The 50,896-nt window shown below is 74.1% G+C and carries 44 protein-coding genes; 22 read left to right on the top strand and 22 right to left on the bottom strand.

Annotation, left to right across the window (positions count from 1 at the left end; all coding sequences use genetic code 11):
- Window positions 1-1,051: 1,051 nt before the first annotated feature.
- Window positions 1,052-2,122, bottom strand: a complete 1,071-nt coding sequence (locus tag ACIGG8_RS37605; RefSeq protein WP_396553100.1) for a polysaccharide deacetylase family protein — start codon at window positions 2,120-2,122, stop codon at window positions 1,052-1,054.
- 501 nt (window positions 2,123-2,623) lie between these two features.
- Here ACIGG8_RS37605 and ACIGG8_RS37600 point away from each other — a divergent pair.
- Both ACIGG8_RS37600 and ACIGG8_RS37595 read left to right on the top strand, forming a co-directional pair.
- The gene (locus ACIGG8_RS37600) at window positions 2,624-2,848 is read left to right on the top strand and encodes a hypothetical protein (protein WP_350526197.1); all 225 of its coding nucleotides are present in this window, start codon (window positions 2,624-2,626) and stop codon (window positions 2,846-2,848) included.
- 553 nt (window positions 2,849-3,401) lie between these two features.
- Window positions 3,402-3,890 (top strand): NUDIX hydrolase, encoded by a 489-nt coding sequence (locus tag ACIGG8_RS37595; protein ID WP_396553099.1) that lies wholly within the window; start codon window positions 3,402-3,404, stop codon window positions 3,888-3,890.
- 22 nt (window positions 3,891-3,912) lie between these two features.
- On the opposite strand, the gene ACIGG8_RS37590 is transcribed toward ACIGG8_RS37595, so the two are convergent.
- Window positions 3,913-4,452, bottom strand: a complete 540-nt coding sequence (locus ACIGG8_RS37590) for a PTS-dependent dihydroxyacetone kinase phosphotransferase subunit DhaM (RefSeq protein WP_396553098.1) — start codon at window positions 4,450-4,452, stop codon at window positions 3,913-3,915.
- A 349-nt stretch (window positions 4,453-4,801) separates the two neighbouring features.
- On the opposite strand from ACIGG8_RS37590, the gene ACIGG8_RS37585 reads away from it, so the two are divergent.
- From ACIGG8_RS37585 to ACIGG8_RS37570, 4 genes are all read left to right on the top strand, one after another.
- Window positions 4,802-5,065, top strand: coding sequence for a DUF397 domain-containing protein (locus ACIGG8_RS37585; protein WP_396553097.1), 264 nt, complete (start codon window positions 4,802-4,804; stop codon window positions 5,063-5,065).
- A gap of 738 nt (window positions 5,066-5,803) precedes the next feature.
- The gene (locus ACIGG8_RS37580; protein WP_350526276.1) at window positions 5,804-6,298 is read left to right on the top strand and encodes a hypothetical protein; all 495 of its coding nucleotides are present in this window, start codon (window positions 5,804-5,806) and stop codon (window positions 6,296-6,298) included.
- Window positions 6,299-6,414: 116 nt separating this feature from the next.
- Complete coding sequence (locus ACIGG8_RS37575) at window positions 6,415-6,498, top strand: putative leader peptide (RefSeq protein ID WP_350526312.1); 84 nt, start codon at window positions 6,415-6,417, stop codon at window positions 6,496-6,498.
- Between the two features lie 524 nt (window positions 6,499-7,022).
- Window positions 7,023-8,207, top strand: a complete 1,185-nt coding sequence (locus ACIGG8_RS37570) for an acyl-CoA dehydrogenase family protein (RefSeq protein WP_396553096.1) — start codon at window positions 7,023-7,025, stop codon at window positions 8,205-8,207.
- A 74-nt stretch (window positions 8,208-8,281) separates the two neighbouring features.
- On the opposite strand, the gene ACIGG8_RS37565 is transcribed toward ACIGG8_RS37570, so the two are convergent.
- Complete coding sequence (locus tag ACIGG8_RS37565; RefSeq protein ID WP_350526278.1) at window positions 8,282-9,520, bottom strand: phosphotransferase; 1,239 nt, start codon at window positions 9,518-9,520, stop codon at window positions 8,282-8,284.
- Window positions 9,521-10,003: 483 nt separating this feature from the next.
- Here ACIGG8_RS37565 and ACIGG8_RS37560 point away from each other — a divergent pair, with 483 nt between their 5' ends.
- Window positions 10,004-11,485 (top strand): hypothetical protein, encoded by a 1,482-nt coding sequence (locus ACIGG8_RS37560; protein ID WP_396553095.1) that lies wholly within the window; start codon window positions 10,004-10,006, stop codon window positions 11,483-11,485.
- A 143-nt stretch (window positions 11,486-11,628) separates the two neighbouring features.
- Here ACIGG8_RS37560 and ACIGG8_RS37555 read toward each other — a convergent pair whose 3' ends face one another.
- Complete coding sequence (locus tag ACIGG8_RS37555; protein WP_396553094.1) at window positions 11,629-12,213, bottom strand: hypothetical protein; 585 nt, start codon at window positions 12,211-12,213, stop codon at window positions 11,629-11,631.
- A gap of 287 nt (window positions 12,214-12,500) precedes the next feature.
- Here ACIGG8_RS37555 and ACIGG8_RS37550 point away from each other — a divergent pair, with 287 nt between their 5' ends.
- On the top strand, window positions 12,501-14,012 hold the full coding sequence (locus tag ACIGG8_RS37550) for a HEAT repeat domain-containing protein (RefSeq protein WP_396553093.1): 1,512 nt from the start codon (window positions 12,501-12,503) through the stop codon (window positions 14,010-14,012).
- A 386-nt stretch (window positions 14,013-14,398) separates the two neighbouring features.
- Here the strand turns inward: ACIGG8_RS37550 and ACIGG8_RS37545 are convergent, their stop codons facing one another.
- Together ACIGG8_RS37545 and ACIGG8_RS37540 are read right to left on the bottom strand one after the other, a co-directional pair.
- Window positions 14,399-15,241: an undecaprenyl-diphosphate phosphatase gene (locus ACIGG8_RS37545; protein WP_396553102.1), complete on the bottom strand. Its 843-nt coding sequence runs from the start codon at window positions 15,239-15,241 to the stop codon at window positions 14,399-14,401.
- A 289-nt stretch (window positions 15,242-15,530) separates the two neighbouring features.
- Window positions 15,531-16,274 (bottom strand): class I SAM-dependent methyltransferase, encoded by a 744-nt coding sequence (locus ACIGG8_RS37540; protein WP_396553092.1) that lies wholly within the window; start codon window positions 16,272-16,274, stop codon window positions 15,531-15,533.
- 143 nt (window positions 16,275-16,417) lie between these two features.
- Here ACIGG8_RS37540 and ACIGG8_RS37535 point away from each other — a divergent pair, with 143 nt between their 5' ends.
- Window positions 16,418-17,020, top strand: a complete 603-nt coding sequence (locus ACIGG8_RS37535) for a DUF4396 domain-containing protein (RefSeq protein WP_396553091.1) — start codon at window positions 16,418-16,420, stop codon at window positions 17,018-17,020.
- Between the two features lie 116 nt (window positions 17,021-17,136).
- Here ACIGG8_RS37535 and ACIGG8_RS37530 read toward each other — a convergent pair whose 3' ends face one another.
- Window positions 17,137-17,670, bottom strand: a complete 534-nt coding sequence (locus tag ACIGG8_RS37530) for a PadR family transcriptional regulator (protein WP_396553090.1) — start codon at window positions 17,668-17,670, stop codon at window positions 17,137-17,139.
- Window positions 17,671-17,799: 129 nt separating this feature from the next.
- Between ACIGG8_RS37530 and ACIGG8_RS37525 the strand changes: the two genes are divergently transcribed.
- Genes ACIGG8_RS37525 through ACIGG8_RS37515 form a run of 3 tightly spaced genes read left to right on the top strand, consistent with a single transcriptional unit; the run spans window position 17,800 to window position 19,702 of the window.
- Complete coding sequence (locus ACIGG8_RS37525) at window positions 17,800-18,567, top strand: alpha/beta fold hydrolase (protein WP_396553089.1); 768 nt, start codon at window positions 17,800-17,802, stop codon at window positions 18,565-18,567.
- A 19-nt stretch (window positions 18,568-18,586) separates the two neighbouring features.
- Window positions 18,587-18,733 carry a hypothetical protein gene (locus ACIGG8_RS37520; RefSeq protein ID WP_396553088.1) on the top strand — a complete coding sequence of 49 codons (147 nt, stop codon included), beginning with the start codon at window positions 18,587-18,589 and terminating at the stop codon, window positions 18,731-18,733.
- Between the two features lie 45 nt (window positions 18,734-18,778).
- The gene (locus ACIGG8_RS37515; RefSeq protein WP_396553087.1) at window positions 18,779-19,702 is read left to right on the top strand and encodes an aminoglycoside phosphotransferase family protein; all 924 of its coding nucleotides are present in this window, start codon (window positions 18,779-18,781) and stop codon (window positions 19,700-19,702) included.
- A 71-nt stretch (window positions 19,703-19,773) separates the two neighbouring features.
- Here ACIGG8_RS37515 and ACIGG8_RS37510 read toward each other — a convergent pair whose 3' ends face one another.
- From ACIGG8_RS37510 to ACIGG8_RS37490, 5 genes are all read right to left on the bottom strand, one after another.
- Window positions 19,774-20,637, bottom strand: a complete 864-nt coding sequence (locus ACIGG8_RS37510) for a biotin-dependent carboxyltransferase family protein (RefSeq protein WP_396553086.1) — start codon at window positions 20,635-20,637, stop codon at window positions 19,774-19,776.
- Between the two features lie 135 nt (window positions 20,638-20,772).
- The gene (pxpB, locus tag ACIGG8_RS37505) at window positions 20,773-21,402 is read right to left on the bottom strand and encodes a 5-oxoprolinase subunit PxpB (protein ID WP_396553101.1); all 630 of its coding nucleotides are present in this window, start codon (window positions 21,400-21,402) and stop codon (window positions 20,773-20,775) included.
- Window positions 21,403-21,527: 125 nt separating this feature from the next.
- Complete coding sequence (locus ACIGG8_RS37500) at window positions 21,528-22,304, bottom strand: 5-oxoprolinase subunit PxpA (RefSeq protein WP_350526290.1); 777 nt, start codon at window positions 22,302-22,304, stop codon at window positions 21,528-21,530.
- A 346-nt stretch (window positions 22,305-22,650) separates the two neighbouring features.
- Window positions 22,651-22,935: a hypothetical protein gene (locus ACIGG8_RS37495; protein ID WP_396553085.1), complete on the bottom strand. Its 285-nt coding sequence runs from the start codon at window positions 22,933-22,935 to the stop codon at window positions 22,651-22,653.
- Window positions 22,936-23,160: 225 nt separating this feature from the next.
- Window positions 23,161-24,273: an IPT/TIG domain-containing protein gene (locus tag ACIGG8_RS37490; RefSeq protein WP_396553084.1), complete on the bottom strand. Its 1,113-nt coding sequence runs from the start codon at window positions 24,271-24,273 to the stop codon at window positions 23,161-23,163.
- A 184-nt stretch (window positions 24,274-24,457) separates the two neighbouring features.
- Here ACIGG8_RS37490 and ACIGG8_RS37485 point away from each other — a divergent pair, with 184 nt between their 5' ends.
- From ACIGG8_RS37485 to ACIGG8_RS37470, 4 genes are all read left to right on the top strand, one after another.
- Window positions 24,458-25,996 (top strand): hypothetical protein, encoded by a 1,539-nt coding sequence (locus ACIGG8_RS37485; RefSeq protein ID WP_396553083.1) that lies wholly within the window; start codon window positions 24,458-24,460, stop codon window positions 25,994-25,996.
- A gap of 128 nt (window positions 25,997-26,124) precedes the next feature.
- Window positions 26,125-27,000 carry a hypothetical protein gene (locus ACIGG8_RS37480; protein WP_396553082.1) on the top strand — a complete coding sequence of 292 codons (876 nt, stop codon included), beginning with the start codon at window positions 26,125-26,127 and terminating at the stop codon, window positions 26,998-27,000.
- A 45-nt stretch (window positions 27,001-27,045) separates the two neighbouring features.
- Window positions 27,046-31,608 (top strand): hypothetical protein, encoded by a 4,563-nt coding sequence (locus tag ACIGG8_RS37475; RefSeq protein ID WP_396553081.1) that lies wholly within the window; start codon window positions 27,046-27,048, stop codon window positions 31,606-31,608.
- Window positions 31,609-31,627: 19 nt separating this feature from the next.
- The gene (locus ACIGG8_RS37470) at window positions 31,628-32,404 is read left to right on the top strand and encodes a metallophosphoesterase (RefSeq protein WP_396553080.1); all 777 of its coding nucleotides are present in this window, start codon (window positions 31,628-31,630) and stop codon (window positions 32,402-32,404) included.
- Window position 32,405: 1 nt separating this feature from the next.
- On the opposite strand, the gene ACIGG8_RS37465 is transcribed toward ACIGG8_RS37470, so the two are convergent.
- Together ACIGG8_RS37465 and ACIGG8_RS37460 are read right to left on the bottom strand one after the other, a co-directional pair.
- Window positions 32,406-32,864, bottom strand: a complete 459-nt coding sequence (locus tag ACIGG8_RS37465) for a hypothetical protein (protein ID WP_396553079.1) — start codon at window positions 32,862-32,864, stop codon at window positions 32,406-32,408.
- A gap of 177 nt (window positions 32,865-33,041) precedes the next feature.
- Window positions 33,042-33,737: a FadR/GntR family transcriptional regulator gene (locus ACIGG8_RS37460; protein WP_396553078.1), complete on the bottom strand. Its 696-nt coding sequence runs from the start codon at window positions 33,735-33,737 to the stop codon at window positions 33,042-33,044.
- 149 nt (window positions 33,738-33,886) lie between these two features.
- Here ACIGG8_RS37460 and ACIGG8_RS37455 point away from each other — a divergent pair, with 149 nt between their 5' ends.
- Both ACIGG8_RS37455 and ACIGG8_RS37450 read left to right on the top strand, forming a co-directional pair.
- Window positions 33,887-34,441: a gluconokinase gene (locus ACIGG8_RS37455; RefSeq protein ID WP_396553077.1), complete on the top strand. Its 555-nt coding sequence runs from the start codon at window positions 33,887-33,889 to the stop codon at window positions 34,439-34,441.
- Window positions 34,438-35,832 carry a gluconate:H+ symporter gene (locus ACIGG8_RS37450; protein WP_396553076.1) on the top strand — a complete coding sequence of 465 codons (1,395 nt, stop codon included), beginning with the start codon at window positions 34,438-34,440 and terminating at the stop codon, window positions 35,830-35,832. The genes ACIGG8_RS37455 and ACIGG8_RS37450 overlap by 4 nt, the downstream gene beginning before the upstream one ends.
- Window positions 35,833-35,950: 118 nt before the next feature.
- Here the strand turns inward: ACIGG8_RS37450 and ACIGG8_RS37445 are convergent, their stop codons facing one another.
- The gene (locus ACIGG8_RS37445; RefSeq protein ID WP_396553075.1) at window positions 35,951-36,571 is read right to left on the bottom strand and encodes a TetR/AcrR family transcriptional regulator; all 621 of its coding nucleotides are present in this window, start codon (window positions 36,569-36,571) and stop codon (window positions 35,951-35,953) included.
- Window positions 36,572-36,660: 89 nt separating this feature from the next.
- On the opposite strand from ACIGG8_RS37445, the gene ACIGG8_RS37440 reads away from it, so the two are divergent.
- Window positions 36,661-37,881: an amidohydrolase family protein gene (locus ACIGG8_RS37440; RefSeq protein WP_396553074.1), complete on the top strand. Its 1,221-nt coding sequence runs from the start codon at window positions 36,661-36,663 to the stop codon at window positions 37,879-37,881.
- Window positions 37,882-37,967: 86 nt separating this feature from the next.
- Here ACIGG8_RS37440 and ACIGG8_RS37435 read toward each other — a convergent pair whose 3' ends face one another.
- The 5 genes from ACIGG8_RS37435 to mmuM form a co-directional block, all read right to left on the bottom strand.
- On the bottom strand, window positions 37,968-39,563 hold the full coding sequence (locus ACIGG8_RS37435; protein WP_396553073.1) for an FAD-dependent oxidoreductase: 1,596 nt from the start codon (window positions 39,561-39,563) through the stop codon (window positions 37,968-37,970).
- Between the two features lie 173 nt (window positions 39,564-39,736).
- Window positions 39,737-41,257, bottom strand: coding sequence for a glycerol kinase GlpK (gene glpK, locus ACIGG8_RS37430; protein ID WP_350526303.1), 1,521 nt, complete (start codon window positions 41,255-41,257; stop codon window positions 39,737-39,739).
- 132 nt (window positions 41,258-41,389) lie between these two features.
- Window positions 41,390-42,127, bottom strand: a complete 738-nt coding sequence (locus ACIGG8_RS37425) for an MIP/aquaporin family protein (RefSeq protein ID WP_396553072.1) — start codon at window positions 42,125-42,127, stop codon at window positions 41,390-41,392.
- Between the two features lie 285 nt (window positions 42,128-42,412).
- Window positions 42,413-43,177 (bottom strand): IclR family transcriptional regulator, encoded by a 765-nt coding sequence (locus ACIGG8_RS37420; protein ID WP_396553071.1) that lies wholly within the window; start codon window positions 43,175-43,177, stop codon window positions 42,413-42,415.
- 119 nt (window positions 43,178-43,296) lie between these two features.
- On the bottom strand, window positions 43,297-44,241 hold the full coding sequence (gene mmuM / locus ACIGG8_RS37415; protein ID WP_396553070.1) for a homocysteine S-methyltransferase: 945 nt from the start codon (window positions 44,239-44,241) through the stop codon (window positions 43,297-43,299).
- A 162-nt stretch (window positions 44,242-44,403) separates the two neighbouring features.
- On the opposite strand from mmuM, the gene ACIGG8_RS37410 reads away from it, so the two are divergent.
- Genes ACIGG8_RS37410 through ACIGG8_RS37400 form a run of 3 tightly spaced genes read left to right on the top strand, consistent with a single transcriptional unit; the run spans window position 44,404 to window position 48,131 of the window.
- Window positions 44,404-45,366 carry an NUDIX hydrolase gene (locus ACIGG8_RS37410; protein WP_396553069.1) on the top strand — a complete coding sequence of 321 codons (963 nt, stop codon included), beginning with the start codon at window positions 44,404-44,406 and terminating at the stop codon, window positions 45,364-45,366.
- A gap of 50 nt (window positions 45,367-45,416) precedes the next feature.
- Window positions 45,417-45,965, top strand: coding sequence for an NUDIX domain-containing protein (locus ACIGG8_RS37405; RefSeq protein WP_396553068.1), 549 nt, complete (start codon window positions 45,417-45,419; stop codon window positions 45,963-45,965).
- Between the two features lie 45 nt (window positions 45,966-46,010).
- Window positions 46,011-48,131, top strand: coding sequence for an acetoacetate--CoA ligase (locus ACIGG8_RS37400; RefSeq protein WP_396553067.1), 2,121 nt, complete (start codon window positions 46,011-46,013; stop codon window positions 48,129-48,131).
- Between the two features lie 72 nt (window positions 48,132-48,203).
- On the opposite strand, the gene ptsP is transcribed toward ACIGG8_RS37400, so the two are convergent.
- Together ptsP and ACIGG8_RS37390 are read right to left on the bottom strand one after the other, a co-directional pair.
- Window positions 48,204-49,874 carry a phosphoenolpyruvate--protein phosphotransferase gene (gene ptsP / locus ACIGG8_RS37395; RefSeq protein WP_396553066.1) on the bottom strand — a complete coding sequence of 557 codons (1,671 nt, stop codon included), beginning with the start codon at window positions 49,872-49,874 and terminating at the stop codon, window positions 48,204-48,206.
- A gap of 101 nt (window positions 49,875-49,975) precedes the next feature.
- Complete coding sequence (locus ACIGG8_RS37390; RefSeq protein ID WP_396553065.1) at window positions 49,976-50,425, bottom strand: PTS glucose transporter subunit IIA; 450 nt, start codon at window positions 50,423-50,425, stop codon at window positions 49,976-49,978.
- Window positions 50,426-50,896: the final 471 nt, after the last annotated feature.

The raw sequence follows: 50,896 nt of genomic DNA, 5'->3' as shown, positions 1-50,896 counted from the left end.
CGGTGGGGGTATTCGGAGGGGTGATCCATATGACGTCCGGCATGACCTGACGGTGTCCGCGTGGATATGCGGCCCCCACCGCGCCCGGCCCCGAAGATCGCGTACAAGAAGTCGACCCGGCCGACCTTCGGTGCGAGTCCGCATTCCATGATCAGGCCGCTGGCCTGGGCTTCAGTGCGTTGCACAGGAAGTCGGCCGATCCGACTTCCTGTGCCCGAGGGGTGCCGGCCCAGGGCGGATCTACTCGCGTAGATGGTTGAGGGCATTACTGTCGTGAACATGAAAGGAATCGCCGCGGCCTCCGCGGGTGAATCGGCATCGAGGGTTCGTGCGGCGCGTGGGGCTGTGGCGTGGCGTGCGGGAAGTCGGCGGGTCCGACTTTCCGCGCTCGGTGAGGCGGTGTGCGGTTCGCTGCCTTGATCTACTCGCGTAGATGAGTGTCTGTGCGGGTGTTCGTGCCCGCGTGCCCCGCACGGGAAGTCGGTCGGGTCGACTTCCTGTGCGGGGGTGGCCGTCGGATGGCCGATGGCTGCGGGCGGGGATGTCGCGTTGTGCGAGCGGGTCGGCCCGCGCGGCCGACTGTGTCGCCCGGGGCGGAATCTACCCGCGTAGATGGTGGGGGTGGGAGGTGTGTGCCGTGTGGGAAGTCGGCTCTGTCGACTTCCCACGCGCGGTGGTGCCTTGATGGCGCGACGGTGTGCGGATATCGGGCGATTGGACTTCTCTGTCCGGTGATGTCCGGGATCTATCCGTGATCGTCCTTCCGTCCGGGCGGAAGGGGTGGCGCGCACAAGGAAGTCGATCGCGTCGACTTCCTGTGGAGAGCTACTCGCGTAGATTTCTCATCAGGGCCAATGTTGTGCCTTGGTGGCATTTCGGGTGACTTCCGGGCAATCGGGCAATCAACCCGTTTCCGCGGCCTGCGCGGGAAGTCGGCCCGGTCGACCTCCCGCGCGCCGACCTCCCGCGCACCGACGTCCCACGGGCCGCCTTCTCGCAGGCCGACCCCGCGGGCCGACTCCCCGCGGGCCGACTCCCCGGCGGCCGGAGGTCAGGCGACGGCCTGGCGGCGCCAGCGGCGGTAGGCGGGTTCGAGGCCGGAGAGGATGGTGTCGAAGCGGCGGGTGGTGGTGGAGGAGTCGACCTGGAGGCGGCTGATCTGGAGGGGGTGCGAGGGGAGGCGGGGGCCCAGGCGGTGGTCGGAGAGGAAGCCGAGGCGGTAGCCGAGTTCCTGCAGAACGGTTTCGGCACGGGGGTCGTGGCCGCCGTCCGGGTACGCGAAGGCCGTCGGCGGCTCGCCGAGCCAGCGGGTGAGGGCCTCGTGCGCGCCGGTGATCTCGGCGCGGACGGTGTCGTCGTCGCAGCGCCCGAGGCACGGGTGCCCCTGGGTGTGGTTGCCGATCGCGACGCCCCCGTCCCGCAGGGCGAGGAGGTCGGCGGGGGTGAGCTGTTCCTGGCCGGGTGGCCGGCGGTCGGCGCTGACCCGCAGCTCGTGCAGGCTGCGTCGGCGGTCCGGGTCGGGCATGGCCTTCAGGCGGCGGAGCAACTGGGAGGGGTGGCCGCAGTCGAGGGACCGGGCGCGGCCGCCGTGTCGGGCGAGGAAGTCGGCCTCGTGCCACCAGAACGGCCGCTCGGTGCCGATGAGCTCCGAGATGACGAAGGCGGTGGCCGGGATGCCACGGGCGTCGAGGGCGGGCAGGGCGTGGGTGAGGACGCTCCGGTCGGCGTCGTCGAAGGTGACCAGGACGCTCCGGGGCGGCAGCGGCCGCCGCTCGGTCACGGCCTGGAGGACCGCGGCGAGCGAGACGGGTGTGGCGAGCCGTTGGAGCCGGTCGAGCTGGGCGCCGAACGACCGGTGGTCGGTGACCCCGTGGTACGCCAGCACGGCGAGGCGTTGGGCGGCCCGGGCCCGGAACAGCGGCTGGACGGGGGCGAACCGCAGCCATTCGCCCCGCGTGTCCTGCTGTTCCGCCTCGACGGTCGGACGGCTACGGCCCCCGCCGTGCCCTCCGGCCTCGTGCCGGTCCGCCGCGTAGCCGACGGGCGGCGGAAGTGCGCGCACGCCAAGCGCGGGCCTGGCGCGGGCCATGGAGATCGATGTTGTGGACTGGGACTGCGGCACGGTTCCCCCTCGTTCGCCGAGCGGCGTGGCGGTACCGCCGGAGGACGGAGCCCGGCCTCCGACTCCAGGGGTCGGCGGCTCCGCCCCTGGATTTTCCTGTTCTCGGTGGGGGTTCTCGCCCACCCCTCGAACGGCTCCTGGATCACTCAATGCCATTGAGACCGTTGCACCACGGGGATGGTTGTACCGGGGGGACGAGGATTTTTCGTGGACTGATTGTGGAGTAGGAATGCGCATCCGCGGTTCCCGGACATCTCCGATGGAAGCCTTCGGACGAGCCCCGGATCGCCCCCGGGGTCAACCCCCGGATCGGCTGCCGGATCGGCCTCCGCTGCGCTCCGCGACCACCCCCGTGACACCCCGAACCGGCTCGGGTGCCCCGGTTGCGCAGCGTGTCGGGCGCTGCACTCCCTGCGGGCTGCCTCCCGCGTCGGGCGGGGGTACCTTGGGCTCATGGCAGATGCGGACCGTGACCCCTTCCACTTGCACGGAGCCTCACGGATGGCCCGCGCGTGCAGTGGCGGAGCCCTGGTCACCCACCAGCTCCCGTTGGCCGTGGTGGGCCTGGCCTGCCTGGCAGCGGGCATCGTCGTCGCAGTGATCGTTCCGGACAGTGGCGGCCCGGCCTGGGCGATGGCGGTGGCCGGATGTCTGGCGGCCGGTGTCCTGCTGCTCGGCCGGATCGCCTTCGGCCGTCTCCGCGATCGGCGGCGCACAGCGGTCTAGCGGAGCCCGGTCCGAGCCGGGGGCCGGGACCGGACGCGACCGGGCCGGTCCGGACGGGGGTCACCGGGCCCGGCCGCACCACATCACCCTCACCCGCCCGCCGTGTGTCGACGGTGTTCGGAATTCAGAAACAGCAGATCGAGCGGAATTGGTCAGGCCGACCGGATACCGTCCTGCCGGACAGAATTCAGCCCCCTTTTTTCACCATTCTCGGACGACGTCCTCATCACGTCCTTACTGTGAATGCGTTCTTCCGGCCGAAACGCCGTGGAGGGGAGCGATGAGCGGCAGACCGGATAACGCTGCGCCCGTCTCGTGAAACGCGGTGGCGATCTCGCCGTCGTCGCCCTGGCCGCGATCGCCCGGCGCTGCCGCCGGCCCCGTCCTGCTGCGCCGCACCGGCCGTGGTCCGGTGCTCCGGCGGCCGACCCGGGCCGGGCAGCACACCCGGGGCACGGCAGGCCACGCCCAGGGCACGACGGAGCACATCGGGCCACGTCAGGCCGGTCGGCGCCCCGCGCCGGGGGCGGACCACCCGACTAGGCTGCGGCCCATGGCCATTCCTCCCTTCCTCGCTGACCTCCGCGCCCTCGTGGGCAACCGCCCGCTCTGGCTGAGCGCCGTCGTCGCCGTCGTGCTGGACGACCGTGACCGGGTGCTGCTCGCCCGCCGCGCCGACGACGGCCGCTGGGCGCCGGTCGGCGGGATCCTCGACCCCGGTGAGCAGCCCGCCGACGGCGTGGTGCGCGAGTGCGAGGAGGAGACCGGTGTGGTGGCCGTGCCCGAGCTGCTCGCCTCGGTCACCGTCTCGCCGCAGGTGACGTACCCGAACGGCGACGTGACGCAGTACCTGGTGCTGACCTTCCGCTGCCGCGCGGTCGGCGGCGAGGCGCGGGTGAACGACGACGAGTCGCTGGAGGTCGGCTGGTTCGCGCTGGACGAGCTGCCGCCGATGGTGGAGTCCGAGCACGAGCGGCTGCGCCACGCGCTGGAGTGCGAGGGCCCGGCCGTCTTCACCTGGGACGGCAAGGAGCGCCCCTGACCCGCGCCGGCTCCGGCCGCGGTCAGCCCTTGTACTGCCGGTAGGCCTCCTCCGCCGCGTCCAGCACCGCCGCCAGGTCGCCGCCCGCGGTGGCGGTCGCTGCCGCGGCGACCGCGCCCTCGACGAACGGGGCGTTGGCGAACCGGACCGGGAACGGCAGGCCGTGCTCGTCGGCCTCGGAGAGCAGGGCGCGGACGGTGGTGACGGCGCCGCCCAGGTCGGCGAGCACCACCACGCCGTGGCCCTGGTCCACCCGGCGGGTGGCGGCAGCCACCAGGACGGCACTGATGCCGGGGCCGTCCGACGGGTCGCCGCCGGTCGCCGAGATCGGGGCGGGGGAGTCGGATCCGGTCAACGCGAGCGCGAGATTGCGTACCGCGGTGGCCAGTTCCTGGCTGTGCGAGACCAGGGCGATGCCGACCCGCCCGTGTGCGGGGGGCCGGCCGGGGGTCGGCCGGGGCAAGGGCATGGGCGAGGGGGGCGTGCGGGGTGCCGGGGGGTGTGCCGAGGGTGCGTCGGAGATGGGGATGACGTCGGCGCGGGTGCCGTCCCGGCGGCTCATCGGCTGCTCCCTTGGGCGGGTCGTGGGGTTGGGCGGGCCGGGACCGTCCGCAGGCGCGCTCCGGTCCCCGTGCGGGGCCCCGGAAGGTCCCGTACGGGCCACGGAGGTCCCCGTACGGCCCGGGGGTGCCCTCCCGCGCCCTCGCAGGCCCGGGCGGCGCCCTGGCAGCACTCTGGCAGCTGCCCGGCGCCCCCGCCGGTCGGGACACGCCTCGACCCTCCGCGGGGCGGTTCCACCGCCCCTCCGGCGGTGCCCGACCGCGGCCGGGGGAGTCCTCGTCAACCCGCTGACCGGGGCCGGGCGGTGTGGCTAGGCTGGCCCCGGAACGCCGTCGGGAGGAGATCGGTCAGTGGCAGTCAACAGCGGTACGGACACGGAGACCGTGGGTGCGCAGCCGGAGCTCGCGCCGAGCGGGAAGCCCAAGGTGGACTTCACCGGTGCGGAGTGGCTGTGCAGCAGCCAGGGGGTCGGAGACGTCCAGATCGCGTTCGTGGACGGGTACATCGGGATGCGGGACGGCCGCCAGGAGGACGGGCCGGTGCTGGTCTTCACGCCGGCGGAGTGGCGGGCCTTCGTGCTCGGCGCCCGGGACGGCGAGTTCGACCTCACCTGAGCCGCTCGTTCGAGCGCCTCGCCACTGCGGAGCGGGTCCCCGGATGACGACCGGGGACCCGCTCCGCAGGCGGTTTTCCGGTCGGAACATCACAACTGATGATCTATTGAGCGTGCCCCGTCAGAATTTCTGTTGACTGTTAGACAAACGCAGCTCAGAGTATGAGCACAGGCAGACGCCGTGCCCACCGCCCCCACGCGGCCAGACACGGCGCCTGCTGTGCGGCCCGGCAGCGTTGCCAGGCCATCCTCCCAGTCATCCCCTGCGCACCGGGGTGCGTCGGCCGGTCCCGGCCCACGAGGGGCCGGCAGTCGCCGGGAGGCTGGCGCCGAATCCGAGAGCGACTCGGAGGCCGGCACCGATGCTCGGGACCCGCACGCCCCCACGCGGCGGCGTCCCGAGCAGATCCACGGGAGCGACGGGCCGGGGCCCCGCGGATCTGGCTTGTGATGCATGGAACTGTTGGCTTGTGTGTTCGTGCTGTGTGCGATGACGAAGCTGGGTGCTCGGCAGTTCGGCACGACGAGTGCACAGTGAGGGATACGCGTGTAGGGCCGCGTTGCGACATGCCGTCCCCCCGGAGGGTGAAACCCAGAACGGCTGTCGTGCTGAACCGAACGTAGCCCGGACGGTTGCTCAGAGTCAACATTGGTCTCTGAGCGTCGATCTCCCGCTCGTCCCCCGTCGGTGTCCCACCCACCTCGCGAGCGCGGTGTGCCGGACACGTACGATGTTCCCATGTCTTTTCTCCGCCGTCGCTCCGGACAGCCCGCCGGCCCGGACTTCGACGTGCTCGCGATGGACCCGGGCGACTGGCCCGGCGACTTCGGTGCGGCCATGATGACCGGCCCGGACGGCTCCTGCCAGGGGATTTTCCTGCGCTACGACCTGTTCGGCGGCAGAGGCCCGGCGATGTTCATCGGCAACCTCCCCGAGGGCTCGCCCGCCCGGGAGACCGGCGACAACGTGCCCTTCGAGGTGCGGCAGCTGCTCGCGGCGCTGGAGAACGACGAGCCGGTCGACTTCGTCTCGGCCGAGGATTTCCCGGTCATGCTCGGCGACGACCTGCTGATCGTGAAGAAGGTCAAGGTCAGCGAGGAGCGCGTGTTCTGCGCCCAGTTCGGCCGCAGCGACGGCGTCCTGGTCACCATCGCGTCCTGGGACCGACCGATTTCGGACGACCTGTATCAGCTGCTGAAGCCGCTCCCGGCGGACATGTTCCAGCAGGGCTGATTCCCGGGGGCCCCGCCGAGGGGCCCGGGCACCGATTTCCGGCCGGTCGGCCGACGCCCGCCCGGTGCCGGTTCGCCGCTTGACGGTATCGATCAACGGTTCGTACAGTCGCGAACATGCCGTGCCGTCTCCCGCTGCTGACCCGTCGCAGGCATCTGGACCTGCGGCGCACCGCCAGCGCGGCGTGTCCGGGTCGCTGAGGGGGATCCGTCCCCCGGCGGCGGGTGTCGGCCGGGTCCGGTCGGCGCCGGAACCCGGGGGCGGGCCGTGAACCGACCTCCGGGGCCGCCAGTCGGTACCGCGCGCCCGTACGGGCGCGCCGCCCGTCCGTCGAGCCCACGCTGCCGCCCGGAGGCACCGCATCATGACGACCCGCGCCGCCGACCGTCCGCCCGTCGACCGTGCGCCACAGGGGCAGCCCCCCGGTGACGGCCCCCTCGACGGCGGTTGCCCTGCCGACGGTTCCCCCGCCGACCGTCCGGAGGCACCCCGTCCGTCGGCCGCCCGTTCCCGGGCCGCCTCGCCGTCGTCGACTTCCGGACAGGCCGAATCCGGCCAACCGGCCTCCCCACCGGCCTCCCGACCGGTCGGCCGTTCCCGCTCGGGCGGCCGCCCGGGTTCCCGATCGGCCTCCGGGCCGGCCTCCCCGCCGACCGAGCCGTCGACCGAGCCGTCGCCGTCCGACCGCGCGGCGGTCGAGGACGCCCTGGCCGGGCTGCCCCGGGTGGTCGACCTGCTCGCCGCCCGCGCCGAGGAGCACGACCGCGACGCGACCTTCCCCTACCAGGGCATCGAGGCGGTCCACGAGGCCGGACTGCTCACCCTCACGGTCTCCCGCGCGTACGGCGGACCGGGCGGCACGCTCGCCGACACCGTCCGGGTGCTCTCCCAACTCGGCCGCGGGGACGCCTCGGTGGCCGTGGTCACCGCCTTCACCCTGCTCCGGCACGCCGAGCAGGCCCGCCGCGCCGACTGGCCGACGGCCGGCTACCGGCGGCTGCTCACGGAGTCCCGGCGCGGCCCCGCGCTGGTCAACACGCTGCGGGCGGAGCCCGGCGCCGGACCGGGCGGACTGCCGGAGACGGTCGCCCGGCGGGACGGCGACGGCTGGCTGCTGACCGGCCGGAAAACCTACTGCACCGGCGCCGAGGCACTGGCCTGGATGGCGGTGACCGCGCGGACGGACGAGGAGGAGCCGAGGACCGGCACCTTCCTGGTGCGCGGGGAGAGCGAGGGCCTGGAGATCGACCCCACCTGGGACCAGCTCGGTCTTCGCGCCAGCGCCAGCCACGACGTCGTGCTGGACCGGGTCCGGGTGCCGGCCGACCTCGCGCTCGGCCTCGGCACGCGCGAGCCGCGGAAGGGTGCCGGGAGGAGCGGCGGCGAGCACGCCGCCGGTGCCGGTGCCGGGAGCCGTGCCGAGCACGGAGCCGGGAGCGTCGCCGAGGCCGAACTGTCGCGCGCCTGGCACGATCTGGCCCTCTCCGCGGTGGCGATCGGCGTGGCCCGGGCCGCCGAGTCCTGGCTGGTCCGCTTCCTCGGCCGGCGAACCCCGGCCGACCCGACCGAGCCGTTCGGCACCCCGTCCCGCCACCGCTGTGCGCTCGGCGAGATCGAGGCGCAGCTGATCGGCGCCGAGGAACTGGTCGAGGGCCTGGCCCCCCGGGTGGACCGGGGCGAGCCGGACGCCGTCGCCAGGACCGGTCCGGCCCACCTGCTGGCCACCCGGGCCGCGACGGCGGCGGTCCAGCAGGCCGTCGCCCTGGCCGGCAACCCCGGCCTGAGCCGGCGCCACCCGCTGGAGCGCTACCTGCGGGACGTGCTCAGCAGCCGGGTGCACCTGGCTGCCGAGGAGGTCGTCCTGGACGCCGCCGGCCGGGCCGCCCTGGAGCGTGGCGCCCGGCCGTGACGGGCCCGTTCGGCGGCGTCCAGTCCGTGGCGGCCCGGCCGGCGGCCCTGGGGCCGCCGTGCACGGACGCCGGTTCAGCGCGTCCCGACCGCCGCCCGGACGGCCCGGCGGGCGAGCGCCGCGTCGTCGTAGAGGCGGCGGATCATGATCCGCTGCTCCTCGCCGGCGCCCGGCACGTCGTACAGCCGGATCTCCCGCATCAGCACCAGCACCAGGTTCACCAGGAACGCGTCCCGGGCCATGGTGCCGCCGCTCTGGGCGAGTTGGCTGATCTGACGGCGTGCCGCGGTGTCCCCGGAGAGCACGCTCCACAGCACCGCCAGGTCGTAGCCGGGCAGGTACCAGCCGGCCTGTTCCCAGTCGACCAGCACCGGGCCGGACGGCGCCAGCAGCATGTTGCTGAGCAGGGCGTCGCCGTGGCACAGCTGCATCGGGGTGTGGCCGAGGCCGTGCAGCAGGCCGCGCAGGTCGCCGGCGTCCCGGTCGGTGAGCTGGCCCACCGAGTGGTAGCGGGCGATCTCCAACTGGTAGTCCAGGCGCGGCTGGAACACGTCCGTCGGCGGCCGCCACAGGTTCAGCGTCCGGACGGTGTTGAGCAGCGCCCGCACCTCGCCCGGGGTGGGCGCGTTGACCGGGTGGCGCTCCCGGGCGGCCGGGCGGCCGGGGACGCGCTCCATGACCAGCACGCAGCGGTCGTGGTCGGCCGCGACCAGCCGGGGCAGCCGCACCGGCGGGCGGTGCCGGACGAACGCCCGGTAGACCGCGACCTCGTGGTGGAAGTCGGCCACCAGCTGCTCGAAGTACTCACTCCGCACCGCCTGCGGCGCCAGGCACTTGGCGACCACCGGAGCCCGCCCGATGGTGCCCGCCACCAGGATGTGGCGGCTGCCCTCGCGCAGGACCTGGCGCGGGGTGAACGCGGGACATATCCGCGCGACGCCGGCCAGCGCGGCCCGGACCGACGGGGTCTGCAGCGCCGACGGGTCGATCCGCTCCGGCCCGCCGGGCTGGCCGGGCCGCCGGGCGCGCAGCACCTGGCCGTCGGCCTGGCGGGCGAGCGGGATCCGGCCGCCGACCGGCGGAGCGGTCTCGGGTGCGCGCAGCCCCAGCGCGGTACGGCCGGTGGGGCCCAGTGCCGTGCGGCCGGTCGGGACGACCCGGGTGTCCGTGGCCCGGCCCTCGACGCCCCGCGGAGCCACCGGGCGGCTGGCCGGGGGCACCTGCTTGGGGCCGGGTCGGCCGGTGGCTGCGGTGGGGGGGCGCAGCGCGGGGCGGGTCGCGGTCGGCGTGGGGGTCGTCGCTGAGGAGTACATGGGCTGAGGGAGGTCCCTTCCGGTCCGTCGGCGGGGTGCGGCCCCGCGGGGGCGGGGTAGGGCCGGTGCCGTGTGCTTCCTGGCGTGACGGCGGCCCTGCGGGTGGTGCGGTGCGGCGGGTGGTGCGCGGGCGCCGGGCACGGACGCGGGGTCAGGAACCCCTGTTCGGCGTGTGCTCCGGCCGTCCGCACCCTGGGGAATGCGGTCGGCCGGACTGCCGTGGCCGTGCCCGGCGCTCCCGCGCCACCCGGCCGCGCCACCCCCTCGGGTGAGTGCCGGGAGCGTCCCGTGACACCGTCGGGGGACTGCTCCGACGCCGGTGGGACGCCGTCCGACCCGGGGGGCGAGGTGGCGCACCCCTACAACACACCCGTCGGGCACTGGCTTAGTAGTCTGGCGGGCCCTGGCGAACGGTGGCGAATGCTCGCCTGGCACTTGCCGGAGCCTCTAGCCTCGAAGGAGCCGAGGAACCTGGGGGCTTCATTGAGCAGGGGACCCAACACCCGACTCGCCGATCTGTTCGTCCTGACCGGATGGTCCAAGGGCGAACTCGCGCGGCTGGTCAACCGCCGTGGTGCCGCGATGGGGCAGATGCAACTGTCCACCGACACTTCGAGGGTACGGCGTTGGATCGAGCAGGGGGAGATCCCGCGCGATCCGGTGCCGAGGGTGCTGGCAGCCGTGTTCACGGAGCGGCTCGGCCGTGTCGTCACCACTGAGGACCTCGGTCTGGAACGACACCGGCCCACCAGGTCCGGAGCGGAGCCGTCCGCAGCAGTGCCATGGTCGCCGGATCGAACAGCCGCGGTCCTCACCGAGTTCACGGGAATGGACCTCATGCTGAACCGACGTGGATTGGTGGGCGCCGGAGCCGCGCTCACGGCCGGGGCGGTCATCGCCGACTCGCTGAAGGGCTGGCTGGGCGGGGACGCCGTCGCGTACGCGGCCTCCGTGCCCGGGCCGCGACAGGTGGTCACCGGGAGCGGGGCGCGCCCGGTGGTGGACGTGTACGACGCGGGCCCGGTCGGGCTCGACGAGGTGGAGTCGCTGGAGCGCTCGGTGCAGGTGTTCCGGGCCTGGGACGCGGCCCGCGGGGGCGGGTTGCAGCGCAAGGCGGTGGTCGGACAACTCAACGAGGTAGGCGGCCTGTTGACGCACCGGCACCCACCCGCCGTGGAGCAGCGGCTGTGGGCGGTCGCGGCCAACCTCGCGGTGCTGGCGGGCTGGATGTCGCACGACGTGGGCCTGGAGCCCACCGCCCAGCGGTACTTCATGATCGCGGCCGAGGCGGCCAAGGAGTCCGGCGACCGGCCGCGGGCCGGCGAGGCGATCTCCCGGGCCGCGCGGCAGATGGTCCACCTGGGCCGGGCCGACGACGCGATCGACCTCATGGCGGCGGCCAAGGCGGCCGGCGGGAAGCCGGCGCCCAGAACGCGCGCCATGCTGAACACCGTCGAGGCCTGGGCGCACGCCTCGATCGGGCACTCCCAGGACACCTACCGGCTGCTCGGCGAGGCCGAGGACCTCTTCGCCGAGGAGTCGCCGGAGCCGCCTCCGTGCTGGATGCAGGTGTTCGACGAAGCCGAACTGCGCGGCATGCAGGCCCTGGTGCTGCGCACGCTGGCCGAGCACGACCGGGCGGCGGCGCCCACGGCGCGCAGGCGCGCGGAGCAGGTGATCGCCCTTCGGGAGGGCACCGGGCAGCTGCGCTCGGCCCTCTTCGACCGGATCACGCTGGCCTCGGTGCACCTGATCACGGGTGAGCCGGACGCAGCGGAGCTGCAGGCCAAGATGGTGATGAACCTGATCGGCCAGAACTCCTCGCACCGGACGTGGGACCGGCTGCGGGAGATGTACCGGCTGACCGCGGAGTACCGGGGACTGCCGGTGGTGGACGAGCTGCGGGCCGAGCTGGGACTGCAGTTGCGGGCGGCGGACGCCAAGAACCGGCCGCGGCTGACCTGAGGGGCCGGGCGGACGTGCGGGGCCGGGCCGACGTGCGGGGCCCCGGGGGTGCCGTGGTTCGGTTCGCTTCGGCTTGGCTCGGTTCGGCTTGGCTCGGTGGCCCGGCAGTGTCGCGGCCCGGGTCTGCCCGGCCGTTCCGTGGCTCAGTCCGGCGGTGCCGGGCGGAGCAGCATGCGCAGCGCGGTGACGGTGCCGTCGGAGCCGAGGACGGGTTCGCCCGAGCACTCGACGCTGTCGTGCCGTCCGCCGGGTCGGCGGATCCGCAGGGTGCCGGCGGCGATGCGGCCGTGCACCAGGGCGTCGGTCATCATCCGGCGCAGCAGCGGCCGGTCCGCCTCGGGGAGGCGGTCGGGCAGCCGGTCGAGGCTGAGCGGGCCGTGGTCCGGATCGCACCCGAGGAGGAGGAAGGTCTCCGCGTTCCAGTGGACGCCGTCGGTCAGCAGGTCCCACTCGGCGGAGCCGAGGACGCCGTCCTCGCCGTCGCCGCCGAGGTAGGGGCCGGACGGCTCCTGCGCCGTGCCGTCCACTCTGCCGTCCGTTCCGCTGTCGGCGTCGCCGCCGTCGTCGCCCGTCCCGTCAGCGGCGCGCTCCGCTCGGCCCGGACCCGGGCCGGCTGCGCAGGAGGCGTTCGCGCCGGAGCCGTTCGCGCCGGAGCCGTTCGCGCCCGCCGGGGCGCCGTCCACCGTGGCGGTGCCCGGCGGGCGGGCGGCGCCTAAAGGCATGTTCATGACGGGTCCATCGCTCGGTTCGGCCCGCTTTGTGCGGGTCCCTCGGGTAGTGAGAAGACTGTCGCACAACGTCCTCACCCTCGTGGGCGATTTGGACAGATCGCAGGCAAAATTCCCCTGGCATATGCCACTGTGGCAGCGGGCTCCGTCGCCCTGTGTGCGGAAGCGGGCGCGAGGCGGTAACCTTCGGTGATTCCGGCGCCCGGGCGCCCACCGCAGTACCGACCAGAGACCCCGGCGACGGAAATCCCGTTGCCACTACGACCGCCGCAACGGATGCTGACCTCATGTTCGAGCCAGTGATAGCACCCAGTGCCAGCCTCCTAGGCCTCCTGCAGCGAGGCCGTGGTGACGGGCAGCTCCATGCGCTGGCCGCCGACCGTGCCGAGGCCATCGCCGCGCTGGAGGAGTGTGTCACCAGGGACCCGCGAGCCGACTGGCAGGTCGAGAGCCGCTCCCTCTACTACGCCCGCCTCTACATGGAGCTGGAAGCCCCCCTCGACGGCATCGAGGACCACCTCCACTCCGCCGAGGACCTCGTCACCGATGACGAGGGCCGCACGGGCCTCGCCCTCTCCGTCCTGGGCCACCTCGCCGCGTACGGCCGGCGCGACGCGCTGCTGATGCTGCGCGAGTACGCCGCCACGGGCGCCAACTGGGCCTGGGCCCTCGACGAGCTGGCCCTGCGCGACGACGACCGCGGCCTGCTGCTGCTCGGCACCGCCGTGCTGGACCACTTCCCGCCGGGCCCCGAGGGCGACGCCGAGCTGCGCGAGTTCATCCGCAACGCGTACGAGCCCCGGCCGTGGCGGCTGTGGGCGGCCTACCACCCGAGAGTGGCGGCCGCCGCCGAGCAGTCCCCCTTCGACCTCTGGCAGCGCCAGGTCAACCGCAGCGGGGTCACCCCCGGCTGGTCCACCGCCGACGTGCTGGCCTGGGCCGACCAGGGCGACCTGGGCGGCCTCGGTGCCGGCGCCTTCCTCGGCCGGCCCGACGCCCGGCCGGAGCCCGCGCGCGACACCGACTCCCCGAGCGGCCCCGACGCGGTGGACCGCCGCGCCGCCGCGGCCGCCCGCTGCCTGACCGCCGTCGTGCGGCCCGAGGACCGTCCGCTGCTGCTGGAGGCCGCCCGCAGCGGCCTGCCCGGCGCCCGCCGCGCGGCCCTGCGCCACCTCGTCGAGCGACGCGACCCGGCCGCCGTCGAGCTGATCGAGGCGGCCGCCGCCGACGTGGACGACCGGATCGTCCGGGCCGCCCTGGAGCTGCTCGGCCGGATGCGCGGTCCCGAGGTGCTGGCGCAGGCCCGCCGCTGGGCCGACCCGGCCACCGGGGGCGCGGACAGCGCGCTCGGCGAGGCCGCCGCACAGCTGCTGGCCGACGCCGGGGAGCCGCAGGACGCGCCGCTGGTGGTCGCCGGGCTGCGCCGCTGGGTCTCCGTGCGGGGGGTCTCCGGTACCGGGCTCGGATCGTTGGTGGACGGTGCGGGGCGGCTGGCCGCCGCCGACGCCGTACCGGTCCTGCGCCACATCTACGGGGAGGCCGCCTCCTCCGAGCTGCGCGGACGTGCCGCCCGAGCGCTCGCCGCCACCGACGTGCACTTCCCCGAGGGGCCCGCCGTCGAGTGCCTCTGGGACTGCGAGGAGTCCACGCGTGAGCTCGCCGCGCGCCATGTCGCCACCACGGGCGACGCGCGTGTGCTGGAGCGGTTGCGCAGGCTCGCCGCCGACCCGGCCGAGGAGGCCGAGGTCCACGCCGCCGTGCGCGGCCGATTGACCGCAGCCCGGGAGTTCGGGCGTTAGGGGCCCGTCTTCAAACCCTCGCCTGCGGGGCGGCGTTGGGGCACGCACCTCGCTGCGTTGTCGTCGGTCGCCGATGGCCCCCAGCCTTCGGCCGGGAGGTGCCCCCACCGCATGGACTCTCCCCCAGCCTCCGGCCGGGAGGTGCCCCCATCCTCCGCCTTGCGATGCACGCACCCCAACGCCGCCCCGCCCGCCCTCCGGGCGGACGACGGGGGTTTGAAGACGGGCCCCTAGCTAGGTCCTCGACGTTCAGCGGGCCGGGACACCGTCGGGTGTCCCGGCCCACTGCTTTCTCCGGAGCCGTCCGGCCGGATCCGCGCCGCTCCTCGGAGGTGGCGGTTCCGAGCCGCGGTGATCCTCCGGCGCGCTGGTTCTGAAACGCGGTTCTACTTCACCGAGCCCGCGTCCGGGGTCAGGACGCCGCCGGCCACCAGTCCGACGATCAGGACGCCGAGCAGCACCCGGTACACCACGAACGGCATGAAGCTGTGCGTCGAGATGTACTTGAGGAACCACGCGATCGCCGCGTAGCCGACCGCGAAGGCGATCAGCGTGGCCAGCACGGTCGGGCCCCAGGCGGGTGCCGGGCCCTCGCCGATCTTGAACAGTTCCAGCGTCCCCGAGGCGAGCACCGCCGGGATGGCCAGCAGGAACGAGTAGCGGGCCGCCGCCTCCCGGCTGTAGCCGAGCAGCAGGCCCGCGCTGATCGTGCCGCCGGAGCGGGAGACGCCCGGGATCAGCGCCAGCGCCTGGGCGAAGCCGTAGATGCCCGCGTGCGGCAGCGTGAGGTCGCTGATCGGACGGGCGTGGCGGACCGCGCGGGTGCGGTCGGCGAAGGCCAGGATCAGGCCGAAGACGATCAGCGTGGTGCCGATGATCCGCAGGTCGCGCAGGTGGGTCTCGATGGTGTCCTGGAACAGCTTGCCGAGGATGCCGATCGGCAGGGTGCCGATGATCACGAACCAGCCCATCCGGGCGTCCGGGTCCGAGCGCAGTGCCGGGCGGACCAGCGACCGCGCCCAGGTCTTCACGATCGCGGCGATGTCCTTGCGGAAGTAGATCAGCACCGCCGTCTCGGTGCCGAGCTGGGTCACGGCCGTGAAGGCCGCGCCCGGGTCGTCCCAGCCCAGCAGCGCGGAGAAGACCCGCAGATGGGCGCTGGAGGAGATCGGCAGGAACTCGGTGAGCCCCTGGATCAGGCCGAGGACGGCCCCGTGGAACCAGTCGATCACCGGGCACCCGCCGGGGGTATCCGTCGGGCAGTGGGCAGGGGCGGCATGGGCGGGTCCTTGCGGGTCGGAAGGGGCGTGCGGACGACCGCGACCCGCCCGGCCCGCAGGCCGCGCGCGCCCGGCGCGCGGCTGATGGTACGGGGTGAAAGTGACAGTTCTTTGTTCACCCTTTGTTCGGCCTTTGCGTGCAGGGCCCTTTCCGGCCGCGCAGCGGGGGCGCCCCGGTGCGCGGCTCCGTCCGGGGCCTGCATCCGGGACTACGTCCGGGGCTGCGACCGGGCCGCTCCTACTCCGACGCCCGCTCCCCGGCCTGCTCGGAAGCCTGCGCCAGGACCCGCTCCGAGGGGCGCGCCCGGACCCAGGTGCGGTCCTCCGTCAGGTAGTGCTCGACCGTCAGGCCGGCCTCGGCCAGGGCCTGCTCGAACACCTCGGTGCTGAGCGGGCGGGACAGGAAGGTCTGCGTCCAGACGCCGTCCGGGAACTCGTACTCGCAGCGGACGGAGTTCACGCCGTCGCCGACCGGAGTGGCGGAGACGAGCCGGGACCACGCGCCTGGGCCGATCGCGGTCTCGCGCGGCACGTTCAGGTGCCAGTCCTCGCCCTCGCGCTGCACCAGCACGCAGCCGTCCTCGGCGACGTGGCGGCGGCACGTCTCCAGCAACTCCTGGCGAACCGTCACATCGCCGGCGTGCACCAGGAAGGAGGCGAGCATGACGACGTCGAAGCGTTCGCCGAGGTCCAGTTGCTCGATCGGGCTGCGCACCGTGCGGACGTCCCCGCGGACCCGGGCCAGCATCTCGGCGGATTCGTCCACGGCCGTCACGGTGAAGCCGCGGTCGGTCAGCGGGTGCGTCATCCGGCCCACGCCGCAGCCCAGTTCGAGGATGTGTGCGCCGGGCGGCACCGCCGCCTCGATCACGTCCGGGGCGTTGCCCGCGGGGAGTCGGCTCCACACTTCGACGGCGCAGCCGTCCGGCGTGATCGCGCCCTCGCCCGTTCCGTCGTAGCCCGTGCGGCGGTCGTCAGTCATGCCCCTCATCCGAACACGGATGGGCGGGCGGGGGAAGGGGGCGTCTCCGGGGCTTGCTAGATACCCCTAGGGGGTATAACTTCGATCATCGACGGAGCGAGGGAAGCGGCGCCGGACGGGCGTCGGGGCAAGCGGAGGACGACATGGCACACCCCGCACAGCACGAGCACCACGGTCAGCACGGTCACCATGAGCAGCACGAGCCGCACGGACACCATGGACAGGACGGCCGGGCCGGGCACGAGCAGCACGGGCACGGTCACCAGGGGCAGGGCGGGCACGACCACCACGCCGCCGCCGGGGGCGGAACGAGCTGGCGGACGGCCGCGCAGGCGACCCTGCACTGCCTCACCGGGTGCGCCATCGGCGAGATCCTCGGCATGGTCCTCGGCACCGCCTTCGGCCTGCACAACGGCGCGACCGTGGTGGTCTCGATCCTGCTGGCCTTCGTCTTCGGCTATGCGCTGACCATGCGCGGCGTGCTGAAGGCCGGTCTGGACGTCGGGGCCGCGGTGAAGGTCGCGCTGGCCGCCGACACGGTGTCGATCCTGGTGATGGAGCTGATCGACAACACCGTGATGGTCACCGTTCCCGGGGCGATGGACGCGGGCCTCGGCGACCTGTTGTTCTGGGTGTCACTGGCGGGTTCGCTCGTCCTGGCCTTCGGGCTGACCGTGCCGGTCAACAGGTGGATGATCGGCCGGGGGCGCGGGCATGCCGTGGTCCACGCCTACCATCAGCACTGATCGGCCACCCGCCGGCGCCGATCGCACTCCGGAGCACGTGCCGGAGATCTCCGCCCGCTGCCCGTACCGACCGCTCGCCGGCCGGTACGGGCAGCGGTGCGTTCCGGTGCGCCCAGTTATCCCTCGCGAACCTCAAGCTCCGCCAATGTCGCGTGCAGCCAGCCCAGTTCGGCCTCGGTGGTGGCGCGGGCGATCAGCAGTTGGCCGCGCCGGAACGGGTCGGGGAACTCCTCGGCTCCCATCGGACGGTCGCCGTCGTAGAAGAAGCTCGCCGGCTCGGACAGGAACGCCAGCCGTCGGCGGAGGACGGCCGCCTGGGCGGTGGGGTCGTCGAGGTGGCGCAGGAAGGCGAGCAGGGTGAACCAGCGGTTCTCGTCGCTGATGTCCAACTGCTCGGGCTCGCGCAACTGGTCGAGCAGTGCGGCCCGGCCGGCCTCGGTGAGGTGCAGGGTGTGCCGGGGTGCGGCGGCGCTGCCGGGCTCGGTCCGGCGGACCAGGAGTCCGGCGGTCTCCAGGCGCTTGATCGCGGGGTAGAGCGTTCCGTCGCTGATCGGCTGGACGTGCCCGGAGAGCGCGGAGAGGTGGCGGCGCAGCTCGTAGCCGTGCAAGGGCCGGTCGTACAGGAACCCGAGGATCGCGAGCTTGAACATGGGGCCACCCTCTCACGGCCGTCCCTCGATCCGCCGGTATATCGAATGCGTGGTACCTCGATGACGAGGTATGGTCTCGACGTTCCCGGGAGTCCCCGGTGTTCCCCTTCCGGAAGAGGAGTTCGTGCGATGCGCCATGCCCCCGTCACCCCCGGCGGCGACCTGATCCGCTGGGTCGAACTGCCCGGCGCCGAGCCGGCCCGGCTCTACCTGCACGGTCTGGGCGCCACATCGCCCGTCTACTTCGCCGCGGCCGCCGCCCACCCGCTGCTGGCCGGGCGCCGCTCGCTGCTGATGGACCTGCTTGGCTTCGGCATCAGCGACCGCCCGACGGACTTCGGGTACACGCTGGAGGAGCACGCCGACGCGGTCGCGGCGGCGGTGCGGGCGGCCGGGCCGGGTCGGGTCGAGGTGGTCGGCCACAGCATGGGCGGCGCCGTCGCGATCGTCCTCGCGCACCGGCACCCCGGTCTGGTCTCGCGGCTCGTCCTGGTGGACGCCAACCTGGACCCGATCGCGCCCGACCGGCAGCGGCTCGGCAGCAGCGGCATCGCGGGCTACACCGAGGAGGAGTTCCTGGCCGGCGGCCGGGCCGAGGTCGCCGAGCGGGTCGGCCGGTTCTGGTGGTCCACGATGCGGCTGGCCGGCCCGGAAGCGCTCTACCGCAGCGCCCGCTACGTCGCCCGCGCGACGGTCCCGACCATGCGCGAGCTGCTGCTCGGCCTCGACCTCCCGCGCACCTTCCTCCACCCGGCGGCGGACGGCGAGCCGGCGGGTGCGGACGGGCTCCGCGCGGCAGGCGTACGGGTGGTCGCCGTCCCGGACTGCGGGCACAACATCATGCTCGACAACCCGGACGGCTTCGCCTCCGCCGCGGCGGAGGGACTCGGGGCCTGACCCTGGTCGGCCGGGGGCGATGGACGCCGCCCCGGCCGCCCCCGCCGCCCCGGCTGCCCCGGCCGCCCCCGCCGCCCCCGCCGCCCCGGCCGCCCCGGCCGCCCCCGCCGCCCCGGCTGCCCCGGCTGCCCCGGCTGCCCCCGCCGCCCCCGCCGGGCCGTTCTAGGCTGACCGGACCGTCCCGCGAGACCGCCCGAGAGGAGACCGTCCGATGACCGTCGAGGTCCCGCCCGCCCTGGCCGCGTCCCTGACGGAGTTCCTCGGTGCGACGGGCCACGCCTGGGCACTCCGACTGCCCTCCCTGGCCCGCGAGTCGCTCGACCGGTGGGAGCTGCACCCGGACGGGCCGGCCTCGCACGGCGTCGTCGGTCTGGTGCTGCCCGTGCGGTGCGCCGACGGGACGCGTGCCGTGCTCAAGCTCCAGCCCGTGGACGAGGAGACGGCCGGCGAACCGCTCGCCCTCCGGGCCTGGGGCGGGCGCGGCGCCGTGCGACTGCTGGACCACGAACCCGACTCGGGCTCCATGCTGTTGGAGCGCCTGGACCCGACACGCTCGCTCCTCGCGCTGCCCGACGATCTCGCGGCCGTGCGCGTGATCGCCGATCTGCTCAGCGAATTGACGAAACGTCAAGCTCCGCCGGAACTGAGGACGTTGACCGACCTGGCGGCGCGGCTGTCGGACCGTGCCGCGGCGGCCGTCGCCGCCCTCGACCACCCGGAGGAGCGCCGCCTGCTCACCGACTGCGTGGCCGCCCTCCGCGAGGTGCGCGCCGAACCCGGCGACCGGCTGCTCCACTGGGACCTCCATTACGGCAACGTCCTCGCCCCGCTCCCGGGCAGCGGCCGCGCCCCCTGGCTGGCCATCGACCCCAAGCCGCTCGCCGGGCACCCCGGCTTCGAGCTGCTTCCGGCGCTGCGCAACCGCTGGGACGATGCGGTGGCCACCGGAGACCTCGCAGGGGCGCTGCGGCGGCGCTTCGACCTCCTGACGGAGGCGCTGGAGCTGGACCGCGAGGTCGCGGCGGCCTGGACGCTCGCTCGGGTGCTGCAGAACGCGGCCTGGGCGGCCGAGGAGGGTGAGATCGCGCTGGATCCGGCCCAACGGGCCATCGCCGAGGTGCTGTTGGGACGCTGAGCCGCACCGGACCGCACTGAGGCGGGCCGTCGACGCGCCCGTGGCGGCACGAACCGGACCGAGGAGCGCCGTCAACGCTCCCGCAGCGGCACGAACCGCACCGGCGTCCCCGGCCGGGCCTGCGCGGCGGCCGCGAGGTCGGCGGCCGGGACGACACCGATCACCGGATAGCCGCCGGTGGTCGGGTGGTCGGCCAGGAAGACCACCGGCTGCCCGTCCGGCGGGATCTGAACCGCGCCCGACACCATGCCCTCGCTGGGCAGTTCACCGTCCCGGGCCCGGACGACCGCCGGGCCCTCGGTGCGCAGCCCGACCCGGTTGCTCGTCGAGGAGACCCGGTACCCGTCGCGGCCCAGCCGGGCCACCGCCTCCGCCGTGAACCAGTCCGCGCGCGGCCCGAGCCGCAGCCGCAGCACCAGTTCGGCCGGGGGAGCGGGCAGCGGCACCAGTTCGGCCCGGGCCCGGTACGGCGGGGCGGCGCCGACCGGCAACCGGTCCGCGGCGGCCAGCGGGGCAGGCCCGAGGCCGGAGAGCAGGTCCGCCGAGCGGCTGCCGAGCACCGGGGGGACGGCGATCCCGCCGGCCACCGCCAGGTAGCCGCGCACCCCGTCCGTCGCCGTTCCCACCTCGACCACGGCGCCGTCCGGCACCAGGACCGGCGCGCCCCACGCCGCCGGTCGCCCGTCCACCCGGACGGGCGCGGGTGCGCCGGTGACCGCGACGACCACCGTCCCGACGGCCCGCAGTACGACCCCGCCGAGGGTGGCCTCCAGCCCGGCGGCCCCGGGCTCGTTGCCGACCAGCCGGTTCGCCGCCCGCAGGGCCGGCACGTCCAGCGCTCCGGCCCTGGGCACGCCGAGGTGGGCGACCCCGCGCCGCCCGAGGTCCTGAACCGTGGTCAGCGGTCCGGGCCGCACCACCACGAGTTCGCTCATCGCCGTCTCCTCCCGTCGGCCGCCGGAGCTCCGAACGGCCCTTCGCCCATCCTCCCGGCCGTCGGTCCGATGCGGTGCCGCGTCAGCGGGCCGAGCCGCCGCCGCCCGCCCGGCCCGCTCATCGGCCCGGCCCGCTCACCCGCGCTGCGCCGTGAAGCGGACCCGGACGCCCGGCGCCAGCAGGGCCGGAGGGTCCCGGTCGGTGTCCCAGAGCGGGAGCGCGGTGCGGCCGACGAGCTGCCAGCCGCCGGGGGAGGGGTGCGGGTAGACCCCGGTGTACGGGCCGGCCAGGGCGACCGAGCCGGTCGGCACGGAGCTGCGCGGAGTGGCCCGGCGCGGGACCTCGTACCGTCCGGGCAGCCCGGTGAGGTAGCCGAAGCCGGGGGCGAAGCCGCAGAAGGCGACCACGTACTCGGGCTCGGTGTGGATCCGGACGGCCGCCTCCTCGGACACCCCCCACAGTGCGGCGACCTCGGCCAGGTCGGCGCCGTCGTACACGGTCGGGACCTCCAGCACCGGCCCGCGCTCCGCCCCGGCCGCCGCGGTCGCCGTCGGACGGGCGGTGCGCAGCAGCCGTGCCACGGCGTCGACGTCCGCGACGCCGTCCAGCAGCACCGTGCGGGCGGCCGGCACCAGCTCCTCGACCTCGCCGAGCGCGCCCGCCTCCCGCTGCTCGCGCAGCCATCCGTACAGCGACGTGACCTCGGCCGTGCCGGGCAGCTCGATCAGCAGTGCCCGCTCGCCGACCCGCCGTACCGGCCCGATCGGCTGCCGCGATCCACCCGGCCGCGCAGCGTCAGGCCGTGGTTCGGCGCCGCCGCCGCCGCTGCCGCCGCCGCTGCCGCTGCCGCCGCCGCTGCCGCCGGGGCCGGCGCCGCCGCTGTCGGCCGTCACGTGAACGCCTCCACCCGGACCCCGGCCGAGGCCAGGGCGCCGCGCACCCGCCAGGCGAGCTGGGCGGCGCCGGGGGTGTCGCCGTGGACGCAGAGCGACCGGGCCTCGACCGTGATCCGGTCGCCGCCGACGGCCTCCACCGCGCCGTCCCGGGCGATGTCGACCGCGCGGGTGATCACCGACTCGGGGTCGTGCACCACCGCGCCTGGTTCGCGGCGCGGGACGAGGGTGCCGGTGCGGGTGTACGCCCGGTCGGCGAAGGCCTCGGCGACCACGGGCAGTCCGACGCCCTCGGCGACCTGGAGCAGCCGGGAGCCGGGCAGTCCGAGGACGGGCAGCGGACCGTCGCAGACCGCGCCGGCCCGCAGCACGCCGGCCACCACGGCCTCGGCCTGGTCCGAGTCGGCGACCACCCGGTTGTAGAGGGCGCCGTGCGGCTTGACGTAGGAGACCTTCGAGCCGGCGGCGCGGGCGAAGACCTGGAGGGCGCCGATCTGGTACGCGATCTCGTCGGCGAGTTCCTCCGGCGGGACGTCCATCGCGCGGCGGCCGAAGCCGGCGAGGTCGCGGTAGGAGACCTGGGCGCCGATCCGGACGCCGCGCTCGGCGGCCAGTGCGCAGACCCGGCGCATCGTCGAGGGGTCTCCGGCGTGGAAGCCGCAGGCGACGTTGGCGCTGGTCACCACCGACAGCAGGGCCTCGTCGTCGGTCAGCGTCCAGCGTCCGAACCCCTCGCCGAGGTCCGCATTGAGATCGATCACCGCATCGGCCACGCCCGTCCGCCTCCCAGCAGCTGTTGAGCCAGATGGTAGGGCCTGCGGGTGAAGGCCGTTGTCCGTGACCCGGGCCCCACCGGGCCCTCGGCGTGCGACCGGGCCCGCACGCCCCGGGGCGGCGCCACACGGGGCCTGCGGGCCGGGTCGGCTCAGCGCGCGGGCGCCGGTTCCGCGAAGGAACGTTCCAGCGGACGCAGGGCGCGCAGCACGAGCAGCAGCGGGATGACGCCGAAGACTCCGAACGACATGTCGACGAATCTCCACACCAGCGGGATGCCCCGCAGTGGCCCGCAGATCAGGGCCAGTGGGATGACGGCTCCGCAGGCCAGTGCGGCCCAGCGGATCACCCAGATGTTGCGGACCGGGTCCTTGAGCGGCCCCCAGAAAAGGGGTAGCGCTCGTCGGTCTCGACGATGCCCGTGTGGACCCGCTCGAACCAGGCCGTCGCGGCGGGGAAGTGCTCGGCCAGCGGGGCGGCCGGGCCGGTCGCGAAGTCGACCAGCAGGCGGGTCTCGGCCTCCAGCGGGAAGGCGGTCAGACCGCTGAGCACCAGGCAGACCAGGAAGAACCACAGCCAACGCCGGACCTTGCGAAGGACGACCGCGGAGTCGTCGTCCGTCTCGTACACCTCTGCACCTCCGAACTGCAGGCGGAGCCTTGTCCCGTCTGCGTGGAACCGACTCTAGACCCTCCTTTTGAACATGTTCAACTCCCTCTCTTGGGGTCCTCCGGCTGCCTCCGGAGGACCCCGATCGGACCCCGGGGCACCTCCGGCGCCCCCGGGAGGCCCGCGAAGTGTCCGGAAACGCGAAGGTGCCCGGGTGCCGAGGCACCCGGGCACCGACGGTGGCCGCTACGCCGTGTAGGTGTACGTCACCGGCGCGCTGGTCCCGCCCGCCGTGGTGACCGTGACGTTCGCCGCCCCCGGCAGGGAGCCCGCCGGAGCGGTGGCCGTGCAGAAGGACGGGCCGCAGGACACGTGCGTGGCCGGCATCCCGCCGAACGCGACCGTCCCGTACGTCAGGTTGCTGCCGATCACGTTCACCCGGGTGCCGCCGGCGACCGGGTCGGTGGCCGGGCTCAGGCTGGTGACCGCCGGCGCGGGCGGCGCCGGGGGAGCGGCCCCGGTGTAGTCGAAGCCGGCCGGCGCGGCGGCGGTGCCGCCGGGCGTCACCACGCTGACGGGAGCGCTGCCCGAGCCGCCCGGCGTGGTCACCGTGCAGGCGGTGTCGGTGCAGGTGCCGGGCGCGGGGACGCCGCCGACCAGCACCATGCCGTGGGTGAGGTTGCTGCCGCTGACGGTCACCGCGGTGCCGCCGGTGCCCGGGCCGGTGGTGGTGTCGAGGCCGGTGACGGCCGGGGCGGCCTGGACGGTCGCCGGCAGGTAGCCGCCGGTGCCGAGGTCGTAGCGGGAGACGTGGCCGGTCGGGTCGGTGTCGTTCGGGTTGGCGGCCGTCACCGTGATCACGCCGGTGATCGGGACGCCGGGCGTGGTGCTCAGGTTGAGCTTCATGAACTCGCTCTTGCCGACCACCCGGGTGCCGGTGAGGACGGCCTCCAGGTGACGGTGGTCGGGCGAGAGGCTCGTGGTGAAGGTGTAGTCGTACGGCGTGGAGTAGAACATCGCGCCGTCGGTGGTGACGCCGGGCGGCAGGTCGACGGTGAAGTGCGTCGGGCCGGTGAGGTCGGCGGTGCCGGCGGACACCCAGCTCGCCGACATGTTGCCGGTCTTGAAGAAGCCGCCGGGGTAGTTCCCGCTCTGCGACACGGTCACGTGCTGCGCGGAGGTCGAAGCAGCGGCGGTCGGCGTCTTGGCGACCGGCGTCTTGGGGACCGGCGTCTTGGTGGTCGGTGCCTTGGCTGCCGGCGCGGCCGCGGCGGCGCCGGCGGTGAGGACGGCGCCGGTGGTGAGCGTGGTCACGGACAGCGCGACGGCGAGGCCGGCTTTGGCCAGTCGGGTGATCATAGGTCGATCATCACCGAACCATTGCGCGGCCCCACGGGTTTCTCGAATGCCGGTTCGAGAATGGCGGAATACCGTCGAAACCTCGTTCTGAAAACGATCCCCGGACCGCCGCCCACCTGCCGCTCCGTCCGGCCGCAAGGTCCGTTTCGGTCGATGTCGGTGCGAACCTCTAACCTTGTCCTCCGTGACCGCCATCGCAGACCCGTCCACCGAGCCCGGCATCCGTCCGTCCGCCGGCCCGGCCGTCGCGCGCCCCGCGCCCGGCCCCGCCGCCGACGAAGGACTGGCCCGCCGGCTCAAGGCGCTGGCCTGCACCGCCCCGCTGCACGACCTGGACAACCGCAAGGTCAACCTGGCCGGCGAGTACGGCGGCTACGCGATGGCCGAGGTCGGCCTCGCCGCGATCGACCTGGTCACCCTGAACATGGACTTCGACACCGGGGCCGACCGCGACACCGTCCTCGCCCGCCTGCTGCCCCGGGTCGCCGCCCAGGCCGCCGGCCGTCCCGCCGCCGAGCACGAGCGGGTCGCCCGCTGGGTGCTGGAGTCGCTGATCAACGTCGGCAGCGTCGACCGCGGCTTCCGCGCCGTCTACGGCACCTTCGGCGCGGACGGCGCGTACGTGCGCCGCGACTACGACTTCAAGCTGATCGAAGAGGTCCCCGGCCCCGACGGCGGCGTCTACCTGCGCACCACCGACGAGGCGGTCAACGTCCTGGTCGGCGCACTCGACACCGACGTCACCTCGGCCCAGATCGCCGCCGAGGTCAAGCTGGAGGTGCTGATCCGCCGCGGCCGCCTGGCCGACGCCCAGCTCGCCGCCGAGCAGGCCCGCTACCGCACCGTCCAGTACGCCGAGACGTTGCGCCGCGCCCTCGACGCGACCCGCCGCAACGTCCGGGCCGTCGACTGGATGCGCGCCGTCCCGGACCTCATCGAGGAGGCGCTGGACCACATCGCCGACCGCTACCGGCACGAGAACGCGATTCTCACCAACATCCGCAAGGCCCGCGACGAGGCCGAGGACCCGGAGCACAAGCGCCGCGCCGCCGAGCTGGTCGACATCGTCAAGGACTGCATCCGCCGCCACACCCAGCTGCAGACCCGCCTGTTGGAAGCCGGCCCGCTGTTCCGCGCCGAGCAGGACCGTCAGGCCTTCACCACCCCCGGCGCCCGTAGCGGCATCGACCTGTACGGGCAGCTGCTCGCCCCGGTGCTGCGGCTGCCGGTGGAGCAGGCCGTCCGCCCGACCGGAGCCTTCTTCGCCCGCGGCGTCGGTCTGCGCACCCCGGTCTCGGTCCGGGTCGCCGACCTGGTCGACCTCCTGCTCACCCCGCCGGTCGAGCGCGAGCACCTGGGTGCCGAGCTGCCCGACCCGGACCTCGTCGCCACCCCGGACGACAGCCGGTTCTCCGAGGCCCAGCTGGAGGCCGCGTTGGTCCTGCTCGACCTGCCCGCGGACGCCCCCCGCCGGCTCTCCGGGCTACTCGCCGACGCCCGCAAGCAGGACCCGGACCTGCCGTACCTGGTCGCCCTGCTCGCCGTGCACGCCGCCAGCCCGCCGGTCGGCACCGCCTACCGCCAAGGCGAGGAGCGGCTGCTCTTCGCGGTGGACGACGGCACCCCGCTGCGCGACCCGGAGTTCGGCGGCGCCGACCTGATCGTCGGCAGCGCCCTGCTCGACGCGGTCGGCATGGCCGCCGACCGCAAGGACGCCGGCTGACCGGCCGGGACGCACCGCCGGGACGCCCGCCGTGACGCACCGCCCGAACCCCCGAACGTGACGAACCACCCGAACACCCGCAGCGACACCCCGAACACCTGCAGCAACAGCCCCGAGGAGCACCGCCCGTGACGACCCACCACGACACGTCCTGGGCGACCGAGACCGAACCGGCCGCCCCCGCGCCGATCACCCCGGCCGACGTCGCCGACGCCGCCCGGCTGGTCTCCTTCGGCCTCCAGGCCAAGCTGCTGCCCGCCCGGGACGTCGAGTACGCCGAACTCGTGCGCCGCCACCGCGAGGACCCGCCGTTCGCCCGGCTCGCCGACGCCATCGCCACCGGCATGGGCCTGGTCGTCCTGGAGGTCTCGCCGCGCGCCGGCATGGCCGTGGCCGCCGCCGAGGACTCGCTGTTCGCCGTCCGGATGGGCGACTACTCGCGCCGCGCCGCCTCCGAGTCCACCGACCGCTTCCTGCACGGCCTGGCCCACCTGGCCGTCGCCGCGATGGCCTTCCCCCGCCCCGAGGACCTCGCCGACGACGCCTACCTCGGCCGGATCACCGTCAACGGCGTCGACTCCTTCGTCCGCCAGGCCTGCCGCCGTCTGGAGGAGCAGGCCGACGTCGAGGGCGCCAACACCGACCCGCAGTCCGACGCCCCCGGCCTGGAGGCCGCCTGGCGGGTCTGGGCCCGGCGGACCGCCACCGGCGCCACCAAGGACGCCCGTCGGCTCTCCGGCTCCACCATCGGCATCGTCGCCAAGGCCGTGATGTTCCTGGTCGACTCCGGCTTCCTGCAGAAGGTCTCCGACGACTCCGGCGGCACCTACCGCACCACCGCCCGCTACCAGCTCCAGGTCCGCGACCTGGCCGGCAGCGCGGCCATGGCCGAACTGCTCGACCTGGGTGTCGTCCCGGTCTCCGACGGCACCGCCAGCCTGCTGCCGCCGGACACCTCCGACGAGCTGGTCGCCGACGCAGGCCTGCCGTTCCACTCGCTCTGACAATCCCATAGACGCACCCCACAGACGCACGGAGAACCGCCGCACATGTACGAGCTCAACCGGGTCCGCCTCTACTCGATCGGACCGGCCGGCGCCCGCTACGCCGACACGGTGCTCGACCTGCGCGGCGTCGGCGAGCCCGTCGCCGACCCGGCGCCGCAGCAGATCGGCCTGTTCGGCGAGGACATCGACGGCCCGGTCCGCCGCCCCGCCCCCGCCGGCGTGCTCTTCCTGGAGAACGGCGGCGGCAAGTCCGTCCTGCTCAAGCTGATCTTCTCGGTCATGCTGCCCGGCCACCGCAACACCCTCGGCGGCGCCAGCTCCGGCGTGCTGCGCAAGTTCCTGCTCGCCGACGACTGCGGCCACGTCGCCCTGGAGTGGCAGCACACCGTCACCGGCGAACTGATCGTGGTCGGCAAGGTCAGCGAGTGGCGCGGCCGCCAGGTCTCCTCCGACCCGCGCAAGTTCGCCGAGACCTGGTACTCCTTCCGCCCCGGCCCCGGCCTCACCCTCGACTCCCTGCCGGTCGCCGAGCGGGTCAGCCTGGCCGGCGACCAGAAGGCCCGCGGCCGCCGCCGCACCATGAAGGGCTTCCGCGACGCCCTCACCGAGGCCGGCAAGGCCCACCCCCACCTCGACCTGGTCTTCGAGGACGGCCACGACCGCTGGACCGAGCACCTCGGCGAACTCGGCCTCGACCCCGAACTCTTCCGCTACCAGCGCGAGATGAACGCCGACGAGGGCGAAGCCGCCGGCCTCTTCGCGGTCAAGCACGACAGCGACTTCACCGACCTCCTGCTGCGCGCCGTCACCGACACCCGGGACACCGACGGCCTCGCCGACCTCGTCCACGGCTTCGCCGCCAAGCTCGGCCGCCGCGCCGAACTCACCGCCGAACGCGACTTCACCGCCGGCTCGCTCGACCTGCTGGAGCGCATCGCCGAGGCCACCACCGCCCGCGAGACCGTCCGCGAGGCCCACCGCACCGCCGAGCGCCGCACCCGCCGCCTCGCCCACGCGCTCGCCTCCCGGGCCGGCGCCGAACGCGACCGCGCCCAGGACCTCGCCATCGAGGTCGCCGCCGCCGCGAGCGCCGTCACCGCCGCCGAGTCCGACCGCACCCGGCACACCCTCATCACCGAGGAACTCACCTACCGGCACGCCACCCTCAGCCTCGCCGCGGCCACCGCCGAAGCCGCCGCGCTGCGCCGCGAGCTGATCGACGCCCGCACCCTGCACTCCGCCTGGCAGGCCGCCGAAGCGGTGCTGCGCCAGCGCGCCGCCGCCGACCGGGTCACCCGGGTCGCCGCCGCCATCCGCGAGGCCGAGCTGGACGCCGCACCGGCGCTCGCCGCCCGCGCCCGCGCCGCGACCGCCCTCGCCCGCGCCCTGGAGGCAGCCGCCGCGGCCGCCGAGTCCCGCGCCGACACCGAGGAGCAGCGCGCGGGCGAACTCCAGGAGGACGGCGCCAAGGCGCAGTCCGGCGCCACCGAGGCCGCCACCGCCGCCCAGAAGGCCCGCAGCGAGGCCGAGCACCTGCGCCAGCGCCTCGCCGAGGTCGAGCAGGAGACCGAAGCCGCCGTCACGGCCGGCTTCATCGACGCCGACGGCGATGTGGACCCGGCCCGCGCCGCGCTGCACGCCGCCGACGTCGAGAAGGCCGCCACCGCCGCGCTCGCCCAGGCCCGTACGGCCGCCGAGGCCTGCGCCGCCCGGCTGCGCGAGGCCGCCGCCGCCACCTCGCGCGCCGAACTCGCCGCCGAGCGCGCGGGCGACGCCCGCAAGGCCGCCGCCCGGGCCCTGGCCGGCGAGCAGCGCACCGCCGCCCTGCTCGCCACCGAGCAGCGCCTCGCCGACCTGCTCTCCCTCACGCCCTACCAGGAGGACGCCGAGGAGGACGCCGGCTTCCTCACCCCCGCGCTCCTCGACCGCAACGCCGAGTACCTGCGCGAACTCCTCGACGAGGCCATCGCCACCGCCGAGCGCACCCTGTTCGACCTGCGGACGGCCGCCGCCGACGACTCCCGCATCCTCGCCGCCCTCGGCGACGGCGGCCTGCTGCCGCCCGGCCCGGACGTCCTCGCCACCGTCGAGTACCTCGCCGAGCACGGCATCCCGGCCCTGCCCGGCTGGCGCTACCTCGCCCAGTCCGTCGACCCGGCCGACCACGACGCGATCCTCGCCGCCCGGCCCGAACTCGTCGACGGCGTCGTGGTCACCGACCCGTCCTCGCTGGAGCGCGCCCGCGAGGCCCTGCAGTCCGCCGCCCTGCTGCCGCGCTCCACCGTGGCCGTCGGCGCCGCCGCCTCCCTGATCGCGCCCATCACCGACGAGCCCGCCTTCTTCCTCGTGCCGCCGAACCCGGCCATGCACGACGAGTCCGCCGCCGACGGCGAGCGCCGCGAGCTGCGCGCCCGGGCGAGCGCCCGCGAGGAGCACATCCGCGAACTCGCAGGCCGCCTCGGCGCCGACCGCGCCCTCGCCGCCCGCCTCGCCTCGTGGCACGCCAGCTGTCCGCCCGGCACCCTCGCCGAACTCGCCGCCGCCGCCGAGGCCGCCCGCGAGCACGCCGAGCAGTCCGCCGCCGCCCTGGCCACCCTGCGCGCCGACCACGACGAGGCCGAGACCGACCACGCCGCCGCGGCCTCCGCCCACGAGGAGCACCGCGAGGCCGCCCAGCGCGCCCGCCGACGCGCCGACGCGCTCTCCGGCCTCGCCTTCCGCCTGCGCGAGCGCTCCAACTGGGCCCGCCGCCAGCGCGAACTCGCCGAGGACGCCGCCGAGTGCGACCGCCGCCAGGCCCTGTGTGCCGACCGCGCCCGCACCTGCGACGAGGACCGCCGCGCCGCCCAGCGCGCCGCCGACGACGCCCGCCGCACGACCCGCGCGCTGCGCGCCGAACGCGCCGAGATCCCCGCCGCCGAGCAGACCGACGACCCGGCCGACACCGCCCCCGCCGCGCTGCCCGCCCTGCGCGAGGCCTACCGCGCCGCCTCCCAGCTGTACGAGAAGGTCGGCGTCGGCGCCGACCTGCGCGCCGAACAGGCCCGCGCCGAGGGCGACGAGGCCGCCGCCGCGGCCGAACTCGACCGCCTCACCAACAAGGTGCGCACCCGCGCCGAGGAGCTCCTCGGCAGCCCCGACGGCGCCGACGGCCCGGCCCGCCAGGCCGCCGCCGCCCGCGCCGAGGAACTGGTCGCCACCATCGAGGCCCGCTCCGCCGCCGCCAGCGAGCAGCTCGGCCGCCTGCGCGGCGACGCCGAGCGTTCCGCGCCCAGCGACGGCGAGGCGCACACCGAGCTGCCCGAGGACCTCGTCCCCGCCGACCCGGAGCACGCCCAGGCCCTGCTGCGCACCGCCACCAGCCGCCTCGCCGAACGCCGGGAGGCCCTGGACGCCGCCCGCACCGCGCACGCCGACCTGCAGCGCACCTTCGACACCGCCCAGTCCGCTGCCGCCGACTTCGACGAGCTGGCCGGCCAGCTGCGCGACGGCCTGCGCGACCACCAGGAGGACCCGGACGACCCGGTCGAGCCGTACCTCGGCTCCCTCGCCGAGGCGCGCAACGGCGCCACCGACGCCCGCCGCGGCCTGCGCACCGCCTCCGGCGAGCTGTCCAGCGCCGAACTCGCCGTGCGCGACGCCGCCGACGCCCTCGTCCGGCACGCCAACGCCGCCCGCTACGAGGCCGTCCGCACCCCCGCCCGCCAGCAGATCCGCGAACTGCCCGCCTCGGCGCTGCCGGAGCACGCCGCCGCCTGGGCCGCCGCCTTCGCGCCCCGACTGCGCGTGCTCACCGACGAACTCGCCCAGCTGGAGAAGAACCGCAGCTCGATCGTGGACCGCCTGCGCGGCCTGGTCGAGTCCTCGCTCACCACCCTGCGCGCCGCCCAGCGGCTGTCCCGGCTGCCCGAGGGCCTGGGGGAGTGGTCCGGCCAGGAGTTCCTCCGGATCCGCTTCGAGGACCCGGACCACGCCACCCTGGTCGAGCGCCTCGGCGAGGTCATCGACGAGGCCACCCGCGCTGCCGTCAGGAAGAACAGCGACCTGCGCCGCGACGGCATGTCCCTGCTGCTGCGCGGGGTCGCCGCCGCGATCGGCCCCAAGGGCGTCAGCGTCGAGATCCTCAAGCCGGACGCGGTACTGCGCGCCGAGCGGGTCGGCGTCGGCCAGATGTCCGACGTGTTCTCCGGCGGGCAGCTGCTCACCGCCGCCATCGCGCTGTACTGCACGATGGCCGCGCTGCGCGCCAACGACCGCGGCCAGTCCCAGCTGCGGCACGCCGGCACGCTGTTCCTGGACAACCCGATCGGCCGCGCCAACGCCACGTACCTGCTGGAGCTCCAGCGGGCCGTCGCCGACGCGCTCGGCGTCCAGCTCATCTACACCACCGGTCTGTTCGACACCACCGCGCTCGCCGAGTTCCCCCTGGTGATCCGCCTGCGCAACGACGCCGACCTGCGGGCCGGCCTCAAGTACATCTCGGTCGAGGAGCACCTGCGCCCCGGCCTGCCCGCCACCCAGGACCCGGACGGCCCGACCATCCACGGCGAGATCACCGCCACCCGGATGTTCAAGCGCCCTGCGGAGGTTCCCGCCCAGCCGTGAACTGGCTAGCGTGATCGGCATGCTGACGATCGCGCACCTCAGTGACATCCACCTCGGACAGGACCACCGCCGGGACCGCGGCAAGCGGGCCCGGCGGCGGGCCGAGCAGGTGATGGCGTACCTCGACGCCCTGCCCGGCCCGCTGGACGCGGTGCTGGTCACCGGCGACCTCGCCGACCACGGCCTGCCCGCCGAGTACGAGCAGGTGGCCGAGGTGCTGAGCTCCCGGCACCCGGTGCTCACCTGCCCCGGCAACCACGACTCGCGGGCGCCGTACCGGGAGGTGCTGCTCGGCGAGGCGCCGGGGGAGGGGCCCGGGGCGGGCCCGGTCAACCGCCTGCACGAACTCCCCGGCGCCGACGTGCTGATGCTCGACTCGTCGATACCCGGGCAGCACGACGGCCTGCTGGACGACGAGACGCTGGACTGGCTGGACACCCGACTCGCGGAGGGGCGCACCGGGTTGCCCGCCCTGGTGGCCTTCCACCACCCGCCGGTCGAGCTGCACATGCCGATGGTCGACGGGATCCGGCAGTTCGGCGAGGTGCGCCTGGCGCGGGTGCTGCGCCGGCACCCACGGGTGGCCGCCCTGCTCTGCGGTCACTCCCACACCCCCGCCGCGACCACCTTCGCCGGGCTGCCGCTGCTGGTCGCGCCCGGCGTGGTGTCCACCGTCACCCTGCCCTGCGAGGGCGGGCGCGGCATCTCCTTCGACCACCCGCCGATGCTCGCCTTCCACGTCCTGGACGGGGACGCCAGGATCACCACCCACTACCGGGTCGTCCCGGTCGACTGAGTCACGGCCGCGGGGCCGACACCCGTGGCTGGTGCGGCGGTTGTTGCGGCCGCTGCTGGTAGGGCTGCTGGTACACCGACTGGTGGGGCTGCTGGTAAGGCTGCTGGTAGACCGACTGGCTCGGCTGCGGCGGGGCCGACGAGCCGGGCCGGGGGAAGGGCCGGGCGGCCAACGGCTCGGGCGGCACCCTGCTGCCCGCCATCGGGTGCGCGGATCCGGGCGTCCGCATCCGCTGCGAGGCGATCTGACGGGAGATCAGGATCTCCAGCAGGCACCACATGGTGGCGAACACCCCGAGCCCCATGGCCATCAGCGCGGGTGTCAGCATCCAACTGCCCGCGTACGAGGCCAACGTCGCGACGACCACGCCCACCAGGGTGAAGGCGAGGGAGAGCACCGCCCGGACTGCGGCGGCGCGCACCTCGTCGGGCAGGCGGCGACGGCGGCGTGGCACGGACATCGGGCGACCCCCAGGCGCGGACATCGATGACGGGTACGGACCGGGCGCACACGAAATGCGCCCCCCGAGGCTCACTCTGCCCCGCCGAACCGGGACTATGCGTCCGAAACCACCGAACTGGCCTCAAAACGTGCCATCCGGGAAACGGCCGCGAGGGGGCCCGGCCCACCCGCGCGATCAGCCCAGCTGCTGGTTGAGCTCCTCCAGCGCGCCCGTGACGATCGTCCGCATCGCCTGCTCGGCCTCCTCGGCGTGGCCCGAACAGATCGCGTCGGCGACCTCGCGGTGCAGCCGGATCGCGTACGGCTCCGGCTGATGGGGCATCAGATGGTACTCGGTCCGCCCGGTGAGCACCGCCCCCACGGTGTCCCCGAGGTGGGCGAACATCTCGTTGCCGGAGGCGCGCAGCACCAGGGCGTGGAAGGCGATGTCGTGCCGGAGGAAGGTGGTCAGGTCGGCGTCGCGCGCGGCGACCGTCAACTCCACGGCCAGCGAGCTGAGTTCACGCCGGTCGTCATCGGTGGCGCGGGTCGCGGCGAGTGCCGCCGCGGCGGGTTCGACGGCCATCCGCAGCGAACCGAGCGAGCGCAGCTGGGCGGGTCGGTCGGCCCCGGCCAGGCGCCAGCGGATCACCATCGGATCGAAGACGTCCCAGAGCGACTTCGGCAGCACGGTGATCCCGACCCGTCGCCGGGACGCCACCATGCGCATTCCCTCCAGGACCCGCACCGCCTCCCGGACGACCGTGCGGGACACCCCGAACCGCTGCTCCAGTTCCTCGCCGCGCAGTACCGAACCCTCGGGAAGCTCCCCGGACGCGATCGCCGGCCCGAGCTCGTCAAGCAGCCGCCCGGGCAGCCCCTGGATCTCCATCCGCCCAGCCTAGACGTTGGACCCGAGGGCGGCCGCGCCGCCCTGCGACCCAGTCCACATCGTAAAAGTATGACGATTTGGTTTCCGGCACTTGAATACGTCATATCTTTGAGGCGATAGTGGCGGCCAGGAAACGAAGGAGCACCACCATGGCTCTCAGCGTCGAGAACCACGACCGCCCCACGGCTCCCCTCACCGTCGTGGTGATGGGCGTCTCGGGCGTCGGCAAGACCACCCTGGCCCGCATGCTGGCGGACCGCCTCGGCCTCCCCTTCGCCGAGGCGGACGACTTCCACCCGGCGGCCAACATCGCCAAGATGTCGGCCGGCATCCCGCTGGACGACGAGGACCGCGCCCCCTGGCTGCGCGCCATCGGCGCCTGGCTCAAGGAGCGGACCGAGGACGGCGCCGGCGGCGTGGTCACCTGCTCGGCGCTGAAGCACCGCTATCGCGACACCCTGCGCGCGGCCTGCCCGGGCGCCTTCTTCCTGCACCTCAGCGGTGGCCACGAGCTGGTCGAGGGCCGGCTCAACCACCGCACCGGCCACTTCATGCCGTCGTCGCTGCTCGACTCGCAGTACGCCACCCTGGAGCCCCTGGGGGCGGACGAGCGCGGCGCGGTCCTGGACGTCGGCCCGTCCCCCGAAGAACTCGTCGAGATGGCTGCGGCGCTGCTGCGGCCCGTCAATGGAGACCTCGCGTGAGAACTGCCCCCACCCTGCTGGCGGCCGCCCCACCGGCCCTGGCGCACACCAGTAGCGACTCCCGGCTGCTGGTCGCGGTGCTACTCAGCATCGGTGCGATCGTCGTACTGATTACCAAGCTGAAGCTGCACCCGTTCCTCGCCCTCACACTCGGCTCCGGCCTGCTGGCCGCCGTCGCGGGCGCTCCGTTCGACAAGCTGCTCAACAGCTTCTCCACGGGCTTCGGCGCCACCGTGGCCGGCGTCGGCCTGCTGATCGGCCTCGGCGCGATGCTCGGCAAGCTGCTCGCCGACTCCGGCGGCGCGAACATCATCGCGGACACCGTGCTCTCCCGCACCGGCACCAAGGCGCTGCCCTGGGCGATGGCGCTGATCGCGGCCGTGCTCGGCCTGCCGCTGTTCTTCGAGGTCGGCGTCGTCCTGCTGATCCCGATCGTGCTGCTGGTCGCCCGCCGCGGCAACGTGCCGCTGATGCGGGTCGGCATACCGGCCCTGGCCGGCCTCTCGGTGCTGCACGGCCTGGTGCCCCCGCACCCCGGTCCGCTGGTCGCCGTCGACGCCCTGAAGGCCGACCTCGGCATCACCCTGGCCCTCGGCCTGCTGATCGCCGTCCCGACGCTGGTCATCGCCGGCCCGCTGTTCGCGCGGGTCGCCGAGCGCTGGGTCGGCCCGCTGGAGATCCCGGCCGCCACCGCCCCCGAGTCGACGGCCGAGCACGACCGCACCCCGTCCTTCGGCGCGGTGCTGGCGACCATCCTGCTGCCGGTCGTCCTGATGCTCGGCAAGGCGCTGGCCGACGTGGTGATCGACGACCCGAAGGCCGTGGCCCAGCGGGTGTTCGACTTCATCGGCTCCCCGCTGATCGCCCTGCTCGCCGCGACCCTGCTCGGCATGCTGACCCTCGGCCGGGCAGCCGGCTTCGACAAGGCCCGGATCTCCGAGAGCGTCGGCAAGTCCCTCGGCCCGATCGCGGGCATCGTGTTCATCGTCGGCGCGGGCGGCGGGTTCAAGCAGACCCTGATCGACGTGGGCGTCGGCAACGCGGTGAGCGAGTGGTCGAGCGAGTGGCACATCTCGGCACTGCTGCTGGGCTGGCTGATCGCCGTGCTGATCCGCCTGGCCACCGGCTCGGCGACGGTCGCCACGATCACCGCGGCGGGCATCGTCTCCCCGCTCGCGGCGAACATGTCCTCGACCCACGCGGCCCTGCTGGTGCTCGCGATCGGGGCCGGCTCGCTGTTCTTCTCGCACGTCAACGACGCCGGCTTCTGGCTGGTGAAGGAGTACTTCGGGATGAGCGTCGGGCAGACGCTGAAGTCCTGGTCGGTCATGGAGACGGTGATCTCGGTCGTCGCCATCGCCCTGATCCTGCCGTTGAGCCTGGTCGTCTAGCGGCCGGTCCGGTTCCACCACAGCCGCAGGCCACAGGCCGCGCCCGCGCGCCGCAGCCGCCGCAGCACCGCCGAGGGGCGGCACCCGTGACCGTACGGGTGCCGCCCCTCGGCGTTCCTCAGCCCAGCAGTCCCGACAGCACCGCCGCCGTCGCCTCCAGCAGGTCCTCCGCGACCACCCCGCCCGCCGCCGTACGGGCCAGCAGCCCCTCCCGGGCGGCCAGGATCACCAGCGCGGCCTGCCCGGCGCTCACGCCCGGGGGCACCAGCTCCGGCAGCGCCCGCTCCAGGACGTCGGCCAGCGCCCCGGCGACCGCTCGGTCGTGCGCGGCGACCTGCTCGGCCAGTGCCTCGGTCCGGGCCGCGACCAGGCGGAACTCCAGGAACAGCAGGATCCATCCGCTCTCCGCGGGCTCGACCCGCAGCAGCGCTCCGACCAGCCGCCGGGCCCGTTCCTGTGGAGCCAACTCCTCGCAGGCGGTGGCGAGTTGCTCTAGCTCGGCCATCCGCAGTGCCGCCTGGTCGTCGAAGAGCGCGAGCAGCAGGTCCTCCTTGCTGCCGAAGTTCGAGTAGAAGGCGCCGCGGGTGTAGCCGGCGGCGGCGCAGACGTCCTCGATGCTCGTCCGCGCGAAGCCGACGGCGAGGAACAGCTCGCTCGCCGCGGCCAGCAGTCGGGCCCGGGTGTGGACGCGGCGGCGGGGCGGTCGGGGAGCGGCGGTATCGGCGGGGGGTGGGTTCACAGGAGAACGATACATGGTGTATTCAGTACGAGTCGTATTCAATACGAGCCGTACTGAACCTGTCGCCGGACCCGAGGGGGACCACCGCCGTGAGCCGACTGCTGATCACCAACGCCCACCTGCTCCACCCCGAGGACGGAACCCGCACCGACCTCGGCTGGCTGGAGGCCGCCGACGGCCGGATCGCCGCCACCGGAACCGGCCGCCCACCCGCCGCGAGCGAGGGCGTCCGGGTGGTCGACGCCGGCGGCGCCACCGTGCTGCCGGGCCTGATCGACGCCCACGTCCACCTGCTGGTCACCACGCTCGACCTGCACGACGTCGCCGACTGGACCCCGGGCTACGCGACCGTCCGCGCCCTCGCCGAGGCCGAGCGCATGCTGCGCCGCGGCTTCACCACCGTCCGCGACGTCGGCGGCGCCGACCACGGCATGGCCCGCGCCCTGGCCGAGGGCCTGGCGCTCGGCCCCCGGCTGCTGCACGGCGGCAAGGCGCTGTCCCAGACCGGCGGCCACGGGGACCTGCGCCCGCTCGGCGACGACGCCCTGCCCTGCTGCGAGTCCCGGCCGAACTTCGGCCGGATCGCCGACGGCGTGGACGCGGTCCGGGCCGCCGCCCGGGACGAGTTCCGCAAGGGCGCGCGCCACCTCAAGGTGCTGCTCTCCGGCGGCGTCGCCTCCCCGCACGACGAGATCGCCGCCGTCCAGTACAGCGAGGAGGAGATCCGCGCCGCCGTCGAGGAGGCGGAGAACCACAACCGCTACGTCACCGTGCACGCCTACCACCCGCGCGCGATCGACCGCGCCCTGCGGGCCGGGGTGCGCTGCGTCGAGCACGGCAACCTGCTGGACGACGCCACGATCGCCCTCCTGCTGGAGAAGGACGCCTTCCTCGTCCCGACCCTCGTCGCCTACGAGCAGACCGCCAAGCTGGGCGCCGCCTCCGGCCTGCCGCCCGCCTCCGTCGGCAAGCTCGCCGAGGTCCGCGACCGGGGCCTCGACGCCCTGGAACGCGCCCACCGGGCGGGCGTCAACCTCGTCTACGGCAGCGACCTGCTCGGTCCGCTGCACCCCGCCCAGCTGGAGGAGTTCACCCTCCGCGCGCAGGTCCAGCCGGCCGCGGACGTGCTGCGCTCGGCGACCACCACGGCCGCCCGGCTGCTCGGCATGGCGGGGGAGATCGGCACCCTCGCGCCCGGCGCCCACGCCGACCTGCTCGTCGTCGACGGCGACCCGCTGGCCGACCTCTCCGTCCTCACCCGCCCGGAGCGGCACCTCAGGCACGTGGTGAAGGCCGGCGCGCCGGTCTGACCCCACGCCCGCGCAACGTCCGGCAGGAACGACGAAGGGCGGGCGCCCGGGGAAACCCCGAACGCCCGCCCGTCGTACGACAGCCGTTACTTGCCGGCCCGCTTCGCGAGGAAGGCGTCGACCTCGTCCCGGATCTCCGGGGTGTCCAGGCCGCGCACCGTCATCGTGGTGCGGCGGCGCAGCACGTCGTCCGCCGTGTACGCCCACTCGTTGTCGGCCGCGTACGCGACCTGCGCCCAGACGTCCGGGCCGTCCTGGTGGATCGGCCGGCCGAGCTCCGGGTTCTCGTCGATCAGGCGGGCGATCTCGAAGGAGAGCGTGCCGTAGTGGCTGGCCAGGTGCTTGGCGACCAGCGGCTCCATGCGCGAGCCCGGCTCGCGGTCGATCAGCAGGCGGTGGGCCACCGCGTTCGGCGCGCCGACGCCCGGCAGCGGGACGGTCGGGGCGATCGGGGACATGTCCTCGCCGAGGCTGGTGCCGGGCACGTGGGCCAGCTTCTCCAGCACGGTGCGGCCGATGTGGCGGTAGGTGGTCCACTTGCCGCCGGAGACCGACAGCATGCCGCCGCGGCCCTCGGTGACGACCGTCTCGCGCTTGGCGGCGGCGGTGTCGCCCGGGCCGCCCGGCAGGACGCGCAGGCCGGCGAAGGAGTAGGTGATCAGGTCGCGGTCGAGGTGCTCGTCGCGGATCGCGTGCGCGGCCTCGCCCATGATCTGGTCGATGTCCGCGTCGGTGGCCCGGACGTCCTTCGGGTCGCCGGTGTACTCCTCGTCGGTGGTGCCGAGCAGGACGTGGTCCTCCCACGGGATGGCGAAGGAGACGCGGTACTTGTCGATCGGGATGGTCAGCGCGGCGCGCCACGGCGAGCGGCGCTTGACCACGACGTGCGCGCCCTTGGAGAGGCGGATCGACGGCGCGGCGCCGGCGTCCTCCATCTTGCGCAGGTGGTCGACCCACGGACCGGTGGCGTTGAGCACCAGGCGGGCGTCGATGCCGAACTCGCTGCCGTCCAGGCGGTCGCGGAGCTCGGCGCCGGTGACCCGGCCGCCGGTGAAGCGCAGCCCGGTGACCTCGGCGTGGTTGAGCACGACGGCGCCGGCGTCGACCGCGGCGCGCACGGTCATCACGGCGACGCGCGAGTCGTTCATCTGGTGGTCGCCGTAGACGGCCACCGAGCGCAGGCCCTCGGTGCGCAGCGCGGGCACCTGCTGGGCGGCGTGCGCGGCGGTGGAGACCCGGCCCATGCCGTCGCGGAAGGCGGACAGCGCCGAGTACAGGAAGACGCCGGCGCCGAGCTTGGCGGCGCCGTGCGGGCCGCCCTTGTAGACCGGCACGAAGAAGGTCAGCGGGTTGACCAGGTGCGGGGCGACGTCGGTGGAGAGCGCGCGGCGCTCCTTGTGGTTCTCCGCGACGAGCTTGACCGCGCCGGTCTGCAGGTAGCGCAGACCGCCGTGGACGAGCTTGGAGGAGGCGCTGGAGGTGGCACCGGCGAAGTCGCCGGCGTCGACCATGGCGACCTTCAGGCCGGCCTGGGACGCGGTCCAGGCGACGGCCGTGCCGAGGATGCCGCCCCCGATCACCAGCAGGTCGTAGGTGGCCTTGCCGAGCAGTTCGCGGGTCTCGGCGCGGGAGGCGGTGCGGCCGGCGGTGCGCTCGGCGCCCAGGGTCGGGATGGTTGCCATGGTGATTGTGTACGGCGCGCGGGTCGGGCGCGCCGTTACTCCTCTCGTGTGCGGTGCGGCCCCTGCGGGAGGGACCGGTCGGCCCGGTGCGGCGGGCCGGTGAAACGCGGTGACACCCGCTGCCGGAACAGCGGGCGGCCGGCCGGGGCCAGCGGCCCCGACCGGCTCGTCGGTCAGTTGTTCTCTTCCTCCTCCACCCAGCCCATGGTGCGCTCCACGGCCTTGAGCCACTTCTTGTACTCGCGCTCCCGGGTGGCCTCGTCCATGCGCGGGGTCCACTCGGCGGCGCGGTGCCAGTTGGCCCGCAGGGTGTCGAGGTCGTTCCAGAAGCCGACGGCGAGACCCGCCGCGTAGGCGGCGCCGAGGGCGGTGGTCTCGGCCACGTACGGGCGCTCGACCGGGGCGTCCAGGACGTCGGCGATGTTCTGCATGAGCAGGTTGTTGCTGGTCATGCCGCCGTCGACCTTGAGGGCGGTGAGCTCGACCCCGGAGTCCTTCTGCATGGCGTCGACGACCTCGCGGGTCTGCCAGGCGGTGGCCTCCAGGACGGCCCGGGCCAGGTGGCCCTTGGTGACGTACCGGGTCAGACCGGCGATCACACCGCGGGCGTCGGAGCGCCAGTACGGGGCGAACAGGCCGGAGAAGGCCGGGACGAAGTAGGCGCCGCCGTTGTCCTCGACCGTGTTGGCGAGGGTCTCGATCTCGGCGGCGGTGGAGATGATGCCGAGCTGGTCGCGCAGCCACTGGACGAGCGAGCCGGTGACGGCGATCGAGCCTTCCAGGGCGTACACCGGGGCCTGGTCGCCGATCCGGTAGCCGACGGTGGTCAGCAGGCCGTGGTACGAGTTGACGATCTTCTCGCCGGTGTTCAGCAGCAGGAAGGTGCCGGTGCCGTAGGTGGACTTGGCCTCGCCCTCGTTGAAGCAGGTCTGGCCGAACAGCGCGGCCTGCTGGTCGCCGAGCGCGGAGGCGACCGGGACGCCGGCCAGGTCGCCGACGGCCTCGCCGTACACCTCGGCGGAGGAGCGGATCTCCGGCAGGACGGCCATCGGCACGCCCATGGACTCGGCGATGCTCTCGTCCCAGGCGAGGGTCTTGAGGTTCATCAGCATGGTGCGGCTGGCGTTGGTCACGTCGGTGACGTGCTTGCCGCCGTCGACACCGCCGGTGAGGTTCCAGATCACCCAGGTGTCCATGGTGCCGAACAGGATGTCGCCGGCCTCGGCGCGCTCGCGCAGGCCCTCGACGTTGTCCAGCAGCCAGCGGATCTTCGGGCCGGCGAAGTAGCTGGCCAGCGGGAGGCCGGTCTCGCGGCGGAAGCGGTCCTGGCCGACGTTGCGGCCGAGCTCGCGGCACAGCCCCTCGGTACGGGTGTCCTGCCACACCAGCGCGTTGTGCACCGGCTCACCGGTGTTCTTGTCCCACAGGACGGTGGTCTCGCGCTGGTTGGTGATGCCGATGGCGCGGATGTCGTCCTTGGTCAGTCCGGCCTTCTCCAGCGCACCGCGCACGACCGACTGCACCCGGGTCCAGATCTCGGCGGCGTCGTGCTCGACGTAGCCCGGCTGGGGGAAGATCTGGCGGTGCTCCTGCTGGTCGACGGAGACGATCCGGCCGTCGGCGCCGAAGATGATGCAGCGGCTGGAGGTGGTGCCCTGGTCGATCGCGGCGATGTAGTTACCGGTGGAGGTCATGGGGAGGGTCCTCGGCTCGGGTTGAGGGGTACGGGGTGGGTGGGCCTGACACGCTTCTCGGTCAGTCCCCGTGTTCGGCGGGGTCCACTCTGCTGTTCGGCGGGGAGCCTTCAGAAGAGGGCGTCGTACCGCTTAGAAGAGGGCGTTGTAGACGCCGCCGGCCGCGAGGCCGCCGATGACGGGGCCGACGACCGGGACCCAGGCGTACGACCAGTCGGAGCCGCCCTTCTTCGGGATCGGCAGCAGGGCGTGGGCGATGCGCGGGCCGAGGTCACGGGCCGGGTTGATCGCGTAGCCGGTCGGGCCGCCCAGCGAGAGGCCGATGCCGACGACGGTGAAGGCGACCATCAGGGTGCCGGTGCCGGACTGCGAGAGGCCGGCGTTGGTGCCGATGGTGAGGATCGCGAAGCAGAGCACGAAGGTGCCGATGACTTCGGTGAGCACGTTCTGGAACGGGTTCCGGATCTCGGGCCCGGTCGAGAAGATGCCGAGGGTGGGCTCCTCGTTGGCGTTGAACTGGCCGAGGTAGGTCGCCCAGACGAGGACGGCGCCGATGATCGCGCCGAGCATCTGCGAGCCGATGTAGAGCGGCACCTGGCTCCACTCGCCGCTCTTGACCGCGAGCGCGAGGGTGACGGCGGGGTTGAGGTGCGCGCCGGACTTCGGAGCCGACATGTAAGCGGCGATGAGGACCGCGAATCCCCAGCCGAAGGTGATCGCCAGCCAGCCGGCGTTGATCGCCTTCGACTTCTTGAGGGTCACGGCGGCGCAGACGCCGCCGCCGAGGAGTATCAGGGCGGCGGTGCCGAGGGTTTCGCCGACGAAGACGTCGCCGTTGGAGAACGCGGACACAAAGACTCCCTTGTCCATATGGCCCGGAGGTGCGGGTGGGGGTGGGCGGCCGGGTCGATCGCTGTGCGGGTGAGCGCGCTGTGGGAGTGATCTCCCGGCCATCGTTCGACAATGTCGACCGTCATGCGGAAGCTTCCTCCCCAGGTCGCCTCCACGTCAAGGCAGGGTTACGCAGCTGTGACCGTTGTCCCCGCCCGTCCCCAGAAGTTACCGAGCGGAGCGCCCCGAAACGGGGCAAAACGCCAAGGCGCGGACAGGCCGACCGCCCGTCCGCGCCTCAGCGTGACGAAATGAATGCGTCCCTCAGAACCGGCCGGCGCCCAGGTCGCGCGAGATCGCACGCGCCGCACTGCGCACCGAGGCCACCAGCGAGGGCTTCACGAAGCCGTCCTCGCAGACCCGTTCGACCGGCCCGCTGATGCACACCGCACCCACCGGATTGCGCCGCCGGTCCTGGATCAGCGCGCCGATCGAGGCCACGCCCTCCCAGGTCTCCTCGATCGAGTCCGCCCAGCCGCGCTCGCGGATCAGCGCGCACTCGGCGTCCACGTCCGCCGCCTCGGTGAGCGTGCGCACGGTGTACGACTCGTACGGCCCATCGCCCAACTCCCCCCGCGCGACGGGGTCGTAGGCCACCAGCACCTTGCCCAGCGCGGTGCTGTGCAGCGGCTGCATCGAGCCGACCTCCAGCACTTGCCGGGTGTCGTCCGGCCGGAACACGTGGTGCACGATCAGCACGCCCTGCTGGTGCAGCACCCCCAGGTAGACCGTCTCCCCGGCCGCCCGGGCCAGGTCGTCGGCCCACACCAGGGCCCGCGCCCGCAGCTCGTGAACGTCCAGGTAGCTCTGCCCCAGTCGCAGCAGCTCGGCGCCCAGCTGGTACTTGCCGCTCTCCGGGTCCTGCTCGACGAACCCCTCCTGCTGCAGTGTGCGCAGGATGCCGTGCGCCGTGCCCTTGGCCAGGTCCAGTGCCGTCGCGACCTCGGACAGGCCCAGACGGCGCTCACCGCCGGCCAGCAGTCGCATGATCGCGGCGGCCCGGGAAAGCGACTGGATCGGGCCGGGCATGAGAACCTCCGCGCTGACAGGCGGTCGACAATGTCGACCACAGTGGTGACGGCACGAGTCTGCCAGGCCGTGCTGACTCCGTGCACCTTCCCCCTCGGTAACCCGCCCTCGGCCGGGTGTTAACCTTCCGCGCCGCTCGACGGCCCCCGGCGCACCGCCACCTCCGCCGCGAGCGCCGCGATCCCGTCCGGTCCGACCCGGCAGCAGCCGCCCACCAGCCGGGCCCCGTCCGCGAGCCAGCCGCCCACCCGGGCCGAGCGAAAGGTCGCCTCGCCGCGCCAGCCCCGGCACTCGGCGTCCCACTGCTCCCCGCTGTTGGGGTAGACCACCACCGGCTTCCCGGTCACGTCGGCCGCCACCGCCACCGCCCGGTCCGCGTCCCGCGGCGTGCAGCAGTTGACGCCCACCGCCAGCACCTCGTCCACCTCCGCCGCGAGCGCGAACGCCTCCGCCAGCGGCTGCCCGGCCCGGGTCCGGTCGCCCTCGACGCTGTACGACAGCCAGGCCGGCACCCCCAGCCCGCGCACCAGCTCCAGCAGTGCCCGCGCCTCGTCCGCATCCGGCACCGTCTCCAGCGCCAGCACGTCCGGCCGAGCCGCCGCCAGCACCTCCAGCCGGGGCCGGTGGAAGGCCACCAGCTCGGCGACGCCCAGCCCGTAGCGGCCCCGGTACTCCGAACCGTCCGCCAGCACCGCCCCGTACGGGCCCACTGACGCCGCCACGAAGCGCCGCCGCCCGCCCGGCTCGGCCCGCGCCGCCTCCCGGGCCAGCTCCACACTGCTCGCCAGCAGGCGGGCCGCCTCCGCCCGGCCGATGCCGCGGTGCGCGAAGCCCTCGAAGCTCGCCTGGTAGCTCGCCGTGATGGCGACGTCCGCGCCGGCCTCGAAGTACGCCCGGTGCGCCGCCACCACCGCCGCCGGTTCGTCCGCCAGCAGCCGCGCCGACCACAGCTCGTCCGAGAGGTCGTGCCCCTCCGCCGCCAGCTGGTTCGACATCCCGCCGTCCAGCACCAACGGACCGGCGGCCAGCGCCGCGGCGAAGTCCGGCGGGGGAGCAGTGGGCATGTCGGCCTCCTCTGGCGCGGTCGTTGCTGGTCACAGCCTAGAAGGCGGACGCCCCGGCCGACCGGGAAAACCATTTGCCGCCGGGGAACGCAATCGCTACGTTGTGCTCATTCCGAGAACGACACGACCGATCAGCGAAGCGAGCACGGAGAGGGCAGGGCGATGGCAGCGGACGACCGGCCCGGCAGCGGGCCCGCGGCCGAGCAGGAATGGCTCGCCGCGTACGACCCGCGCGCCTACGCCCCCATCGCCGTCACCGTCGACGTCGTCGCCCTGACCCTGCGCGACGGCCTCCTGCACGTCCTGCTCGTCGAGCGCGGCGCCCCGCCCCACCAGGGCTGCTGGGCGCTGCCCGGCGGCTTCCTGCGGGCCGGCGAGGAGGGCCTGGACGAGGCCGCGGCCCGCGAACTCGCCGAGGAGACGGGCCTGCAGGGCGCAGCCGACGCCGAGGCCAGGCTCTGCCGGCTCCACCTGGAGCAGCTCGGCACCTACGGCGCGCCCGAGCGGGACCCGCGGATGCACGTCGTCTCCGTCGCCTACCTCGCCTTCGCACCGGACCTCCCCGACCCCCGGGCCGGGACGGACGCCGCGGCCGCCGCCTGGCACCCCGTCCGCGACCTGGACCTCCGGCCCAGCGGCCGGTCCCGAGCCGCCGGCGCGCCCGCCGACACCCACGGGGGTGGCGTCGACGGGCGCGCCGGCACCACTGCGCTCACGCTGGCGTTCGACCACGCCCGGATCCTCGCCGACGGGCTCGACCGGGTCCGCGCCAAACTCGAATACAGCCCGCTGGCCACGGCCTTCCTGCCCCACGACTTCACCATCCCCGACCTCCGCGCCGTCTACGAGGCGGTCTGGGACGAGAAGCTGCACCCCGGCAACTTCCACCGCAAGGTCCTCTCCGTCCCCGGCTTCGTCGAGAGCACCGGCAGCACCACCCAGCGCGGCGGCACCCGCGGCGGCCCCCGCGCCCGCACCTACCACGCCGGCGGCGCCGCACTGCTGCACCCCGCCCTGCTCCGCCCCACCCGTGAGGACCAGCCCGGCGACGGGCCGTCCGGCGAGAGCCCCACCGGCGAGGGCCCGTCCGGTGAGAGCCCGACCGGGGCGATCCCACCGCACTGATTCACCGGACACCCCGGGATCCCCGTCGGCCACCGGGCTACCATCCGGCCATGACCACCGACGAAGCGACCCAGACCGTCCACCGGCCCTTCTCCCACTGCCACTTCTGCGGCACGCCCTACCCGCCCGACACCCGCGCCTGGCCCCGCACCTGCCCCGGCTGCGCCGAGATCAGCTACCGCAACCCGCTGCCGGTCGCGGTCACCGTCCTCCCCGTCACCCGGCCCGACGCCGACCCGGCCCTCGTCGTCATCCGCCGCACCATCGAACCCGGATACGGCGAACTCGCCTTCCCCGGCGGCTACATGGACTACGGCGAGAGCTGGCAGCAGGCCTGCGTCCGCGAACTGCACGAGGAGACCGGCATCGCGGCCGACCCCACCGAGGTCACCCTGATCCACACCGCCTCCGACCCCAACGGCCGCTTCGTGATGCTCTGCGGCCTGCTGCCCGCCCGCCCGCTCGCCGAGCTCCCGCCCTCGCGCCCCACCGACGAGACCGAAGGCTGGCTGCTCGCCACCGCCGACACGCCGCTGGTCTGGGACTTCCACAACGGCATCCTGCGCCGCTGGTTCAGCGGGGAGTTCACTTCCCGCTGACCACCCGACCTCCCGCCGGCCGACCCTGGCGCGACGGCCGCTCACATGGCATGGTCTGCACCGACAGCCCAACCGGACGGGTCTGCCACAAGCCCTCCCGTCCCCACCACCGGCCGGGAGACCACCACCGTGAGCACCCCACCCCAGGACCAGCCGCTCTGGCGCCCCGCCCCCGCTCGCGCCGCCGCCACCAGCCTGGTGGCCTTCCAGGCCTGGGCCGCCGAACACCACGGCGCCCCGGCCGCCCCGCTCGCCCCCGCCGCCGACGACCGGCAGGCCGCCGAGCGCTACGCCGACCTGCACGCCTGGTCCACCGAGGACCTCGACCGGTTCTGGGCAGCGGTCACCCAGTGGTTCGACGTCCGCTTCACCCAGACCCCCGAGGCCGTCCTCGCCGACCCGGCCATGCCCGGCGCCCGCTGGTTCCCCGGCGCCCGCCTCAACTACGCCGAGCACGCCCTGCGCGCCGCCGAGCCCGGCCCCGACGGAGCGAAGGGGCCCAACGCCGACCGCCCCGCGATCCTCCACCTCGACGAGACCACCGAGCAGCCCGTCGTCCTCACCTGGGCCGAACTCCGCCGCCAGGTCGGCTCCCTCGCCGCCGCCCTGCGCGCCCGCGGCATCGGCCCCGGCGACCGCGTCGGCGCCTACCTGCCCAACATCCCGCAGGCCGCCGTCGCCCTCCTCGCCACCGCCGCCGTCGGCGCGATCTGGACCAGCTGCGCCCCCGACTTCGGCGCCCGCAGCGTCCTCGACCGCCTCCAGCAGATCGAGCCCGCCGTCCTCTTCGCCGTCGACGGCTACCACTACGGCGGCAAGGACCACGACCGCACCGAGGTCGTCGCCGAACTGCGCCGCGAACTCCCGAGCCTGCGCACCGTCGTCCACGTCCCGCTGCTCGGCGGTCCCGCCCCCGAGGGCGCGCTGACCTGGGACGACCTGGTCGCCGATGACGTGGAGCCGGTCTTCGAGCCGGTCCCATTCGACCACCCGCTCTGGGTCCTCTACTCCTCCGGCACCACCGGCCTGCCCAAGGCCATCGTCCAGAGCCAGGGCGGCATCCTGCTCGAACACCTCAAGCAGGCCGGCCTCCACCTCGACCTCGGCCCCCAGGACCGCTTCCTCTGGTACACCTCGACCGGCTGGATGATGTGGAACTTCCTGCTGGCCGGCCTCCTCGTCGGGTCCACGATCGTCACCTACGACGGCAGCCCCGGCCACCCCGACACCGGCGCCCTCTGGTCCGTCGCCGCCCGCACCGGCGCGACCGTCCTCGGCACCTCCGCCGCCTACGTGATCGCCAGCCGCAAGGCCGAACTCCACCCCGGCCGCGACCTCGACCTCTCCGCCGTGCGCTGCATCGGCACTACCGGCTCCCCGCTCCCGCCCGACGGCTTCCGCTGGATCTACGACGAGGTCAAGGCGGACGTCTGGCTCGCCTCCGTCAGCGGCGGCACCGACGTCTGCTCCTGCTTCGTCGGCGGCGTCCCCACCCTCCCGGTGTACCTCGGCGAGATCCAGGCCCCCTGCCTCGGCGCCGCCGTCGAGTCCTGGGACGTCCAGGGCAAGCCGCTCACCGACGCGGTCGGCGAACTCGTCGTCACCAAGCCCATCCCCTCCATGCCAACCGGCTTCTGGAACGACCCCGAGGGCACCCGCTACCACGACAGCTACTTCGACACCTACCCCGGCGTCTGGCGCCACGGCGACTGGATCACCGTCACCTCCCGGGGCACCGTCGTCATCCACGGCCGCTCCGACTCCACCCTCAACCGCCAGGGCGTCCGGATGGGCTCCTCGGACATCTACGAGGTGGTCGAGCGCCTCCCCGAGATCTCCGAGTCCCTGGTCATCGGCCTGGAGGAGCCCGACGGCGGCTACTGGATGCCGCTGTTCGTCGTCCTCGCCCCCGGCGCCGAGCTGAACGACGACCTCATCGGCCGCATCCGCACCTCGCTGCGCACCGAACTCTCCCCGCGCCACGTGCCCGACGAGGTCATCACCGTCCGCGGCCTCCCGCACACCCTCACCGGCAAGCGGATCGAGGTCCCGGTCAAGCGCATCCTCTCCGGCACCCCGCTGGAGCAGGCCGTCAACCCCGGCTCCGTCGACAACGTCGAGCACCTGCGCTACTTCGAGCAGCTCCGCCTCGACCGCCAGGCCTGACCCCGACACACACGAGGAAGGGGCGCCCCGTGGTGGGAGCGCCCCTTCGTCCATCCGTCCTGCCGCCGCGGCCTACTCGCCGGACAGCACCTGCTGCGCCGCGGCCCGCGCCTCCTCGGCGCTGTCCGCGGCCCGGGCCGCCTCGGCCGCCCGCCGGCACTGCGCCAGCGTGTACTTGGCCAGCGCGGTCCGCACGTACGGGATCGACGCCGAGCCCATCGAGAGGCTGGTGACGCCCAGGCCGGTCAGCACCACGGCCAGCAGCGGGTCGGAGGCCGCCTCGCCGCAGACGCCGCAGCTCTTGCCGCTCACCCGCGCGGCCTCGGCCGCCGCGGCGATCAGGTCCAGGAGCGCCGGCTGCCACGGGTCCTGCAGCCGCGCCAGCGCACCGACCTGGCGGTCGGCCGCGAAGGTGTACTGCGCCAGGTCGTTGGTCCCCAGCGACAGGAACTCGACCTCCTGCAGGATCGCCCGGGCCCGCAGCGCGGCCGACGGGATCTCCACCATCGCCCCGAACTTGGCCTGCAGCCCGGCCTCGCGGCACGCGGTCGCGAAGTCCCTGGCGTCCTTGCGGTCGGCCACCATCGGGGCCATCACCTCAAGGTGCACCGGCAGACCCTCGGCCGCCGTGGCCAGCGCCCGCAGCTGGGTGCGCAGCACCTCGGGGTGCTCCAGGAGGGTCCGCAGGCCGCGCACGCCGAGCGCCGGGTTCGGCTCGTCCGTCGGGGTCAGGAAGTCCAGCGGCTTGTCCGCGCCCGCGTCGAGCACCCGGACCACGACCCGGCCCTCGGGGAAGGCCTCCAGCACCTTGCGGTACGCCTCGACCTGCTTCTCCTCGCCGGGAGCCTTCGCCGAGTCGTCCAGGAACAGGAACTCGGTACGGAACAGGCCGACGCCCTCGGCACCGTTCTCCAGCGCGGCCGGCACGTCCGCCGGGCCACCCACGTTGGCCAGCAGCGGGACGCGGTGCCCGTCGGAGGTCTGCCCCGGGCCGGAGGAGGCGGCCAGCGCGGCCCTGCGCTCGGCGGCGATCGCCCGCAGCTCGTCCTGCTTCTCCTGCGACGGCTCCAACAGCACGTCACCGGAGCTGCCGTCCACCGCAACGACGGTGCCTTCGGCGACATCGGTGGCACCGGGCAGCGCCACGACGGCCGGCACGCCCATCGCCCGCGCCAGGATGGCGCTGTGGCTGGTCGGCCCGCCCTCCTCGGTCACGAACCCGAGCACCAGCGTCGGGTCCAGCAGCGCGGTGTCGGCCGGCGCGAGGTCCCGCGCGAACAGCACGTACGGCTCGTCGCTGTCCGGCACACCCGGCATCGGCACGCCGAGCAGCCGGGCCACGATCCGGTTCCGCACGTCGTCCAGGTCGGCGACCCGACCGGCCAGGTACTCCCCGGCGGAGGCGAGCAGCGCACGGTAGGCGGCGAACGCGTCGTAGACACCGCGCTCGGCACTGCTGCCGACGGCGATCCGGCGGGACACGTCGGCCATCAGCTCCGGGTCCTGCGCCATCAGCGCCTGGGCCTCCAGAACGGCCTGCGCCTCGCCGCCCGCCAGGTTGCCGCGCGCGATCAGGTCGGCGGCGACCGCGTCCACGGCGGCCCGGGCACGCGCCTGCTCCCGCGGGGCGTCCTCGGTCGGGATCCGGGTGGCCGGGGGCTCCAGCACCGCCGTTCCCATGTGCCGCACCTGGCCGATCGCGACCCCGTGGCTGACACCCACGCCGCGCAGTGTCTTCTCCATCTACCTGTCTCCGCTGAGAGGAGCGGCCCCGCCGGGAACCGCTGAGTGCCGGGCCGCCCCGTCACTTCCTGCGGGGCGGGTGTGTGTCCGTGGTCGAGAGGTCAGCTCCAGCTGAACAGGGCGTCGCCGGACGCGGCCTCGCCGTCCTCCCGGAGGCCTCCGAGCGAGTCCGGAGCGGCCTCCAGCGCGACGATCGGCGAGATCGGCGACTTGCCGGCGGCCTCCACGGCGGCCGGGTCCCACTTGATGACGGCCTGGCCGCGGGTCACCGTGTCGCCCTTGTTGACGAGCAGTTCGAAGCCCTCGCCGTTGAGCTGGACGGTGTCGATCCCGAGGTGGGTCAGCACCCCGTGGCCCTCGGCGTCCACGACGACGAAGGCGTGCGGGTGCATGGAGACGACGACCCCGTCCACCGGCGCGACCGCCTCGGTGGGCCGACGGACCGGGTCGATCGCGGTACCGGGACCGACCATCGCGCCCGAGAACACCGGGTCGGGCACGCCGGCGAGCCCGACGACCCGACCGGTCAGCGGCGACGTCACAGTGGTCATGGTTGTGCCTCCCAAGTGCGCAGTACAGCGAGCGGCCGCGAGGAGCGGCACGACGATCAGCTGAAGCCTAAATCATGTCAACTTCGGACATCTGTCGACATTCCAGGGCGAACAACCCGCCCTCCGCCCACCTACCGGCCGGCGTCCCACCGGCCCGCGAGTGGTCTAGTCCTCTCGGCCGATGCGCCGCACTCTACAGGCATCTTGGCGAATCGGGACCATTGCTGTATATGCTCGCGAGAGCAACAAATCATGCCGCCACCCGGGTGACACCGGGCGCGCCTCGATTCGCGCTCCGGACACCGACCCGCTATGGTTGGTCGAGTCGCCGCAACTCGGCGGTTAACTCCAGATTTCAGATGTGAAAAGCCCCGGTAAACGGAGCGGAAAACGTCTGGTAAGCTGGAAACACGAAAGAACGAAGCCCGGAGGGTCCGCTGGAAGGCGGTCCGAAGGAAGCGTCCGTTCCTT

The organism is Kitasatospora sp. NPDC085464 (genome assembly GCF_044541955.1).
Lineage (GTDB): Bacteria > Actinomycetota > Actinomycetes > Streptomycetales > Streptomycetaceae > Kitasatospora.
This window is presented reverse-complemented; position numbering and strand designations above follow the sequence as displayed.

Coding starts and splice junctions, on each gene's coding strand:
- ACIGG8_RS37600 (WP_350526197.1), top strand. CDS start 2,624: ATGGCCCGCGCGTGCAGTGGCGGAGCCCTGGTCACCCACCAGCTCCCG.
- ACIGG8_RS37595 (WP_396553099.1), top strand. CDS start 3,402: ATGGCCATTCCTCCCTTCCTCGCTGACCTCCGCGCCCTCGTGGGCAAC.
- ACIGG8_RS37590 (WP_396553098.1), bottom strand. CDS start 4,452: ATGAGCCGCCGGGACGGCACCCGCGCCGACGTCATCCCCATCTCCGAC.
- ACIGG8_RS37580 (WP_350526276.1), top strand. CDS start 5,804: ATGTCTTTTCTCCGCCGTCGCTCCGGACAGCCCGCCGGCCCGGACTTC.
- ACIGG8_RS37575 (WP_350526312.1), top strand. CDS start 6,415: ATGCCGTGCCGTCTCCCGCTGCTGACCCGTCGCAGGCATCTGGACCTG.
- ACIGG8_RS37565 (WP_350526278.1), bottom strand. CDS start 9,520: ATGTACTCCTCAGCGACGACCCCCACGCCGACCGCGACCCGCCCCGCG.
- ACIGG8_RS37555 (WP_396553094.1), bottom strand. CDS start 12,213: ATGAACATGCCTTTAGGCGCCGCCCGCCCGCCGGGCACCGCCACGGTG.
- ACIGG8_RS37550 (WP_396553093.1), top strand. CDS start 12,501: ATGTTCGAGCCAGTGATAGCACCCAGTGCCAGCCTCCTAGGCCTCCTG.
- ACIGG8_RS37540 (WP_396553092.1), bottom strand. CDS start 16,274: ATGACTGACGACCGCCGCACGGGCTACGACGGAACGGGCGAGGGCGCG.
- ACIGG8_RS37535 (WP_396553091.1), top strand. CDS start 16,418: ATGGCACACCCCGCACAGCACGAGCACCACGGTCAGCACGGTCACCAT.
- ACIGG8_RS37530 (WP_396553090.1), bottom strand. CDS start 17,670: ATGTTCAAGCTCGCGATCCTCGGGTTCCTGTACGACCGGCCCTTGCAC.
- ACIGG8_RS37525 (WP_396553089.1), top strand. CDS start 17,800: ATGCGCCATGCCCCCGTCACCCCCGGCGGCGACCTGATCCGCTGGGTC.
- ACIGG8_RS37520 (WP_396553088.1), top strand. CDS start 18,587: ATGGACGCCGCCCCGGCCGCCCCCGCCGCCCCGGCTGCCCCGGCCGCC.
- ACIGG8_RS37515 (WP_396553087.1), top strand. CDS start 18,779: ATGACCGTCGAGGTCCCGCCCGCCCTGGCCGCGTCCCTGACGGAGTTC.
- ACIGG8_RS37510 (WP_396553086.1), bottom strand. CDS start 20,637: ATGAGCGAACTCGTGGTGGTGCGGCCCGGACCGCTGACCACGGTTCAG.
- ACIGG8_RS37490 (WP_396553084.1), bottom strand. CDS start 24,273: ATGATCACCCGACTGGCCAAAGCCGGCCTCGCCGTCGCGCTGTCCGTG.
- ACIGG8_RS37475 (WP_396553081.1), top strand. CDS start 27,046: ATGTACGAGCTCAACCGGGTCCGCCTCTACTCGATCGGACCGGCCGGC.
- ACIGG8_RS37470 (WP_396553080.1), top strand. CDS start 31,628: ATGCTGACGATCGCGCACCTCAGTGACATCCACCTCGGACAGGACCAC.
- ACIGG8_RS37465 (WP_396553079.1), bottom strand. CDS start 32,864: ATGTCCGTGCCACGCCGCCGTCGCCGCCTGCCCGACGAGGTGCGCGCC.
- ACIGG8_RS37460 (WP_396553078.1), bottom strand. CDS start 33,737: ATGGAGATCCAGGGGCTGCCCGGGCGGCTGCTTGACGAGCTCGGGCCG.
- ACIGG8_RS37455 (WP_396553077.1), top strand. CDS start 33,887: ATGGCTCTCAGCGTCGAGAACCACGACCGCCCCACGGCTCCCCTCACC.
- ACIGG8_RS37435 (WP_396553073.1), bottom strand. CDS start 39,563: ATGGCAACCATCCCGACCCTGGGCGCCGAGCGCACCGCCGGCCGCACC.
- glpK (WP_350526303.1), bottom strand. CDS start 41,257: ATGACCTCCACCGGTAACTACATCGCCGCGATCGACCAGGGCACCACC.
- ACIGG8_RS37425 (WP_396553072.1), bottom strand. CDS start 42,127: ATGGACAAGGGAGTCTTTGTGTCCGCGTTCTCCAACGGCGACGTCTTC.
- ACIGG8_RS37420 (WP_396553071.1), bottom strand. CDS start 43,177: ATGCCCGGCCCGATCCAGTCGCTTTCCCGGGCCGCCGCGATCATGCGA.
- mmuM (WP_396553070.1), bottom strand. CDS start 44,241: ATGCCCACTGCTCCCCCGCCGGACTTCGCCGCGGCGCTGGCCGCCGGT.
- ACIGG8_RS37410 (WP_396553069.1), top strand. CDS start 44,404: ATGGCAGCGGACGACCGGCCCGGCAGCGGGCCCGCGGCCGAGCAGGAA.
- ACIGG8_RS37405 (WP_396553068.1), top strand. CDS start 45,417: ATGACCACCGACGAAGCGACCCAGACCGTCCACCGGCCCTTCTCCCAC.
- ACIGG8_RS37400 (WP_396553067.1), top strand. CDS start 46,011: ATGGCATGGTCTGCACCGACAGCCCAACCGGACGGGTCTGCCACAAGC.
- ptsP (WP_396553066.1), bottom strand. CDS start 49,874: ATGGAGAAGACACTGCGCGGCGTGGGTGTCAGCCACGGGGTCGCGATC.
- ACIGG8_RS37390 (WP_396553065.1), bottom strand. CDS start 50,425: ATGACCACTGTGACGTCGCCGCTGACCGGTCGGGTCGTCGGGCTCGCC.